This is a genomic window from uncultured Holdemanella sp. (assembly GCF_934772795.1).
In the GTDB taxonomy this organism is placed as follows: domain Bacteria; phylum Bacillota_I; class Bacilli_A; order Erysipelotrichales; family Erysipelotrichaceae; genus Holdemanella.
The window spans coordinates 113,009-155,961 of the sequence record NZ_CAKVMR010000001.1 but is presented as its reverse complement, the minus strand read 5'-3'; the positions used below and the strand labels follow the sequence as shown (position 1 = coordinate 155,961).

The 42,953-nt window shown below is 35.2% G+C and carries 49 protein-coding genes and 1 other annotated feature (1 of these 50 cut by a window edge); of the genes, 12 read left to right on the top strand and 37 right to left on the bottom strand.

Annotated elements, in window-relative coordinates; all coding sequences use genetic code 11:
• A partial coding sequence (locus Q0F04_RS00935) for a helix-turn-helix transcriptional regulator (protein WP_295749085.1) occupies positions 1–195 on the top strand: 195 nt, incomplete at its 5' end.
• Positions 196–341: 146 nt separating this feature from the next.
• Here Q0F04_RS00935 and Q0F04_RS00930 read toward each other — a convergent pair.
• Positions 342–473, bottom strand: coding sequence for a hypothetical protein (locus Q0F04_RS00930; protein ID WP_295749082.1), 132 nt, complete (start codon positions 471–473; stop codon positions 342–344).
• Between the two features lie 129 nt (positions 474–602).
• Between Q0F04_RS00930 and Q0F04_RS00925 the strand changes: the two genes are divergently transcribed.
• From Q0F04_RS00925 to Q0F04_RS00915, 3 genes are all read left to right on the top strand, one after another.
• The gene (locus Q0F04_RS00925; protein WP_217293647.1) at positions 603–980 is read left to right on the top strand and encodes a hypothetical protein; all 378 of its coding nucleotides are present in this window, start codon (positions 603–605) and stop codon (positions 978–980) included.
• Positions 981–1,088: 108 nt separating this feature from the next.
• Positions 1,089–1,223, top strand: a complete 135-nt coding sequence (locus tag Q0F04_RS00920; RefSeq protein ID WP_003865071.1) for a hypothetical protein — start codon at positions 1,089–1,091, stop codon at positions 1,221–1,223.
• A 95-nt stretch (positions 1,224–1,318) separates the two neighbouring features.
• Positions 1,319–1,537, top strand: coding sequence for a hypothetical protein (locus Q0F04_RS00915; protein WP_217293648.1), 219 nt, complete (start codon positions 1,319–1,321; stop codon positions 1,535–1,537).
• A gap of 382 nt (positions 1,538–1,919) precedes the next feature.
• On the opposite strand, the gene Q0F04_RS00910 is transcribed toward Q0F04_RS00915, so the two are convergent.
• The 4 genes from Q0F04_RS00910 to Q0F04_RS00895 are packed head-to-tail and all read right to left on the bottom strand — an operon-like array spanning position 1,920 to position 3,892.
• Entirely contained in the window at positions 1,920–2,222 is a 303-nt protein-coding gene (locus tag Q0F04_RS00910; protein WP_295749076.1) for a hypothetical protein, read from the bottom strand.
• Between the two features lie 9 nt (positions 2,223–2,231).
• The gene (locus Q0F04_RS00905) at positions 2,232–2,438 is read right to left on the bottom strand and encodes a helix-turn-helix transcriptional regulator (protein ID WP_003865061.1); all 207 of its coding nucleotides are present in this window, start codon (positions 2,436–2,438) and stop codon (positions 2,232–2,234) included.
• Positions 2,439–2,478: 40 nt separating this feature from the next.
• Positions 2,479–2,697, bottom strand: a complete 219-nt coding sequence (locus Q0F04_RS00900; protein WP_270474464.1) for a hypothetical protein — start codon at positions 2,695–2,697, stop codon at positions 2,479–2,481.
• Positions 2,690–3,892, bottom strand: coding sequence for a hypothetical protein (locus Q0F04_RS00895; RefSeq protein WP_295749070.1), 1,203 nt, complete (start codon positions 3,890–3,892; stop codon positions 2,690–2,692). Before Q0F04_RS00895 ends, Q0F04_RS00900 begins: the two co-directional genes overlap by 8 nt.
• A gap of 171 nt (positions 3,893–4,063) precedes the next feature.
• Here Q0F04_RS00895 and Q0F04_RS00890 point away from each other — a divergent pair, with 171 nt between their 5' ends.
• From Q0F04_RS00890 to Q0F04_RS00875, 4 genes are all read left to right on the top strand, one after another.
• Entirely contained in the window at positions 4,064–4,981 is a 918-nt protein-coding gene (locus Q0F04_RS00890; protein ID WP_295749067.1) for a TniQ family protein, read from the top strand.
• Positions 4,941–5,633: a TnsA endonuclease N-terminal domain-containing protein gene (locus tag Q0F04_RS00885; RefSeq protein WP_295749064.1), complete on the top strand. Its 693-nt coding sequence runs from the start codon at positions 4,941–4,943 to the stop codon at positions 5,631–5,633. The genes Q0F04_RS00890 and Q0F04_RS00885 overlap by 41 nt, the downstream gene beginning before the upstream one ends.
• 401 nt (positions 5,634–6,034) lie before the next feature.
• Positions 6,035–7,777: a transposase family protein gene (locus tag Q0F04_RS00880; RefSeq protein WP_295749061.1), complete on the top strand. Its 1,743-nt coding sequence runs from the start codon at positions 6,035–6,037 to the stop codon at positions 7,775–7,777.
• Positions 7,778–7,788: 11 nt separating this feature from the next.
• Positions 7,789–9,375 (top strand): ATP-binding protein, encoded by a 1,587-nt coding sequence (locus Q0F04_RS00875; protein WP_295749057.1) that lies wholly within the window; start codon positions 7,789–7,791, stop codon positions 9,373–9,375.
• Between the two features lie 745 nt (positions 9,376–10,120).
• Here the strand turns inward: Q0F04_RS00875 and Q0F04_RS00870 are convergent.
• From Q0F04_RS00870 to Q0F04_RS00845, 6 genes are all read right to left on the bottom strand, one after another.
• Positions 10,121–10,369 (bottom strand): hypothetical protein, encoded by a 249-nt coding sequence (locus tag Q0F04_RS00870; RefSeq protein WP_295749054.1) that lies wholly within the window; start codon positions 10,367–10,369, stop codon positions 10,121–10,123.
• A gap of 56 nt (positions 10,370–10,425) precedes the next feature.
• Complete coding sequence (locus tag Q0F04_RS00865) at positions 10,426–11,271, bottom strand: patatin family protein (RefSeq protein ID WP_295749051.1); 846 nt, start codon at positions 11,269–11,271, stop codon at positions 10,426–10,428.
• Positions 11,272–11,320: 49 nt separating this feature from the next.
• A complete protein-coding gene (locus Q0F04_RS00860; RefSeq protein WP_295749048.1) occupies positions 11,321–12,232 on the bottom strand; it encodes a hypothetical protein in 912 nt (303 codons plus the stop codon).
• A 9-nt stretch (positions 12,233–12,241) separates the two neighbouring features.
• Positions 12,242–13,087 carry a DNA/RNA non-specific endonuclease gene (locus Q0F04_RS00855; RefSeq protein ID WP_295749045.1) on the bottom strand — a complete coding sequence of 282 codons (846 nt, stop codon included), beginning with the start codon at positions 13,085–13,087 and terminating at the stop codon, positions 12,242–12,244.
• A gap of 164 nt (positions 13,088–13,251) precedes the next feature.
• Positions 13,252–13,983: a glutamine amidotransferase gene (locus tag Q0F04_RS00850; RefSeq protein ID WP_295749043.1), complete on the bottom strand. Its 732-nt coding sequence runs from the start codon at positions 13,981–13,983 to the stop codon at positions 13,252–13,254.
• On the bottom strand, positions 13,980–15,296 hold the full coding sequence (locus Q0F04_RS00845) for a Mur ligase family protein (RefSeq protein WP_295749040.1): 1,317 nt from the start codon (positions 15,294–15,296) through the stop codon (positions 13,980–13,982). The genes Q0F04_RS00850 and Q0F04_RS00845 overlap by 4 nt, the downstream gene beginning before the upstream one ends.
• 112 nt (positions 15,297–15,408) lie before the next feature.
• Here Q0F04_RS00845 and purB point away from each other — a divergent pair, with 112 nt between their 5' ends.
• A complete protein-coding gene (gene purB / locus Q0F04_RS00840; protein ID WP_295749037.1) occupies positions 15,409–16,839 on the top strand; it encodes an adenylosuccinate lyase in 1,431 nt (476 codons plus the stop codon).
• A gap of 28 nt (positions 16,840–16,867) precedes the next feature.
• Here purB and Q0F04_RS00835 read toward each other — a convergent pair whose 3' ends face one another.
• The 16 genes from Q0F04_RS00835 to truB form a co-directional block, all read right to left on the bottom strand.
• On the bottom strand, positions 16,868–17,488 hold the full coding sequence (locus tag Q0F04_RS00835; RefSeq protein WP_295749034.1) for a YgjP-like metallopeptidase domain-containing protein: 621 nt from the start codon (positions 17,486–17,488) through the stop codon (positions 16,868–16,870).
• The gene (locus tag Q0F04_RS00830; protein WP_295749031.1) at positions 17,488–18,321 is read right to left on the bottom strand and encodes an Mrp/NBP35 family ATP-binding protein; all 834 of its coding nucleotides are present in this window, start codon (positions 18,319–18,321) and stop codon (positions 17,488–17,490) included. Before Q0F04_RS00830 ends, Q0F04_RS00835 begins: the two co-directional genes overlap by 1 nt.
• Before the next feature lie 3 nt (positions 18,322–18,324).
• Positions 18,325–19,227, bottom strand: a complete 903-nt coding sequence (locus tag Q0F04_RS00825; protein ID WP_295749028.1) for a tyrosine-type recombinase/integrase — start codon at positions 19,225–19,227, stop codon at positions 18,325–18,327.
• Between the two features lie 19 nt (positions 19,228–19,246).
• A complete protein-coding gene (locus Q0F04_RS00820; RefSeq protein WP_295749025.1) occupies positions 19,247–19,900 on the bottom strand; it encodes a methyltransferase in 654 nt (217 codons plus the stop codon).
• Entirely contained in the window at positions 19,897–21,066 is a 1,170-nt protein-coding gene (dinB, locus tag Q0F04_RS00815) for a DNA polymerase IV (RefSeq protein ID WP_295749022.1), read from the bottom strand. The genes Q0F04_RS00820 and dinB overlap by 4 nt, the downstream gene beginning before the upstream one ends.
• Complete coding sequence (gene recN / locus Q0F04_RS00810; protein ID WP_295749019.1) at positions 21,059–22,693, bottom strand: DNA repair protein RecN; 1,635 nt, start codon at positions 22,691–22,693, stop codon at positions 21,059–21,061. The genes dinB and recN overlap by 8 nt, the downstream gene beginning before the upstream one ends.
• Before the next feature lie 104 nt (positions 22,694–22,797).
• Positions 22,798–23,529 (bottom strand): TlyA family RNA methyltransferase, encoded by a 732-nt coding sequence (locus tag Q0F04_RS00805; RefSeq protein WP_295749016.1) that lies wholly within the window; start codon positions 23,527–23,529, stop codon positions 22,798–22,800.
• A complete protein-coding gene (gene dxs, locus Q0F04_RS00800; protein WP_295749013.1) occupies positions 23,522–25,384 on the bottom strand; it encodes a 1-deoxy-D-xylulose-5-phosphate synthase in 1,863 nt (620 codons plus the stop codon). Before dxs ends, Q0F04_RS00805 begins: the two co-directional genes overlap by 8 nt.
• Before the next feature lie 88 nt (positions 25,385–25,472).
• Entirely contained in the window at positions 25,473–26,321 is an 849-nt protein-coding gene (locus Q0F04_RS00795; protein ID WP_295749010.1) for a polyprenyl synthetase family protein, read from the bottom strand.
• Positions 26,308–26,517 (bottom strand): exodeoxyribonuclease VII small subunit, encoded by a 210-nt coding sequence (gene xseB, locus Q0F04_RS00790; protein WP_117572533.1) that lies wholly within the window; start codon positions 26,515–26,517, stop codon positions 26,308–26,310. Before xseB ends, Q0F04_RS00795 begins: the two co-directional genes overlap by 14 nt.
• Before the next feature lies 1 nt (position 26,518).
• Positions 26,519–27,850, bottom strand: a complete 1,332-nt coding sequence (gene xseA, locus Q0F04_RS00785) for an exodeoxyribonuclease VII large subunit (RefSeq protein ID WP_295749007.1) — start codon at positions 27,848–27,850, stop codon at positions 26,519–26,521.
• Positions 27,847–28,224, bottom strand: a complete 378-nt coding sequence (nusB, locus tag Q0F04_RS00780) for a transcription antitermination factor NusB (protein ID WP_117572537.1) — start codon at positions 28,222–28,224, stop codon at positions 27,847–27,849. Before nusB ends, xseA begins: the two co-directional genes overlap by 4 nt.
• Entirely contained in the window at positions 28,225–29,121 is an 897-nt protein-coding gene (locus Q0F04_RS00775) for a 5'-nucleotidase (RefSeq protein ID WP_117572539.1), read from the bottom strand.
• 35 nt (positions 29,122–29,156) lie between these two features.
• Positions 29,157–29,486 carry an Asp23/Gls24 family envelope stress response protein gene (locus tag Q0F04_RS00770; RefSeq protein ID WP_295749004.1) on the bottom strand — a complete coding sequence of 110 codons (330 nt, stop codon included), beginning with the start codon at positions 29,484–29,486 and terminating at the stop codon, positions 29,157–29,159.
• A gap of 38 nt (positions 29,487–29,524) precedes the next feature.
• A complete protein-coding gene (gene ribF / locus Q0F04_RS00765) occupies positions 29,525–30,502 on the bottom strand; it encodes a riboflavin biosynthesis protein RibF (RefSeq protein WP_295749001.1) in 978 nt (325 codons plus the stop codon).
• Entirely contained in the window at positions 30,502–31,326 is an 825-nt protein-coding gene (truB, locus tag Q0F04_RS00760) for a tRNA pseudouridine(55) synthase TruB (protein ID WP_295748998.1), read from the bottom strand. Before truB ends, ribF begins: the two co-directional genes overlap by 1 nt.
• Before the next feature lie 279 nt (positions 31,327–31,605).
• On the opposite strand from truB, the gene Q0F04_RS00755 reads away from it, so the two are divergent.
• The 3 genes from Q0F04_RS00755 (at position 31,606) to Q0F04_RS00745 (ending at position 32,947) form a co-directional block, all read left to right on the top strand.
• Positions 31,606–32,187, top strand: coding sequence for a hydrolase (locus tag Q0F04_RS00755; RefSeq protein ID WP_295748996.1), 582 nt, complete (start codon positions 31,606–31,608; stop codon positions 32,185–32,187).
• Between the two features lie 177 nt (positions 32,188–32,364).
• Complete coding sequence (locus tag Q0F04_RS00750; protein WP_295748993.1) at positions 32,365–32,658, top strand: type II toxin-antitoxin system RelB/DinJ family antitoxin; 294 nt, start codon at positions 32,365–32,367, stop codon at positions 32,656–32,658.
• Positions 32,648–32,947: a type II toxin-antitoxin system RelE/ParE family toxin gene (locus Q0F04_RS00745; protein ID WP_295748989.1), complete on the top strand. Its 300-nt coding sequence runs from the start codon at positions 32,648–32,650 to the stop codon at positions 32,945–32,947. Before Q0F04_RS00750 ends, Q0F04_RS00745 begins: the two co-directional genes overlap by 11 nt.
• A 208-nt stretch (positions 32,948–33,155) precedes the next feature.
• Here Q0F04_RS00745 and aspS read toward each other — a convergent pair whose 3' ends face one another.
• The 10 genes from aspS to scpB form a co-directional block, all read right to left on the bottom strand.
• Positions 33,156–34,892: an aspartate--tRNA ligase gene (aspS, locus tag Q0F04_RS00740; protein WP_295748987.1), complete on the bottom strand. Its 1,737-nt coding sequence runs from the start codon at positions 34,890–34,892 to the stop codon at positions 33,156–33,158.
• Between the two features lie 2 nt (positions 34,893–34,894).
• Complete coding sequence (gene hisS / locus Q0F04_RS00735; RefSeq protein ID WP_295748984.1) at positions 34,895–36,205, bottom strand: histidine--tRNA ligase; 1,311 nt, start codon at positions 36,203–36,205, stop codon at positions 34,895–34,897.
• Positions 36,206–36,243: 38 nt separating this feature from the next.
• Positions 36,244–36,433, bottom strand: a binding site (T-box leader).
• On the bottom strand, positions 36,433–37,167 hold the full coding sequence (locus Q0F04_RS00730) for a YebC/PmpR family DNA-binding transcriptional regulator (protein ID WP_117571825.1): 735 nt from the start codon (positions 37,165–37,167) through the stop codon (positions 36,433–36,435). Its footprint overlaps the feature before it by 1 nt.
• A 59-nt stretch (positions 37,168–37,226) precedes the next feature.
• The gene (locus Q0F04_RS00725) at positions 37,227–38,213 is read right to left on the bottom strand and encodes a PhoH family protein (protein WP_117571824.1); all 987 of its coding nucleotides are present in this window, start codon (positions 38,211–38,213) and stop codon (positions 37,227–37,229) included.
• Between the two features lie 13 nt (positions 38,214–38,226).
• Positions 38,227–38,406: a 30S ribosomal protein S21 gene (gene rpsU, locus Q0F04_RS00720; RefSeq protein WP_003865021.1), complete on the bottom strand. Its 180-nt coding sequence runs from the start codon at positions 38,404–38,406 to the stop codon at positions 38,227–38,229.
• Between the two features lie 78 nt (positions 38,407–38,484).
• On the bottom strand, positions 38,485–39,927 hold the full coding sequence (locus Q0F04_RS00715; protein WP_295748981.1) for a UDP-N-acetylmuramoyl-L-alanyl-D-glutamate--2,6-diaminopimelate ligase: 1,443 nt from the start codon (positions 39,925–39,927) through the stop codon (positions 38,485–38,487).
• A complete protein-coding gene (gene mtaB, locus Q0F04_RS00710) occupies positions 39,918–41,207 on the bottom strand; it encodes a tRNA (N(6)-L-threonylcarbamoyladenosine(37)-C(2))-methylthiotransferase MtaB (protein WP_295748978.1) in 1,290 nt (429 codons plus the stop codon). Before mtaB ends, Q0F04_RS00715 begins: the two co-directional genes overlap by 10 nt.
• Positions 41,208–41,214: 7 nt before the next feature.
• Positions 41,215–41,934, bottom strand: coding sequence for a 16S rRNA (uracil(1498)-N(3))-methyltransferase (locus Q0F04_RS00705; RefSeq protein WP_295748975.1), 720 nt, complete (start codon positions 41,932–41,934; stop codon positions 41,215–41,217).
• Complete coding sequence (locus Q0F04_RS00700) at positions 41,934–42,662, bottom strand: pseudouridine synthase (RefSeq protein WP_117571820.1); 729 nt, start codon at positions 42,660–42,662, stop codon at positions 41,934–41,936. The genes Q0F04_RS00705 and Q0F04_RS00700 overlap by 1 nt, the downstream gene beginning before the upstream one ends.
• Before the next feature lie 3 nt (positions 42,663–42,665).
• Positions 42,666–42,953 carry the 3' portion of an SMC-Scp complex subunit ScpB gene (gene scpB, locus Q0F04_RS00695; RefSeq protein ID WP_117571819.1) on the bottom strand. 258 nt of this gene lie beyond the right edge of the window, so the window shows 288 of its 546 coding nt (coding positions 259–546); its start codon lies off the right edge, out of view; it ends in the stop codon at positions 42,666–42,668.

Genomic DNA, 42,953 nt, shown 5'->3' with positions numbered 1-42,953 from the left:
CGTGTCATGGCCGATCGAAAAATGAGTTTAAAAGAGTTGTCTGAAAAAGTTGGCGTCAGCAATGTCAACTTATCAAAAATGAAAACAGGTAAGATTTCTGCGATTCGCTTCTCTACTTTAGAAGCTATTTGTGAAGTATTAAATTGTCAACCTGGTGATATATTGGAGTATGTAAAGGACGATGAAAATAGCTAGAAGCACAAACTTCTAGCTATTTTATTATGATTTTAAATTTCAATAACACTACATACTATATTTCAAATTCAGTTAATCCCGTTATTGTCTGTTCATGCACACTTAATATAAGAAAAGATTCGTCATATATTTTTAGTATGTAATAATTATTCAATCGCATCTTTTCTAATATAATGCGATGCACGGCCTAGACCTTTACAAATAATAGTACCATCTTCAACTAATTTTTTTAGTGCCGATTCCACAGAAGAACTGCCTAAACTCGGGCAATTTTCCATAGCATCTCTTTTCGTAAAGGTACCTATTGTACTATTTACATATGTTTTAACAACAGCAAGTCCAAAGGGAAGATCGAGACCATCGACAAGAAGTTCATTGTACATGTTAACAACAAGCATTTCAAACAGTTGAAAGGCGCTATCGACATTGTTAATCAAGCAAGAACTGAAGAACTTGAAGATGAACGTATTCTTACGATTGCTGAGGAAGAGAAGAACAAATATCAAATGCCTGAATCCAACATCAGCAACATGGTTTATGAGAGCAAGATGATGACAAAGGTCATCGACTTGGTCCGTGAAATCTATGTAGAGTTTGACTCTGACTCAATCGGCAGAGCAACTCGAATGGTTTTAGAAGAAGATGTCAATCATCGTCTGAAACCACATGAAGTAGCTAAACAGGTGATCGCCATTCTAAATGAGGAGCCTGTAAAGCCAAAGAGAAAGGCTACAAGAAGAACTCCTGCATCGAAGAACATCTGTGATTACATCTCGAACGCCTAAGAACAAAGAGACTTTATGTTTCTTTGTTTTTTTCGCCTTTTCGTATGTAAGCATTTTGATTACATCAAGGTGCATGGTACAATGTAAGTGTAAAGGAGGACATAGTGTATGATGTCATTAGATTGGATGGTTTACGCTTTAGGTGCCGTAGCTGTTGTTTTCTTGATTGCCATGTTCTTCAAGTATAAAAAGCACAATAGATATGCTGATAAATTTGAAGACACATATCCAGATGCAAAGTAAACAACTTCTAGACATGTTGTCTAAAACAATAATAACTTTTCTAGATTTTAAGTATGATAATTTTAGACAGGTATAAGGAGGTATAATAAATACGTATGTATTACTTATTATTCACTGTACAATTTATCTTATTTTTTATTGTACAATTTACGGATTATTCGAAATGGAAAATGATTTCTTTTTTTACCATTACTACAGTATTGATTCTGTATAGTATATATATGCATGATACAGGGAAAATCATTATGTGCATTTCAGACATAATTTTTATTAGTTTCTGTTATTGGTATTATAAGAAAAAAGAAGCTAAATAGATCAAAATATTGCAACTTAATAGGCTATTAGAAAAATAATCTATTGTAGCTTATCTTTGATAGCATTTTTCGGTATCAGCATTTTCTGAACAACATCAACTTCGAAACGTTGCCCAGCTTTTTTTGCGATTACATTTCGAACGCCTAGAACAAAGAGACTTAATGTTTCTTTGTTTTTTTATGCTTTATTGAGCACGAATAAGTAAACGTAATTCTTAGTTTCATGAAACGAAAGCAAATCTTTTTCGTAAACGTAACGCTTAGTTTAAGATTACGAGAACAGATTATTTTTATAAACGTAACGCTTAGTTTCATGAAAACAGTAACAAAAAACACCGTATTGCTACGATGTTTTTCTGTCTAATATTTTTGTATCTACTACTCAAAAAATACCTTTATTATATTTGAATTGACCATAAAGAATCAAACCTAATCCGATAATAATCGCTGTCAGAATGATATATCCCATAATTTCTTCGCTCCAAAACGAAACAATAAAACCTAATACAAGAGATATTCCTATAATCAGTGTTCCTGTTCCAACAACTTTTCCATACTTTGGTATATCTTCTTCTTTTACTCTTCGCCTATTGTAAGAATGAATTGTGCTGATATTGCCTTTGATATTTACAATTCCCACAACAGATATGAACACTCCCAAAATCAACATTATAATATTTTCCATAATGACCTCCTAAAAATAGAATAGTTCCTCAAATTTTTTGTCCAATGCAATACAAAGAATTAGAGCCAATTTTGCAGTTGGATTAAACTGTCCTGTTTCAATAGAACTAATCGTGTTTCTTGATACACCCACCATTTCTGCAAGCTGAGCTTGAGAAAGATTTGCTTCTGTGCGAACTTCCTTTAAGTGATTTTTCAGTTGTAATTGTTCTTTCATTTTCTCACCTCTAAAAGGTGGCTAACAAATCCAACAAAGCCTAGTATAACAGTGTGTTATGTGTTTTTTCAACTACAACTTCAGCTTCCTGCTTAGTTTGGAATAACTTGGATTCTCTGACTCTGGTTCCTGCTGGAGTTTCATTGTCATTGAACTTTATGGTGCAGAAACCTGAACCGTTTCGAATAACCGTGGCTTCTCGAATATGATATCCGTTAGCTATGAAATAGACGATATCACCAAGATTAAATTTATTCATAGGCGTCCTCCTGATCCACATCAACTTCTACTGTTTCATCATATTGACTTTCTTCATACTTTTTGCAAGACTTGTTCATCTTATATATAATATATTCTTTACGTTCGTTCAAATCCAGATTGCATCCAAGCTCATACGCAATATCATCAATTGATTTGTCTTTATCACGATTACTGATGCGATTCTTATCTTTCATGATTTCATCAATAACATCAGCATTCTTGATTCTAGCCTTTAAAACAACCTTTTCATCCAGTGAATACCAGTAATCACGCTGTAAATAATAGTAACCATGGAAAACAGGGGATGTTCTAAGAAGATTATCAAGCTGAATCTGCTCATCCTGTGTCAGCTGAGTTCTTGGGGTTCTGAAAAGATGCTCTTCGGTTTCTATAGATGATTCATTATCAGAAGTTCTTTGCTCTCTGTACGCATTGAAACAGCCTGTAGTAATCATTGACTGCAAGGAACGGAAATCATACTGCACATTATCTTGACCAAATACACGAGCTAATACATCCACGTATTTAAAATCCGCAGGTACAGTTACCTTACGAATTGCAGGATTGTTCCGTTTCAGAGCAAGCACATAATTTAAAGCTAGTTTAGGTGAATTGAAGTAGTTAAGAAGGTCTGAATCATACATCGTATCAATGACCAGATAAAAATTCTTGCTATTGTGTCTAGACTTGGCAATTACTAATGAGCGTTCGCCCATGTGCATATCCGTATTTCTGTCACGATAAGCCTGACGAATGTAATACAGCCTTCTAGGTTTGACTCCTGTCATTTCACTGGTTACATCAACTCCATATTTGAAAACCAGATACTCAATCCAGTCAAGGAATCTATTTGTTGTTCTATGGTTTCCAGACCAGCTTTCTTCATTCTCGTCTGGAACAAAGTCTCTTGTAAGACATGCAGGCTTGCTATTTACAACATTATTACACTTAGGGCAGAAGGCACGTCTTGTTGTTAAGTGGATAAATACTCGATAACCATCAATGTTCAAATCCTCATAAACAGTTTCAACAAAGCCATGAGCTATATATTTGCCTGTACATCCATCAGAATCACAGTCTTTTCCAGTAGAGTCCAGAAGATTTTTAGCCTGTACGTGAATAATATTATGTTTTTTGTCTACTTTGGCACTAAGAAACTCAATATCGGCCAAAGCTTTAATCTTGATCTGCATATTTGTTCCTTCATCTTCCTATTTACAACTATATGATAACAGTTTTCAGAAGCCTTGTACATAAAAAAACACTGAATTTTGCAATACAGTTAATTTCTTATTCTTGATTTATTATGAAGATGTGATCAGGGATGAGAAAGTCTCTGAGAAGTAACAAAGGAGGAATAAGATATGTTACCTGTAGAATTTTTACCCGATGTTGATGAACTTCCTGTTAGCTGGATGAATCGACTAGCTCTTGCAAATGGCTTTATAGACGTCAATGATATGCTTAGAAGTTACCGTATTATTGATGGAAAGAAAGTCGTTCGTCATCTTGATTATTTCCCGAAAGTGCTTGGATTGATTTCAGACAATGTTTGGTCAAAAAGTATACTTTCAATCTACAAGCAGGATGTTAAAGACCTGTACGACATCATTCCGTACCACAATGATGAACATCTATGCGTATGTCCAGAATGTATGAAAGAAGATATGACTCGATTTGGACACATTGTCTATCACTTTCAGCACCAGTATCCAGGTTCTTTTACATGCTGGAAGCACAAATGTATTTTAGAATATGTACAGCCTGACCAGCGTTTTATTCAGGATATGAACCGAATGGAATTCATCCCAATCAAAGGCTCATATGACAGAGATACTGAATTTAAGATGTTTTCAACTTGCTATTCAAAGGGCTCTATCTTCTACAAAATCGTAAGATACCAGCTTGAAGTACTTATGCGTGACAAGCATCTGACAGACAACGAAGTAGTTGAAGCTTTTAGATGTAAAGGTGATGAGGAAGAACTGCCAATGAAGGTGGTACAGATGATTTACACCAAAAGTGTAGACTACTTTACCTTTAGAGAACAGCGTGTACTTCTTCAGCTTTTATTCGATGATTATCCACGTTATGTTTCGTTCTTTTCCAAGATTGATCCAGTACATATGATTGGTTATCGACGTAGAAAAGTTTCAAATGGAATGTTTTTGATGACTGTTCGCAATGAACAACGTCGTAGAGCAAGACGTTATAGAAAGAACACTAGAAAGAGAATCCGCCGTGCTGTCAATAAAAAACGACACAAAAATAAACGAGGGTAGGGGTAAAGGCTCTGGAGCCTCCTACCTTCCGTGGATCCAGACAAGAGAAATCAGCAGTGTTGGGACTTGCTCTAACCCAAAGGACTGGAAAACAGGACGGACTGTTGAGCTTCTCTCACAGGGAGAAGCCTATTACTGGCATATCCTGAGATGGAATGATGAAATCGAGGATATTCGTGAACAGTATCCTTTAGACCTTGAAACGACATTGGAAATCTGTGACGACTATAACGTGAAACATCCACGAAACCGTCATACGTATATGACATCTGATTTCTACGTCACATACAAGGATGGCAAAGAGAAAGTGTTCAGTGTGAAACCATCAAGAAATGTGTTGAAAAAAAAGCGTGCCAAGGAAAAGCTCGCTGTCGAAAAGGTCTACTGGGAAAAATTCAGACATGTACCGTTTGAAATCGTCTACAAGGATGAAATGAATATTGTTTTAGCAGAGAATATACGTATGGTATGTATGTTCTACGATTTATCCAATGTATTTGATGAAATGTCCATGCTGAAACATTATATTGCAACAAAAAAAATCCAAGTTGATATGGAATCAGAACCGCTTGATTTCCAGTATTTACTTGAGATTTACAGGGATGTATTACCCGAAGTGAAAGGAGGCAGCTTAGTATGCTCACAACATTAAACCTGAAAGTAGGTTCCATTCTTCATGATATGGAACTAAACATTGATCATAGAGTAATCTACATGAATAAAGATTACTTAGTAACGATTCTCATCAATGATTCCAAAGGAAAAATCGAACTTAACGAATGGCATCTTGAGACAGTCCAATATTTCATTGCTAAGAAAGAAATTGCAATTCGTGAATCTAAACATGACAAGGTGTTTGACTTTGATGCTTTATCGGAAAAATCAAAGGAAACCTATCTACGTAACAAAGATATTGTTGAAACAGTCGGAGATATCTACGGACCGTGCTACTTTTACTTAGAAACCAAGAAGCCTAAACCATGTCTTAAAGAGTTAAGCAATAAATACGGTATTTCACCAAAAAGCGTGTTTCTTATTGTTAAAAGATACTTGATGAGTGGTTTAGACCCATTCTCCTTATTATCTCAAACAGGAAAGAAGAGCAAAAGTGGTCTACATTATTCCACAAAAACAGGTCGTCCACCTATGTTCGAACAAGGTATCCCTCTAACTGATGGACTGCGTGAAATCTTTGATGATTGCTGTAAACACTATTTATCCGGCAGAGAAAAGTCTTATGCAACGACTTATGACTGGATGCTTACAAAGTATTTCACAGCTCGTGTAGAAACACAGACAAGTGATGGTGTCGTAGTTCAGAATAAGCTGCTGCCAATCGACCAGCGACCTACTAAAAGCCAAATGGAAAACTATATTGTTACTCATACATCAGCTAAAGCACGCCGTGTATGCAAAACATCCAAACGTGAATACAGAAACGATGAGCGTATGCTTGTTTCAGACAATCTTCTTAATGTGCATGGTCCTGGAGATTTGTTCGAAATGGATGAAGTTGAAATGGATGTATCCATTGTCAGTGAAGTTGATCCAACAAAGGTAATCGGGCGTCCAATCGTGCATGCAATGGTTGATGTCTATTCACGAATGATTACGGCAGTATCTGTTTCTTTGGAGAATAACTCAGTACTTGGCTTCACAAATTGTCTTTTGAACCTTGGTGAAGACAATAAACAGCTTTGCAGGCGTTACGGCTTGGAGCTAAAAGATGGCTTATGGGACATCAATGTTTTGCCAAACCGACTTCGCAGTGACCGTGGTTCTGAATATCGTTCCAAAGAGGTCAAACGTATCTGCAACGAGTTGAACATCACTCTGGAGCTAGTGCCACCAGCTATGGGGTCACTGAAAGGACAGGTAGAACAGCTCTTCCACCAGTATCATTCAGTGCAGAATGATTTACTTGAAGGAAAAGGCTTGATTACCAAACGATATGACTCAAACCACCATAGGCATGCGGTCCTTACATTGGATGATATCTGGGTATTCGTAATCAATCAGACAATTGCTCACAACATGATGACAATGAGCCAGTATCCAATGACAAAGGATATGTTAGAGAAGTCAGTGCATCCCATTCCGTTGGAATTATGGGACTATGGATGTGCTAAATATGGTGCTCCGAGACCAATTGTCAACCTTGACCAGTTTGAGTATTCAATTCGTAAAGAAGTACGTGCTCGTATAACCCGTAAAGGTATTGAATGGAATGGTTTGTATTACATTGCAAATGATCCTTGGCTTGCAGAACAAATCACCAAGACTAGAAGAAGTTCGGTGCCTTTGAAATGTCGTCTTGATGAAAGAAATATAGGTTCTTTATGGTACATTGCAGACAATCGCCTTGTAAAAGCAACCTTGAATGAGAATCGAGCAGGAAACTATGAATTCAACGGTATGTCACTTCGCAACTACGAAGAATACAAGACCAAGAAAAAAGAGCTTGTAATGGAGAAAGCTCAGGAAGACCAAGAGATTCGCTGTGCAAGACGTATGGGAATGCAGGCAACCTTGGATGATGCTGTTAGAGTTGCAAATCATACGGCACCAAATGATGATAAGACCAAAAATATCCGTCATAACCGTAAAGAAGAAAGCATCCTTGTATTAGAGGCAAACTCAATTGGAGCACGTTTGAACACAGATGATGCACCATCTCTGATTCCTTTGAAAAATGAGGAACCAGAACCTGAAGCCTTGTCAGAGCCTGAATCAAATGAAGAAACTGGAAGTATGACCTTTGAAGAAGCCCTTCAAAAGATTAAACAAAAAATGTAGGAGGTACAGTTATGAGAGAACTGAACTGGGTCTACTACTACTCAAATGTAGAGAAAGACCAAAATCAATATACCCATGAAGAATGTACTCGTGTAGGTCCTGTTGATGCTAAATATGTAAAATCATCCAATAGGGACTTCAACAATAACCCGTTCATTGAAGCACTTCCAAGACCAAGAGATGGAAACGTCCTTTTGAACGCATATACAGTACCTATTCCAAGTTTGGATGCTGACGATTTGAGCAAGATGTCTGTGAATGAGCAAAAAGCAACTGTAGTTAGCTTGAAAAATCTAAGACTGCCTTTATCGTTCCAAAAACAGCTTGAATTCATCAACTACGATGTAATCGTTAGCTCCTATATGCTTCGCAAATCCTATGTCTGGGACACAAATGCTATTGGCGAGTCAACTGACAAGAAACTCATCAAAATGAAGGGCAAAATCGAAGATAGTGCCCCATCTGGGTTTGCCTTGCTAGGCTATTCAGGATGCGGCAAATCATCTTCGTTGAAGCAGTTGTTCGATAACATCCCACAGGTAATCGTGCACCATCCAGATCCTGGAACTTCGATTCCACAGATTACATATCTGGTCGTAAGTTGTATGCCAAACAGCAACTTTTCAACCTTGTATAGACAGATTGGAGAAGCCATTGATAATGCTTTAGGAAATCCCGAACCTATCTATGAAGTCATGATTAACAAGAAGTGCAAAAGCCTAGCAGACAAGCAATTGAAAGTCTGCCAGCTTATCGAAATGTTCTCGATTGGAACAATCGTTATGGACGAAATCCAACTTATCGACTTCAATACCAATAGAGAAAACAGCTATGAAGGTCTGTTAGGCATCGTCAACAAGACAAAGGTAGCCTTGAGTGTAGTTGGAACAGATGAAGCCTATAAGAAGCTGTTTACAATGCTTAGAAATGCACGTAGAGCAGGTGACTTCATTGACGCTTCTGCATATACGACTGACAAGGATTATTTCAACATGCTGGTGAATATGCTTTTGACTTGGCAATGGCTGGATACACCGATTCAATGGTCTAAGGAACTTTCAGACACTTTGTATGAGTGTTCAGGAGGTATCATTAACATGCTGATTTGGTTGTACAAATGGATCATGCTGGAATACATTGACAGTAAGTCCAAAGGGAAGATTGAGACCATCGACAAGAAGTTCATTGTGCGTGTTAACAACAAGCATTTCAAACAGTTGAAAGGTGCTATCGACATTGTTAATCAAGCAAGAACTGAAGAACTTGAAGATGAACGTATTCTTACGATTGCTGAGGAAGAGAAGAACAAATATCAAATGCCTGAATCCAACATCAGCAACATGGTTTATGAGAGCAAGATGATGACAAAGGTCATCGACTTGGTCCGTGAAATCTATGTAGAGTTTGACTCTGACTCAATCGGCAGAGCAACTCGAATGGTTTTAGAAGAAGATGTCAATCATCGCCTGAAGCCACATGAAGTAGCTAAACAGGTGATTGCCATTCTAAATGAGAAGCCTGTAAAGCCAAAGAGAAAGGCTACAAGAAGAACTCCTGCATCGAAGAACATCTGTGATTACATTACAGATGATAACTAACAAAGAGACTCTATGTTTCTTTGTTTTTTTATGCTCACCAAGGCATAAGAACCTTTTACTTTGGCATAGGGAATACACAATACTTTTCTATAAGAACTTTTTAGTTTGATTGCATAGAACTGTATTACTTTTCTATAAGAACTACTACTATATAAACTTATATAATATAAACTATGTCAAGTTGAATAAATTAACCTAAGTCTAATTATATAAGATATACTTATTAAGAAGATTAATATACTTAGAAAAGACTATACATATACAAGATATACTACTTAATAAGAACTTTATACTTTTCTTGAAATATACAGGTAATATACGTATAAGAACTTTTTACTTTGATTAAGATAAAGCTCGAAAGTTTTTTATAAGAACTTATTAGTTTCTATAAGAACTTATTAGTTTGTCTGTTTCACATGATTGCTACATATATATTGTACTATATATATCCGACTTCGCATAATATCTCTTATGTTATTTTTATGAAATTAAAAATAGAGCAGAATTTTAAATAAATCTGCTTATTTTAATTGGTTTAAGATGATTTGAAATTCAAAAATATGTTTATATTTAAATTTAAACCCTCATTATGAGTTTTATATCCTTATTACTTGAACTAATACATATAGTTATACATCGTTTTGTTATTCACGACAAATCATAGAGTTAATATCGCATCCTCTGATTTGAATCGAGATGTACAGTTGTCCATCTTTTTGATTTTCATGGCAAATCACAGAGTCCACTAATCACGAGTTCTAACGTAATATAAGGATCCTAATGCGACTTCAATAATAATATATGGCACAGCCATTAAATACGCTGAATATGGATGTAGATCATCTGCAGCATACTGCATGTCATTGATCTTAAGTTGGCCTGATTTGATTTCTTCAATTTTTGTTTTATACATATGAACACGATACGGACACACTACAGCTAATACAATCATAATAATTAATAGAATGCGTCCAGGCTTTTTAAAGAAATTCATATGTATCACTCCTAAATATTTTTATTAGTATATCATAAACTTATATGTGAAACACTTCACAAATATTTCTTTAATTCTTCTAAACAATTCAACGCATCACGTCTGCCAATATCATAGATTTCCTGTAAATGATTGGGATCCTTTTCAATCATTGCACACGCAATCGGTTTAGAAGGTCGAATCACAAATATCTGTCCTTCCCTTTCAAGCTGATCAATTTTTTCCAATGTTTCATTATATACAATATGTCTATTTTCCAATGCCTTTTGTAAATTTGGATATTCCTTAAACGCCTTCTTTATAAGATTGATATATTTCATTGGCTTTTTTCGATACGTATGATCTCTAGTTAAAACAACAACCGTCTTCTTTGTTCTTTCCAACATCCAATCCACTGGAATCGAATCCGAAACACCACCATCCAATAATTCATAGCCATCTAGTTTTACGGGTTTTGACACAACAGGAATCGAAGCCGAAGCACGAATCCATTCAATATCTAAAGCATCCCCATTTTTGATTTCATGATATACAGGTTTACCCGTATGAATATCCGTACATACAACAGTGAATCTCAATGGATTTTCCTTAAACACTTTTGTATCAAACGGATCCAATATCGTAGGAACAACCCCATACGCAAATTCTTTATTATATAGATCTCCTGTTTTAATAAAGCTCTTTAATCCTGAGTATCTAGGATCTCTACAAAAACGCTTGTTGTAGCGTAAAGCTCTTCCAATCTGTTTCGATTTGATATTGCATCCAAAGGCAGCACCTGCAGAAACTCCCACAACCTGATTAAAATCAATGTTATTTTCCATAAATACATCAATTACACCACAAGTATACATGCCCCGAAAGCCTCCGCCTTCAAGAACTAATCCTTTTTCTTCTAACATTTACATCACCGCAAAAATTATACACAATGTGAACTAAAAAGAAAAGGACTTATTCAAGTCCAATCTTAAATGTGTTTGATTTTCCAAATGCCTTCGAATTCATATGCACCACAAAAGGCTTCGTACTTTTATCTGTAAAATCAGGCGCTGCCTTTTCAAAATTGAATTCAATTTCTGTATTTACAGTCTGTTTCTTATCCAAGAAATACAATACATATCCCGTTACGTTTGCTTTAAAACTCTGTGTTTTAGGTGCCATGCCATTCGTTGTAAAATCATGACTCTTAATTTCATCCATATTCGCAAAATCACCCTTATTACTTAGATCTATACCTTCTAAAGTAGCACTCGGCGTTAAATATGGAACAATGATACGAGAATCCGTTTTGTTTTTATAGGTAATCTTAATATTCTTTAATACCGTTTCCCCATTCTCATATACATAACTTGCTTTAGAAGCATCCACACCAATCTTTAAAGTATCATCTTCAAAGAAAGTATATTTTGTATCCTTTGAATCCTTCACATTCTTATCGCTGGCCTTACGTATATCAAAAGCTTTAAAAGGCAAAAATTGTTTCTTATTATTAAAAGAAAGCCCCAAGTTTTTTTGATCATTGTTTGGGAAACCAATATAACCATAAATATACGTATTCTGACCCTTATTAATGACATAAGAAGGCGTAGACTGGTATTTATCAATGACACTGATCTCTTTTTCATTGTCATCCGTTACGGTATAAATTAAATTCTTTGTGTCATACGGCTTTTTACCTTTATTTTCAACACTCGCCAAATAATAGTAGTACGTCGAATTATCCGTATCATTTGTGATGGTTAATACATCCAACAATTGACAAGAAACATTCTTTTTTAATTCCACATTATTTTCTGGTTTGGAACAACCAAATAAAGATAAAGATAAAACACATACACAAAGTATAGATATGATTCTTTTCATGTTATTCTCCTATGGATTGCAGTTTTTACAAGGTGAATACCCCTGATCGATCAATACATCTCTAGATGCACTTGACTCCAACTTGTTTTCATCATTCATCAAACGAATGCTTGCACAAGTAGGCTTATGAAACTTATGCGTTTTTACATTTAAAACATAAGTAGAAGTATCCTCTGTAACTTTATATTCCTTTATAATATTGTCATTCGAACGACTTGAATCGCCCGTTTTATAATCAATTGTGATACCTGGCTGCACGTTATAACAAAATACATTAAACGATACACCTTGCCCTTTATCTTCTATAGAATACGCCTCGATCTGTACACCATCCGCAATTAAGTTATCACCATCATAGATAGGTGTAACCCGATATAAAACATGATGATTAGTCTTTTTTATGTAGTCACAGACTTCATTTTCAAACGGAAGCATACCCTCTACATTTAAATAGCGCGTACCCGTCATTAAGTTTTTACAATTCGCATTTTCACCCGTCAATTGATATCCAATCAAATGACAACGATTATATAAGTACTTTCCATCAATTCCCTTATAACGCACTGTATGCCATCCTGCAGGCTTTACAGAACCAATACTTTCTCGCTTTTTTGTCGGCATTAGATCCTTTGACACATTCGCATACGCAACCTGTGGCCGATCTAAAGAATCTAGATTCGAGTACGATTCAAAACTCTTTTTATTCATATCCTTCGAACTGAATACAGGCTCGTTATCATGTATCTCTACATAAGGACTGCCGCTATATTCAGGTATCTCATCAATCTCATAAGCCGATATAGGCGTGATCAATGTCGAAAGAATAATGAACATTGATACAATAAATTTTCTCATAGTAATCCTCACATATTTGACATATATATTGTCAATATAACTTATATACTAAAACCATGAAAGGAGTGAGTGATAAAAAACATAGTACTTCATTATCGTTCGAGTCAAAAAATATAATAAACCCCTTATGTACTATGTTTTTAGATGTCTTATGACATCTTTTTTTATATCTCTAATTTCTTAAATACAGCCTCACGAGCCATCTTTTCAAACTTATCTTCAAGCGGCTTTAAATCACTATATTTAAAATCCGGATTTCTTTTTTGTAGCGCTTTTGAAATCACAAAATCCGCCACCTCAGGATTTTTAGGAAGTAAAGGACCATGCAAATACGTACCTAAAATCTTTCCGTCATAGAAACCTTCATAACCAGCACCAAAACTATTTCCATATCCCTTGACAACTTTTCCCAAAGGATGCGTTACATTTAATGTTTGACCCCCATGATTTTCAAAACCAACGATACGCGTTTTTAAACCATCTAAATTCGCATCGATCACAACATTTCCAATACAACGACTACCAGCTTTTCCCGTATCCGTATAATAATCATAGAACTGCAAACCAGAAATCTTTTCATTGTTGGCCGCAATATAATATTGTCCAAACAATTGATATCCACCACAAATCAAAAGTATAAACGTCTTTTCATCCATGGCCTTCTTAATATTTTCTTTACGCGATAATAAATCAGGAATCAAACTAATTTGTTCCTTATCTGCACCACCGCCTAAGAAAATCAAATCATATTCACTTAAATCTTTTTCTTCACCAATACCACAAGTATCCAGCTCAAAAGGAATACCACGATCTAAACAACGCTTCTTTAGAACCATCATATTTCCCTTATCCCCATAAAGATCCATGATATCATGATACATCCAAACTACTTTCATAGACCCATCTCCTTCTTGATCGCATTACGCGTAGGAAGCAGTGCCGTATATGTCGCAATCGCATATGTCGTACGCTTTGTAGCTAATGCGGCTTTTACGGCAATGTCCAAAGTATCGACAACACTTAAAGGTCCTTTATATCCACCATAATAGATTCTTAAAGCCATATCATTTGCACGAAGACCCGTACAAATAATTTCCTTTGTGCTATCCTTCATGATCTTTTCAAAGAAAGTATCATAGATCCAGCTAACATCCGTACCATCCTGCTCACGATCATTCAATATGATCACAATTGTCTTATCCGAATCATCCTTTTCAATGACCTTCATAACTTCATTGGCACCCGTAGGGTTTTTAACTAGGTTCAAAATACAAGTCTGATTCTCTGCTTTAAACGTTTCATTTCTTCCCGCAGGCTGAGGCGCATGACGAAATACTGATTTTACACAATCAACAGATATTCCGTAATTTTTCGCAACATTCAATACAACAGCACAATTGTACATAGAATACATGCCTTCATATGGAGATTTATAATTTACGCCATCACTCGTAAATGTTTCTTGATCCAACTCAATATCTTTTAAACAAATATCCATTTCTGGCGTTTGAAAATCACACTTTGAACAATGGAATTTACCAATATGTGAATATTGATAATAACTATATTCAAGTCTAGCCCCACACTTCGGACAGAATTTTCCTTCACTTGCCTCTTTTGTGATTTTGACAGAATACTTGTTCTCATCCATTCCAAAATAAGAGAATGAAGCATTTTTCGCCACTAAATTTAATCTTACGACATTTGGATCATTCGCATTTAAAATCAATCGACCCCTATATTCAGGCAATACCTTTTCAATCGAATCAATCAACTGTTCCATTTCACGCGCACGATCTAATTGATCACGAAAGAAATTATTGACCACAAAATCGGTAACCGGAATATATGGAAGAATATGTCTTACATTCAATTCATCACATTCTAATACAACCGCATTGGCTTTGATTTCACCATTTAGTTTAGCGTTGGTCAACAACGTAGTAACAATACCTGCCTTTAAGTTATCTCCTTTACGATTGGAAATCACATTATATCCAGCCTTTTCAAACAAGTCTGTAATCATATTGGCCGTACTCGTTTTTCCATTTGTACCCGTAACCAAAATGACAGGACCATTAAATTTTAATTTCGATAATATATTCGCATCGACTTTGCAGCCGATAGACCCAGGCAACGATCCACCCCTTCCAATTAGGTGTAGACCCCAGGCACTTAGCTTTGTAGATAATATAGATAAAGTTTTCATAACTACTCCTTTTCCATACTCTTCTATTATACAACAATTGAAGTTGAATTTAAAAATTGAAACACATATAATATTAATGTTAGGAAAAAACTAACTAGAATAGGTGGAACAAATGAACGAATATTACCAATCTCCTCTTTCACAGAGATATGCATCTAAGGAAATGCAGGCATTATTTTCAAACGACAAAAAATTTACGACATGGAGAAGACTTTGGATTGCTCTTGCAGAGTCTGAAAAAGAACTTGGATTAGACATTACCGAAGAACAAATCGAAGAATTGAAAGCACACGCTTTAGATATCAACTACGATGTCGCAAAAGCTAGAGAAAAAGAAGTGCGTCACGATGTTATGTCACACGTATATGCGTATGGAGTGCAATGTCCAAAAGCTAAGGGAATCATTCACTTAGGAGCTACTAGCTGCTACGTTGGTGACAACACAGATTTAATTATCATGCACGAAGCTTTAGAGCTTGTACAAAAGAAAATTGTCAATGTATTAGAAAAACTAGAAGAATTCGCATTAAAATACAAAGACATGCCATGTCTTGCGTTTACTCACTTCCAACCCGCTCAGCCAACAACTGTAGGTAAAAGAGCTAGTTTATGGGCACAAGACTTATATATGGACTATGTTGAAATCCAGCATTTATTAGATAATAAGAAATTATTAGGATGCAAAGGAACAACAGGTACACAGGCAAGCTTTATGGAATTGTTTGAAGGAGATACAGACAAAGTTAAAGCATTGGATGAAAAAATCTGTGAAAAATTAGGTTACGACCAATATTTCGCAGTCAGTGGACAAACATATACTCGTAAATATGATACACAAGTATTACAAGTCTTAGTTCAAATTGCACAAAGTGCACACAAATTCAGTAATGATATTCGTTTATTACAACATATGAAAGAAATCGAAGAACCATTTGAAAAATCACAAATTGGTTCAAGCGCAATGGCCTACAAACGTAACCCTATGCGTTCAGAAAGAATGGCGGCTCTAGCTAACTACATCATTGCCGATTCAATCAACCCTGCCATTACTGCAAGTACACAATGGTTTGAAAGAACATTGGATGATTCCGCAAACAAACGTATTTCAATTGCCGAAGCTTTCTTAGCTACAGATGGACTATTAGATCTTTACTTAAATGTAAGTGATGGTTTAGTTGTATATCCAAAAGTAGTAGAAGCTAACTTATTAAAAGAATTACCATTCATGGCGACAGAAAACATTATGATGGACGCTGTTAAAGCCGGTGGTGACCGTCAAGAGTTACACGAATTGATTCGTCAACACTCAATGGCAGCAGGTCGTGTTGTTAAAGAAGAAGGTAAACCAAACGATTTGATCGACCGTATTGCAGCCGATCCAAAGTTTGGCATGACAAAAGAACAAATCCTTTCAATCATGAAACCAGAAAACTTCGTTGGACGTTCTGTTCAACAAACAGAAGAATTCTTCAAAGACTTCATTGATCCAATTCTAGCTAAAGAAAAAGATGCATTAGGAATGCACGCTGCAATTAACGTATAAAAAAATCAGAGCTCATATGAGCTCTTTTTTAATACAAATTCGGAATTGGCTTCTTTTTATTTTCTTTCATGATCTCTTTATAGTTTGGCATCCAAGTACATAGTAAATCATAGAATTCTTTTGAATGATTTAAATGATACAAATGAGCCAATTCATGAAGAATGATCGCATCCACAAATTCAAGGGGCATGAATATAAGATTCACATTGAAACAAATCTTATGTTTACTAGGTGTACAACTGCCCCACTTACTCTTATAAAAGCCATATTGTAAAGAAATATCATGTATGTGTAATTGTTCGCAAAAAAATTCAAAACGAAGATCAATATACTTTTTGGCATTCTGCTTCAAAAATAGTTGAATCAACTTTGTATCTGGATACAAATATAAAGCATAATCTTCAACATAACACTTTCGTTGATCAATGTAATGTAATCTATATTCATTACCTAATAAAGGAATCCTGTCATTTTCTTTTGAAAGAGTAAACTTACTTAATTGATTTTGAATCCAAGCTTCTTGTTCTTGCACAAAATTATCAATTTCCCTTTTAGAAACATAGAAAGGAGCGCTTACACAAACCACTCCTTCAACTACACGTATTTTTATTTTTTTACAATTGGACTTACGATGAAGTACATACTCCATTACGCAATATCTTCTAAGACTTCAGTCGCAATATCACTTAGATAGGCATCTACTTTTTCTTGTTGTTCTTTAGAATATGCAGCATATTCATTGATATCACGAATCAAATCCAACATAGGAAGTGTTCCATATAATTTTGTACAAGTTGAATTACATAATGTTTCCACATCTTCCTTCTTATAGAATTCAATTCTTTCATGACAATTTGGACATTCTAAGTACGCCATATTTTCAATGATACCAAGCACTTTCACTTCCATCTTTTCACACATGTGACAAGCCTTTTCTACAATCATACTTACCATTGGCTGCGGTGTAGATACCATGACTACACCCTGCACTGGAATGGACTGCATAATTGTTAGGGCTACATCTCCAGTTCCAGGAGGCATATCGATCAATAAGACATCCAAATCACCCCATACAACATCTGTATAGAATTGTTTAACAACACCACCAATAACTGGACCACGCCAAATCACTGGATCCGATTCTGATTGTACCAAGAAGTTTAAAGACATCACTTTAATACCTTCTTTGGATTCAATTGGAATCAATTGCTGCTTTTCATTTCCATACGCATGCTGGTTTGTCAAAGCTAAAAGTCTAGGGATACTAGGACCTGTAATATCCGCATCCATAATACCAACTTTCAAGCCTTTTTTTGCCATGGCCTTAGCCAACATAACAGTAACAGTGGATTTACCAACACCACCCTTACCAGACATTACAGTGATAATATTTTTGATGTGGTTATCTGGATTCGATTGAATTCCACATGTTTCACTGTTCTTACCACATTTTCCTTGAGAAGGACAACCTTCACATGACATATACTACTCCTCCTTTTGTTTTTCTATTTTTTGAAAACAACGATCATATACACTTGTTAAACGCTGATCTTGAATATGCGTATAGATCTGCGTTGTTTGAATATTTGAATGTCCCAATAACTCCTGCACGATTCTAAGATCCGCATCCCCATCTAAAAGATGTGTCGCAAACGAATGTCTAAAACTATGTGCTGAAATTTTAGGGTTCAAATTTAATTCATTGACTTTATTTTTGATCATTAAATGTACATATTGCCGAGTACAACGACGACCTAAACGATTCACAAAAAAATACGAAACATTCTTTACATCCCAAATACTACGAATGGAATCTAAATAATATTTCATCTGTGAAATACAATACGAAGAAATCGGAATCACACGTTCCTTGTCTCCTTTACCTTTGACCTTTAAGATGCCTTCTGACAAATGCACATCATTCAACTTTAACTCACAAAGCTCACTTACACGCAAACCACAAGAATATAATACAACTAATATCGTTTTATTATATTGATCAATCTCATTGTCTTGAAAAGATGAAAAAACTTTTTTAACCTCATCCACCGACAAATAAACAGGCAGATGTTTTGATGATTTCATCCCATGAATTAATAAAGACACATCTTTGACTTCAGGATGCGCAATCGATATCTGCAAATGAAAAGAATGAATACTCGCAATCATACGATTGAGACTTGAGGCAATGTGATCTTCGGCATAAACATCCAAAAAGTCTTCGATATCTAAAACCGAAACATTATCACACTTTGTAATATTTCTTTCCTTTAAAAAATTCAAATACACCTCAATATCATGAAGATACGATTGTTGCGTCTTCTTTGATTTTCTTTGCAGAACATTCAAATATAAACGATAATCCTCTAATGCATCTTTTAATTCCATAGAAGTATTATAACACAAATCAAATATAAATTGGCTCTAATACCTTCATGTCACAATTTGACTCTTTGATGGCTTCAATCAATACCGATTTAACTTGATTGTCACGATGATCATACGCAAACTGCAAGTTACGAATACTAAAATGATTCGCATATAAAACCTGATTGATCTCATTTAATCGATTGGGGCGATGCACCATATAAAAACGTCCATAACTCTTCAATAATCGATTCGCATGAAAAACAAGTTGCTCCAACGTTAAATTCTCTTCCATTCTTCCTAAATGGCGAAAATTTAACTGTTCCGGCTGTTGATTGGCATTCATTTTAAAGTATGGCGGATTAGAAACAATCACATCAAACAAGGACCCCTCATATTCTTGTATAGGAGAATTGACAATTTTTACAGGATGCGAAATAAACATATCCGCATTCTTTTGTGCAACCTTACTCGTCTCTTCTAATATTTCAACACCCACAAGTTCTTTGACATCAAACTGATCTAAATAAACAAGTATTGCCCCATTATTCGTACCAATATCTAAAATGCGCTCTTGCTTTTTTAAACGTACAAATTGAGCCAAAAGTTTTGTGTCTGTATTGAAACGAAAATGCTCTTTATCTTGATATAACTTCAAGTTTTCATCAATAAAATAATCTAAAGTTAAACTCAATTGGCATCCTCCTTCTTCAATAAATCACTGGCCTTTATAAAACATTTACTATCCATTTTTTCATTCAGACGATTCAATATAAAATCCGTATTCTCTTGTGGTGCATCAAATAAATCAATCTGCTCCACAATCTGTTTGGCATCTTTTAAAGAACCAATATGCACACCGATATAACGATAGCCAATGGGTTCAAAATAAGATTCAAGCAACTGCATACAAGCCCCAAAAATCATTGGATATGTATTCGCATAAGTACTTAGATTCATACTGTGACACACATTATGAAACGCTGTATCTCTTAAAGTTAACGTAACAAGCTTTCCTTTTTGGTTCTCACGCTGCATTTTATGCGTTAATTCTTTAACGATATTTTCAAGGCAACTCCTCACTTCATCAATCGAATATAAATCATTTGAATACGTTCTAGAAATCGAAATACTCTTTTGCGTAGTAGAATAACATAAAGTTGCACTCGAATTTCCTCTAGCCTTTTGAATCAAAGAATACGACGATTTACCCAATCTATACATAATTTTTTGTTCATTCTTTTCATCCGCAAAATCACCAATTGTATAAATACCCATTTCATTTAAAATAGGCACACTCTTTTTACCAATACCATTCATTTCATTGATTTTTAAAGGCCATAGTTTTGTTGAAAGCTCTGACTTTCTTAAAACCGTGATCCCTTTGGGCTTACGCATGTCACTCGCCATTTTCGCAAGAAAACGATTGGGCGCAACACCAATCGAACAATTCAAATGACACTTTTCATAAACACCATTTTGAATTTCAAACACAAGATCCAAAGGCCTTTTATAACGCTTAATAATATCCGTTACATCCATATAACACTCATCTATACTCGCCGGTTCAATTTGATGTGTATATGTCTTTAAATACGCAAAAAACTGAGCAGACATCGAACGATAATAGCCATAGTCACCTTGGATCAATACTAAATTTGGACATAGACGCAAAGCCTCATAGACAGGCATTGCACTATGTACGCCATATTTTCTAGCTTCATAGTTTGCGGTTGAAATCACACCTCGCTTGGAAGTGGAGCCTACCGCAACTGGAAACTCTTTTAAATCCGGATTTTTTATTTCTTCACAACTCGCAAAAAAGGCATTTAAATCAATATGTAATATGACTCTAGCCATGAATCTTCACCCATAGATCTTGCATGGATTCTTTTGCCTTTTGACTTGCTTCTCCACTCGTCATTATAGCTAATTCTTGAATTGTTTCTTCTTGATCCAGTTCTTGTACAGTTGTGATGGTTTCATTGGATGATGCTTTTTTATTGACCAAATAATGCGTATTGGCATAGACGGCAACACTTGCCAAGTGGGTAATACATAACACTTGATAATTCTTTGATAAAGCCTTCATCTTAGCTCCCATAGCCAAGGCTACTTTACCACTGACCCCCGTATCGATTTCATCAAAGATGATGGTTTCAATGCCATTTGTTGCTTGGAATACCACTTTTAATGCCAACATCAAACGAGATAGTTCTCCTCCAGATGCAGAAGCACTCAAGCTTGAAAAATCCTGTCCTGGATTCATAGAAACTAGAAATTCAATGTCATCCATTCCATTGCTTGAAGGTTTCTTTTCCATACAAGAAATCTTAAAACGAGCATGTTCTAACATCAAGTCTTTACAATGTTCCATCACTTTTGATTCAAGTTGAGAAAAGACTTCTTTTCTTTTTGATGACAACGCATTTGCCAGCTTCATATAAGCCGCAAACGATTCTTCTTTTTCTTTTTCCAATTTATCAAACACATCCTGACGATGAATTATACGATCGATCTTATCCATGATACTCTTTTTAGATTCCATTAAACTCGTATATGAACCACCATATTTTCGATACAATTTCTTGATCAAATATTGACGGCTTTGTAGACTATCCAAATCTAAAGAATCATTTGAATGTGTATCACGCATATGTTTTAATTCTTCATCCACACTCTGTAAAGAATAATACAAATTTTTAAATGATTCTTCATAGTCATTTAAGATGGGTGATTTTGAAGCTTGTTTATACAAAGTATATAAAGAGTCTAAGGCTCCATTTTCTTTATCAATTTCATATAAACAAGAAGAAAGATCTTCTTTATTTTTATACCAGTTGGTTGCCTCATGAATCTGATTGTTTAGCACATCCAATTCATCTTCTTGAATATTCGCATTCTCAATTTCATCGAGCTGCGCCGTTAAAAACTCCAATTCGGCATCCGAAAACTCTTCGTTTTTTAACGTTTCTAATTCATTTAAGATATTTGAATATGAAGTATACGCTTCCTTTACAGAAGCTTTTAAATCCATAGTTTTCGCATAACTATCCAACAAATCCATTTGAACAGATGTGTCCATTAAACGATACGTATCCATTTGCGAATGAATATCGACCAATAGATTGACAATCTTACGTACAAAAGAGAGTGTCGTGATCTGTTGATTGATACGTACAGTACTTTTATTATTATTTAAAATGGTACGCGAAATAATCACTTGATCATCAACTTCAAAGCCATTCTCTTCTAAAATCGCATTGACCTTTTCATTGGATGTTAAAACCATCGATAAGATGGCCTTATCCTTTCCATTACGAATCACATTCGATTTAATACGATCCCCACTCAAATAGCCAATCGCATCAATCAATAACGATTTACCAGCACCTGTTTCCCCGGTAATCACACTCATTCCATTTGTAAAGTCTATGATACAAGATTTGAATAATACATAATCTTTTACTGACAATTGTTCAATCACAAAACCACCTCAAGTCTACTTATTATTTTAACTTAAATCCAAAGGAAAATAAATGATTATAATCTATGTGAAGAAGAAAACAAAAAAATAAGAATATCTTCACATTAAGATATTCTTAAATTTTTGGCATACACCATATATTCCTGATTGCCACTTCTTCCTTCTAGAATACTTGGCATGGCTTCAACACTTCCATAATATTGAAATAGAAAGGATTTTACATCTTCTACGATCTGTAAGGCAAGCTTAGAATTCTTTAAAACCCCATGCTTATTCAAAGCAGTAGGCCCACATTCAAATTGTGGTTTTACAAGTATCGCAATATGCGAAATGGATAAGACATTTAAAACATGTTCTAATATGGTCTTACAAGATATAAAACTTACATCCATGCACATAAAATCAATCGACTCATCAAACCATTCCGGTACGATTTCACGCGCATTATGCCCTTCCATTTTGATGACACGACAATCTTGATCTAATTCTTTGGCAAGTTGAAGATGTCCAACATCCAAGGCATATACTTTTTTAGCACCATATCGAAGACAAACATCTGTAAATCCACCTGTACTCGCTCCAATATCTAATACAACTTGATTTTGAATATTCACATTGTACTTATCTAAACAACCCTTTAGCTTAAAGGCACCACGAGATACAAATTCATCTTCTGTATGTGTTACGACAATATCATCTTCATCATTTACTAAAAAACTAGCCTTTGTGATGACTTTTCCATTAACACTGATTTTACCTTCTTTGATCATATCTTGCGCTTTTGCACGAGACGAGATCTGATTCAGTAAAGCTTTATCTAAACGAATCTTATCCATGTTTTTCCAATTCCTCAAATAAACATTCTGTGCTAATACCTTCTTGAATACGTAAAGATCGAACTGAACCATGACATACATAATGATCATCAATACCTAAGACATGAATCTTTTCACCCAATGTATTCATATATTCTAAAATAGCACTGGATAAGCCACCCATCTTAATATCCGTTTCATAAACGGTAATAGGAAGATTTAGCTTTAATAAATCTTTCATCATAACTTCATCGATTGGTTTAAAGAAACGCGCATTAACAACCAATAAACCCATTTGATTTTCTCTTGCCTTATTAATCACATGATCCACATCCGGACCATACGTGATCACAATTTGCGTTGGAGTTCCTACCACAAATTTTTCCCAAGTACCAATTGGAATCAATGAATACGACTTGTTTTTTGCGTATCTTACATTTCCTCTAGGATAACGCACACAAAATGGCTTCTTAGAGGCAAAGGCCGTATAAATCATATTTTGAGCTTCCTTGGCATCTTTTGGCTGAGATAAAATAAGATTTGGAATACTTCGAAGCATCGCAATGTCAAAAACACCTTGATGCGTTTCTCCATCATCTCCAACTAAACCACAACGATCAATCCCAATCACAACCGGCACATTCATTCTGGCCATATCATGATTCACTTGATCATAAGCTCTTTGTAGAAAAGACGAATAAATACTCACAAATGGTTTAAGTCCACCTAAAGCCATAGCACAAGCCATAGTTACCGCATGCTGCTCCGCAATACCACAATCAAAGAAACGATCTGGATAGCGCTTTTGAAATTCTAATAATTTACTACCCTGCGCCATAGCCGGTGTAATGGCGACAATACTCTTATCTTTATCGGCTAGATCCATGACCGTATTTGAGATCACCTGCGACCAGGAAATTTCATTTGGTGGAAGTAAACTTAAAGATTTTCCGGTTGCGATATCAAACGGACTCACTCCATGCCACTTACCTACCTTATCTTGTTCTGCAAATTTATAGCCTTTTCCTTTTTGTGTTAATACATGTACGACAATCGGACCATCATGTTCTTTGGCTGCCTGGAAAACTTTGATCAAACTTGCGATATCATGTCCATCAACAGGTCCCATATAATCCAAGTTGAATTCCTTAAACAAAGGTGCATCAATCACCTCATCTTTGATCTTATCACGGAAATGGGACAATGTATTTAATACGTTGGTTCCTAGTTTATTGGATTTTAAGTTATTTTTCACATCATGTTTTAAGTCGATATACAAGTGAGATGCACGAATATCTGTAATTCGTTTTTCAACACCGCTATAATTTTTTGAAATCGACATATTATTATCATTAAAGATGATGACCATTTTCTTTTGTTTAGAACCAATATCATTTAAAGCCTCGAGTGCCATACCACCCGTTAAAGAACCATCTCCAATAACGGCAATAACTTGATAGTCATCATGCGTTAGATCACGTGCAATCGCGTAGCCGAGTGCAGCCGATAAAGAAGTAGAAGAGTGTCCGGCTTCCCAGCAGTCATACTTACTTTCACTTCGTTTTTGATACCCTGAAAGCCCACCTTTTTTACGTAATGTCGCAAATTGAGTGGATCTTCCCGTTAATATTTTATGTGTGTAACATTGATGCCCAACATCAAAAATCATTTTATCTTTTGGTGAATCAAAGACATAGTGCATCGCAACTGTGACTTCGACAATCCCAAGATTACTCGATAAATGCCCACCTGTTTTCGAAATCGATTCAATCAAAAAGGTTCGAATATCACTGCACAATTGTGTAAGCTCATCGATTGACATATCTTTAATTTGACTCGGTGACTCAATGTCATACACTTGACTAATCTTTCTCATTTTTATAACCCTCATAAAAAAACTAGTCCGCTAAAGACTAGTTTTAGCTATTATTAATATACCTCTTTTTTCAAAGAAATTCCATATATTAATATGTACGCTTTAGTAAAGTATCCAATACTTTTGTCAGTGAAGTCACATCACAGCTCACATATCCCAATTCTTTACGAATTGTTTCATCATAGCTGGCAACCATATCTTTAGCACCTTGAAGTCCTAATAAAGATACAGCTGTGACTTTATGATTATCTTCATCACTCAATGATTTTCCAACCACTTCTTCACTACCTGTAACATCCAAAATATCATCCTGCATCTGGAATTCTAGTCCTAAGACAAGACCAATCTTACGGAAGTGTTCTACATCATCGAATTTATTTGCTAAAACACATCCACAAACCAATGGTAAAGTTAATAATTTACTTGTCTTGTAGTGATCAATTTCCTGTAAAAGTGCAAGTGTTGGATTTGGATCATTTTCGGATTGTAAATCTAAAGTTTGCCCATAGATCATACCATCAATGCCGGCATACCAAGAAAGTGCCTTCACTAAAGCTACTTTTTGTTCGGCACTACATTCGCTATCCAACACAACTTCAAATGCCTTTGTCAATAAGCCATCGCCTGCAAGAATGGCAGTTGCCTCATCATAGGCTTTATGACAACTTGGTTTACCACGGCGCAAATCATCATTATCCATAGCTGGAAGATCATCATGAACCAATGAATATGTGTGAATCATTTCAATGGCACAAGCACATGGATATCCAACTCTAGCATCGATTCCATAGCCTTCAAGCACGGAAAACAACAAAGTAGGACGTACACGCTTACCGCCATTCATCAATGAATAGGCCATCGCATCTTTTGTACGACTATCATCATTTTCTTGTACTCGCATCAATAGATAATCTTCAAATTCTTTATTCACCATCATCTTGATTCACCTCCATCAACTGATCCATTTTTGTTTCAAATTTCTTTAATTGTTTTTCGCATTGCGCACTCAATTTCAAGCCTTCCTCAAATAATGACATGGCCTCTTCAAGCTCCAATTCATTATTATTTAACAAAGCTACGATCTCATCCAATCGTTTCATCGCCTCTTGAAATTTCATTTGTTTAGCGGCCATTTTATTCCTCCTTAGTGGATACAACACATGAAGTGATCACACCATCATTCACTCTTGTAACCATTATATCATCACTTGTGACATCTTTGACATGTCGAATTACTTTATCATTCACTTTCGATATACTATAACCTCTTGATAATACCTTTAAAGGTGAATAGGCATCCAGTAAAGCACAATTCTTTTGTAAAGAATGCCTAGAATTTTGAAGTATCACACGCATATTCGATTCTAATTTTTCAGGTATCATAGAAAGTTTATTTTCCTGTACCTTTAAAAGATTCATCATGCTCAAATTCATCTGTTCTTTATAATTCTTGATGACATTTTTCTTTTGCAGCTCAAGCTCTAGGGCATGTTCAATTTGTGTGTTGTAGCCATCTAATTTTAATTGTTTTTCTATAATAAAAGATTTTGGATCCTTTAAATACGGATGATTTTTATATGAATCCAGTTTTACCTTATTGTGATTTAAAATCATAGACATGTTTTGACTCAGTAATTCTTTATTGTTTAAAATCTTTGCCATCACTTCATATTGATCCAAAGTCACCCATTGTGCAGCAGCAGTAGGAGTCACACTTCTATGATCACAAACAAGATCACATAAAGTTGTATCCACTTCATGACCTACACCACTGACAATATATGTATTTAAATTGTAAATTGTCCTTACAAGCTCTACATCATTAAAACAGAATAAATCTTCAAAGCTTCCACCACCACGAACAATCAATAAGGCATCATGATCATGTGTATCCGCCTTTTTCAAGGATTGAATCAAGCTTTTAGGCGCAAAATTACCTTGGACAAAACTTGGATATAAAGTAACCTGCATCATAGGCCAACGTTTTTGAATCGTAGATAAAACATCCTGCAAAGCTGCAGCTTGAGCACCAGTAATGACACCAATATTTTCAATCGATTCAGGTTTAGCCTTTTTATGACTTTCATCAAAATAACCAGCTCTTAAAAGATCTTGTTTTCGCTTTTCAAATTCAAGATATAAATCACCTAAACCATCTTGTTTCATTTGACGAATCACAAGTTGAAGACTGCCTCTTTGTTCATAGACATTAATGCTTCCAGAAACTAAAACACGCATACCTTCTTGTACATTGAAGTTTAAGCGGGATACATAACTTGAAAACATCACACAGCTCATTTCGCCACTTTTATCTTTCAAAGAAAAATAATAATGGCCCGATCTGTGCTTTGTCAGGTTGCTGATTTCACCTTGAACCCAGATACCATCTAGATCCATAGTTTGTGTTAAAACATTTTTAATGCGCGCAATAACACTAGAAATACTTACAACCATTTCGTTTTTCATAGCTGGTCAAGAACTCCATTTAATAATTTATAAGAATTGTCATCGCAATATTTTTTAGCTAAAGTGATTGCTTCATTGATTACGACTGCCTTAGGTGTATCGTTTGCCAAAATTTCCTGGAAAGAAATTAAAAGAATGGCTTGTTCTAACATACTTAAACGGTCAAAATCCCAGTCATCACGTAATAATTCATTGATTTTTTGTTCGAAAGCTTCTTTATTTTCGATAGTTCCAATGGTTAAACTATACAAATATCCATCAATGTCATTTGACCCTTTCATTACGTCAAATACACATTTACGAATATCCTTTCCTAATAATAAGTGTTGGTATACACTTTGCATCGCAACTACACGTTGTTCATGTCTATTCATCTACATTTCTCCTTCTTTATATGGTACGCGCGCACTTGGCACTACATCGCTTGCAGGACCTGCATGCACGTCTTGATCATCAAAAAATATATTGGCGCCAAAACAAGCTAATACATCTGCTTTTTTAGCTCCCTGCATAAAGAATACTTCATCTACGACAATATTCCATGCTCTTAAAGTTTTTATCACACGAACACCCGTATCTTTGTTTCGTGCAGTCACAATCGCTGTTCTTAATACATTTAAATCTTTGGTTTCATTTTGAAGCCAAGATAAACTTTTTAATAAGGAAGCCATCGGACCTTTTTGTAAGGCGACATCCTGGTTTAGAATCTCATTTTCAGTAAAAGCTTCTAAGCCACGTTCCTGATAGATTTTTTCAGATTCAGCCGAAAATAATACGGCATCCGCATCAAAGGCAATACGAATCTGATTGTCAGGAAAACTATACTTTGTATCTCTGGCATAGATCATACCAGCCGCAAAGCCTGCATGAATCGCATTGGATACATCGTTTTCATTACACGATAAGAATAAATCGACACCAAAAGCTGATAAATAACGACTGATGTCTTCTCCACCACTTAAAACCATTCGACCAATGTCCATATCATAATGTTCAAGTGAGTTGATGATACGTAAAGATGTATCCGCACTGTTTCTTGACATCACTATGACTTCCACAAGTTTTCGATTGGCGAGTTTATTGATGTTTAATAAGTTTTTTACTAACGCAAAACCACTTCCAGGACTTAACACGTCATTTTCGTGTACAATTTGATAGTCACGATATGCGTCTAATCCTTCTTTTTCAAAAACCTCATTTTCTTTTTCTAAGTTAAATAAAGCTCTTGAACTAATACCTACCACAAGATAATTTTCAAAAGATACACTCATAAAATTGAAAAAAAGGAAACCTTTGAAAGATTTCCCTAAAAAATAAATCCAGTAACCTGAATTTCAATCGCTTCAGGTTTAAAGTCTGTCATATAAGAAATACTTTCAAAGATCTTGTTTTGTAGATTTAAACAAACATCACTCACATTTGATTTGTGGTTGACTTTTACAGGAATTGATAAAGTCAATTTATTGCCTTCAACACGAGTGATAATTCCTGCCTTAAATGGTTTTGTTCCTTCGGCAATCTGAACATTTTCATCTTCTTCGATTACGTTCTTTGCGATTGTAGAAAAAACTGTTTTATTTAAAGAAATAACACCATATTCATTGCCTGGTTCTAGCTCGATATATTCTTTCGCCATAATTTCACCTTCACTTCTCTTTTAGTATACCAAAAAAGTCATTTAAACTCAAAAACTTTCGCATCCCAAAGTGATGCTGTTTTATTCACATACTTCTTTTCATGTAAAATCACATTTTTACAAGTCACAATATCACTCTGTAACTGTTTCTTTAAAGCTTCAAAACCATCAAAACGAATCTCATTGCGCGTCTTTTTCAAGAAGAAAAAGCGTACTTGTCGATCATAAATATCTTGATCAAAATCAAAGATATGTGCCTCAATGGAAACCGATTTGTTTTCGAATGTAGGATTGTTTCCCACATTGATCATCGCCCCATAAAATGTATCATCCACATATACAAAGCCTGCATATACCCCACTGGATGGCACAAGATAATCTTTGTTTGCGCCTAGATTTGCGGTTGGAAACTTCAAGAGTGTGCTGCCACGTTTAAAGCCATGTTCAATCACACCTTCAATCGAATACATATAGCCTAAAAGTTCATTCGCTAAATCAATCTTGCCACTTTGGATCAATGGTTCAATGCGACTAGATGAGATCTTTTCATTTTGCGAATTCACACTATCGATTACAGAAACATCGAAGTAGTTTTGCGAAGAAATTGTATCTACATTCCCCGTATTTTTCGAAGCATATTTAAAGTCAAAACCACAAGTAATATGGGCTACATTCATCTTTTTTAACAACATATGAAAGGCATCCACATCTAAAGCTGCAAAATCTTTAGAGAAAGTAATGACATACATCACTTCAATACCCATCCTGCTTGCCAAATGAATACGATCTTCTAATGTTGTGATATGACGACATACACGGTCCGGAAAGAAGATTTTCCAAGGATCTGGATCAAATGTGATCAAACCACTTTTAACCCCAAATTCTTTTGCCTTCACAATACAATTTTCAATTAATGCCTGATGCCCAGTATGTAAACCATCAAAGAAGCCAATACAACAAGAACTCTTTGGCAAATTTTCTTGTACATGTAAATAATCAATTCGAATGACTTCCATTACCATAATCCTCTTTTACTTTTAAATAATCCTTCACGCTCTTTTTCATAGATAGCGACAGGCTCTTCACCATCTAGAATACATACCTCTGGATTCTCACTCTCTAAACGAATGCGTTTTCCTTGATACACATCTTGAATGGGTTGATAGTTGATTTTATCCAAATGATCCAACACATAGATTGATGGATATAAGACTGGTTCTTGTGTTTCAAGATCTTCAAGAGTTTGTGCCTGATCAATGGTAAAGCGCCCCACTTTCGTTCGTCTTAAACTTTTCATACAACCTAGATTGTTTGTGTTAAGAGCAAGATCTCTACAAATACTACGAACATACGTACCACTTGAACAAGCCACTTTAAAGCTATAGTTACCTAGATCTTCCATCGAATAAATTTCAATATCACTATAGACTTTAGGAACTTCTAATCCTTCTCTTTGATAGTCCATTAATTTTTTTCCATTCACTTTTTTATTCGATGTCTTTGGCACCAATTGATGGTTCTTTCCGACAAATTTTTGAAGTTCGTCATTAAAAGAAAAATCCCAATTGATTTCTTTTTCAGCTTCCACCTCACCCCAAATATCATCAGTAGAAGTACTTTTGCCAAATTCAATCTGGCCAATATATTCTTTATCGGTATCACTTAAAAACTGTAATAATTTACAAGACTTTCCACAAAGAACAACCAAAACACCCGTTGCGTTTGGATCCAATGTTCCAGTGTGTCCAAATTTTTTTTGTTTATATTTTTTTCGAAGCCAATTTACAACATCATGGCTTGTCATACCATACGGTTTATCAATAATTAAAATTCCATCCATAATTTCACCTTTTTTATTTTACTTGTTTTTAAGGGGACTTGCAACCATGCACATTTGGTACTAAAATGTCAAGACTTGTATTCTAGTATGAAGTTCGTTATTATAGAAATGCCTAAGGACATTAATTTTTCCTACACTCGAGATAAGGGAAATCGGATGTTGAATTGTTGTGTTGAAGACCCGCTACGCGTGGGGATCCTAATGCTGTTCACAGATTACCCACCTGTACTTAACAGGGAAAGATCTCATGTTCTTGGGCTTTTTAAATAGGTAAAAAGTATGAACGCAAAAGAAGAATTTATTCAAATCTATAAAGAAAATATCCATCGTGAAGGTGCCGATGCCTTTCTAGAATTTCTAGAAGGACCTCACTCTGATTTTTTTACAGCTCCTGCAAGTACACGTTTTCATGGCAATATGGAAGGCGGTCTTTGTGCGCATAGTGTACATGTGTATCATTGTCTAAAGGACTATCTATCAAGACAACGAGTAAAGGACACATATAAAATGAACTACAGCGATGAAACCATCGCATTAGTTGCCCTTTTACATGATGTATGTAAAATTGGTGTCTATAAAAAAGGCACACGAAACAAGAAAATTAATGGTGAGTGGAAACAAGTCGATGTCTTTGAATTTGAAGATGACATTCCTTTTGGGCATGGTGAAAAAAGTGTCTATATGATTCAGCCATTCATGCGTATTAGTCGTGAAGAAGCTTTTGCGATTCGTTATCATATGGGATTTTCTGGAAGCGACCCGGTAAATAATGTGGGTAAAGCTTTTGAAATGTTCCCTTTAGCCTTTGCGCTCAGTACAGCTGATATGGAGGCTACATATTTTCTAGATGAACAAGTCTAAGGACTTGTTTTTTTATTGAAAATTAGTTTTGGATAAGATAACTGATTTATGAATTTGATCACAGAAGCATACATTCCTGTTAGATACAAAATAAAGCAACTACTATTTAATAAGTAATACTTTTTATGAACATTAGCAATGAATTTGCATATAATTTAAATGTGGAGGTGATGCCGTATGTCTACTATTCAAGTAAGAGTTGATGATGATTTAAAATCTAAGGCAGATGCATTATTTAAGGAATTAGGTACAGATACCACTAGCGCAATTCGAATGTTTTTAACTCAGGCGGTTGCTTATGATGGAATTCCTTTTGAAATAAAAAAGCTCAATAAAACAAAAGAGATGAAAATTATGACAGAAGATGAATTTTTGGATAGACTTGCCTCTTCTAGAGTTCAATCTAGAGAAGGAAAAGTAATAGATGCAGATATAGCAATAGATAGCATTAGAAATAAATATGGACTATAAAGTAATATTTACTGAAAATGCAAAGGAAGATATGGATTCTATTGTAGAATGCCTACTTTTTCACTTGCGTAATAAACAAGCAGCCTGTCATTTTATCGATTCTGTTGAAAATGGAAAATTCGTATTAAGTAATTCTGCTGAATCATTTCAACTATGTTTGAATCCTAGACTTCAAAGCTTGGGGTATCGAAGATTAAATTTAGATAAAACTAAATATTTCTTGTTGTACCCAGTTTTTGTGGATGGTATTTATCATCAATTCCAAGATTACGAAAATAAAATTAAATAATTTTTTACTAGACGAGTTACACTCGTCTTTTCAATTCTACAAATGAATGGTCATTGATTGCTTATTTAACGTTCTTCAATCTTTTAAAGTATGATACATGCAAAAATGTACCAATTCAAATGCAAAAAAAATTGTTACAATTAATAAACGTGCATCTAAAATCAAATTTAATCTCTTTATCGAAAAAAAGACAGGAAAAATTCCTGTCTTACTTAGTTTCAATACCTAATTCTTTTAATTGTGCTGGATCTACTGGACTTGGTGCTTGTGCCATTAGATCGGATGCACTAGCTGTTTTAGGGAATGCCACTACATCACGGATATTGTCAGTACCAGCTAGAATCATAGTTAAACGTTCTAGACCAATACCTACACCTCCATGAGGTGGAGTTCCATATTGGAATGCATCCATAAACCAGCTGAATTTTTCATGTGCTTCTTCTAAAGTCATGCCAATAGCTTCAAATACTTTTTCTTGAAGTTTTTGATCATGAATACGAATCGATCCAGATAATAATTCATATCCATTTAATACTAAGTCATAGGCTCTAGAATAACAATTTGCTGGATCACTCATCAATTTATCAACATCTTCTAAGTTCGGTGAAGTAAATGGGTGGTGAGCAGCTACATAACGATTTTCGTTTTCATCATATTCAAACATTGGGAAATCTGTAACCCATAAGAATTCATAGGCATCTTTGTTGATTAAATCTAAATCATGACCTAATTTCACACGCAATGCACCAAGTGATGTTTGAGCCACTTTCTTTTTATCCGCTACAAAGAATACAATATCATTTTCTTCCATGTTCAACATAGTGCGTAATGCTTCTTTTTCAGCATCAGACAATACTTTTGTAACACTACCCGCAAAGCCTTCGGCTGTTAATTTTAAATTCGCAAGTGCTTTTGCACCATAAACCTTTACATAATCTTGTAGTTTATCCAATTGTTTTCTTGAGAACTTATCCGCACCATTCTTAACATTCATAGCTTGGATAATACCACCTTCATTTAAGCAGTTTTCAAATACTTTGAATTCCGTATTTGCGAATACTTCACTAACATTGTATAAAGGCATATCAAAACGTAAGTCTGGTTTATCAGAACCATATTTTTCCATACAAGTATCATATGGAATACGCTTAAATTCAGGTAGATCAATTCCCTTAATATCTTTAAAGATTTCTTTCATTAAACCTTCTGTCATTGACCAAATGTCTTCTTCATCCACAAAACTCATTTCAATATCGATCTGTGAGAATTCTGGCTGACGATCAGCTCTTAAATCTTCATCTCTAAAACAACGAGCAATCTGGAAATAACGATCCATTCCACCGACCATCAATAGCTGTTTGTATAGCTGAGGTGATTGTGGAAGTGCATAGAATTCGCCTTTACTAATACGACTAGGCACTAAATAGTCACGTGCACCTTCTGGAGTCGAACGACATAAAATAGGTGTTTCAACTTCTGTAAAACCATATTTAGCTAAGTAGTTACGAACTAATAAAGTAATACGGTTTCTTAAGATTAGGTTCTTTTGAAGAACCGGTCTTCTTAAATCCAAATAACGATATTTTAAACGCGTATCCTCTAAAGCATCGGTTTCATCCGCAATGATCATTGGTGTAGTAATAGCTGTATTGACAATTTTTACTTTACTAACTACAACTTCAATTTCACCTGTTTCAAGCTTAGGGTTTTTGTCTTTTCTTTCTACAACTGTACCCTTTACTTGAAGTACATATTCATTACGTACATCACTGATTTGTGCTGCAATATCTTCATTGAAAACCAACTGTGTAATACCATAGCGATCTCTTAAATCGATGAAGACCAAAGCTCCAAAGTTTCTACGTTTACTGACCCATCCACACAATGTGACTTCTTCATTCACATTGGCTAGACGTAATTCTCCATTGTTATGTGTTCTATACATTTCTATTCTCCTTCATGCTCGTGATGATGATGACTTTCTTCTTCTAATAAAGAGTCAACATAAGGAATCAATTCATCAACACTAATAGCTTCTTGTTCTTTGTGTGCAATATTTTTAACTGTGACTTTCTTTTCTTCCAATTCCGATTTACCAATCAAAATCGCAAGTTTAGCCTTTGAACGATCCACAGCCTTAAATTGTGCCTTAAAGCTTCTTTCCATCATATCCATATCACAACGATATCCATACGCTCTAAGTTCAGTCAACACTTCAAACGCATAGGTTCTAGCTTCTTGATCAAGACACATTACATACGCATCTAAAGCCGGTTTTTGTTCTAATTCAATACCTTCAGCTTCTAAGGCAATCAATAATCGCTCCATACCTAGAGCCCATCCAATACCGCTCATGCCTTCTGGTCCACCAAAGTATGAAATCAATCCATCATAACGTCCACCAGCTAAAACAGTTGATTGTGCACCCATTTCTTTATTCATAGATACAATTTCAAATACTGTGTGCGTATAGTAATCCAAACCACGAACTAATTTATCATCGACTTCGTAAGGAATTTCTAGTTTATCTAATAATTCACATACTGTATTGAAATATTCTTGACTTGCTTCATTCAAGTAGTCTGACATCTTAGGTGCATTCTTCATACATTCATGATCATGATCGACTTTACAATCTAAAATACGCAATGGATTTTGTTCATAACGACGCTTACAGTCACCACACAATTCATCCACATATGGCGCAAAATATTCTTTTAATGCACTACGATAGTTTGCACGAGACTCATCATCACCTAATGTATTTAGGCAAACTTTAATGTCATTTAAACCTAGTGATTTTAAAATTGAAAATGCAAGTACGATCGTTTCTACATCGACATAAGGACTTTTAACACCTAAAGCCTCTACTCCAAACTGGTTAAAGATACGCATTCTACCTTTTTGAGGACGTTCATGTCTTGACATAGGTCCCATATAGTAGAATTTTGCGGGTAGATCTGGATTTGCGAACATTTTATTTTCCACGAAACTACGAACAACACCTGCAGTTCCTTCAGGACGAAGTGTTAATGATGTTTTTGAGTTTTCAAGTTTAAAAGTATACATCTCTTTGTTTACCATATCACTTGAATCATTTTCTCTTTTAAAGACTTCTGTATGTTCAAAAATTGGTGTACGAATTTCATCGTAGTTATACATGTAACAGAAACTTCTTAATGTTTGTTCAAGAGCTTGCCATTTGTAAGATTCTTCTCCAAATACATCCTGACAACCTCTAGGAATTTGATATGCCATGCGTTTTCCTCCTTTAAATAAACAAAAAAACGCCCTGATATAAGGACGTTTTAAACGCGGTACCACCTTATTTTATACGTAAAGTATACACCTCAAGTCTTAACGCGACCAACGGTTGGTTTTTGTCCAACTCCTCCAAAGTGTCCCAATAAGTATTCTACGAAAATTTTCACCAGCCATTTTCTCTCTACAGTATATCCTTATCTTCTTCTTTTTCTTAGGATTAATTATTCAGCTTCATCTAGATTTGAAACATTGTGATATACATTTTGTACATCATCCACTTCATCTAGTAAAGTAACTAAACGTTTGAATAAAGTTAAATCTTCACCATGAAGTTCAACTTCTTCATTTGGGATCATCTTATCTTCTAAGACTTCAAATTTAACATCAGGAATCAATTTTTCAACAACAACTTTTGCGTCATCCAATTGTGTTGGATCTACCGTAATTGTCATGTATCCTTCTTCGATTTCAATGTCATTTAATTCGATTTCTGCTTCTAATAATGCATCCATCATAGCTTCTTCATTATCATATTGAATTACGATTACACCTAAGTGTTCATATCCAAATGATACAGATCCACCAACGCCTAATTTAGCGTGTGATTTATTGAAACAAGCTCTTAAGTTTGCGATAGTACGGTTTGCGTTATCTGTTAAACAATCAATGATGATTGTAGATCCTGCACCCTGTCCAAATCCTTCATAACGAGCACTTGAATAACTTTCATCTGCACTACTTTTCGCTTTTTCGATAGCACGCTTGATTACGTCTGCAGGCACGTTGTTTGCCTTCGCACGATCAATCGCCTTCTTTAAAGTTTGGTTCATATCTGGATTAGGGTCACCGTTCTTTGCAGCAACTAAAATCTCTTTAGAATATCTTGAATAAATTTTTGCCTTCGCATTGGCTGTCTTCTGCATTGCTGCAGCACGAACCTCAAAATGTCTTCCCATAGATTTATCACCTTTCAATTTATTTTTTACAGTTAAATATTATAACAGTCAAAGTCAAATTATTCAACCTTGGCATAACGTTCAATAATTTTTTGAACCAATGGATTTCGAACTACATCACTATTTTCCAAATGAATGATTGAAATACCATCAATATGATCCAAGATTGTACAAGCCTGCATCAAACCTGAATCCTTTTTCTTGATCAAATCGATCTGCGTAACATCTCCCGTTACAACCATCTTACAATTTTTACCCATACGCGTTAAAAACATCTTCATCTGTGCACACGTCGCATTCTGTGCTTCATCCAAGATCACAATGGCATCATTTAAAGTACGTCCACGCATAAACGCTAAAGGTGCAATTTCAATGACTTGTTTCTCCACGTATTTTTCAACCGTTTCTAAGCCAAGCATCTCATTTAATGCATCATATAAAGGTCTTAAATATGGATCTACCTTTTCCTTCATATCCCCCGGTAAAAAGCCAAGGGATTCTCCGGCCTCAACCGCTGGACGCGTAAGAATGATTTTTTCGACTCGTTCACTCTTTAACATACTCACCGCATAAGCAACCGCAAGATACGTTTTACCAGTACCCGCAACACCTGTCGCAAAGACAATTTCATTATGACGCATCGCATCACATAAAATGGCTTGTCCAATTGTTTTTGGATAAATCATTTTACCTGTTTTTGTCTTACATACAGCCTGTAGCTGATGAGCTTTAAAATCCTTTAAACGATTTTTAAAAGCCAATGAACAAATATAGCTTACATCTTGTGAATTTAAACGATGCTGCGTATCAATAATTGAAAAACAAGCCGCAATGACTTCTTCAACTTTATGTGTATCTAAAGTCTCGTTTACTTCCACTTTGATTTTCTGGTCACGAATCATACATACAGATTTAAAGCATTTACTCAACATATCCAAGTTGGAATCTTGAAAACCTGCAAAAATCTGAATCTCTTCAAATGTTCTGTCGGAACAATCAAATTCAAAAAAAGACACAAATCTCCTCCTCAAGAAAAAAATCTGCATTTAAAAATGCAGATTATTTACCTCTACGTGCTTTACGTGCAGCTTCAGATTTTAACTTTCTGCGTACACCTGGTTTTACGTAAAATTCTCTTTTGCGCGCCTCAGCAAGGGTGCCATTACGAGAAACCTGACGTTTAAATCTTCTTAAAGCGTCATCAAGTCCTTCGTTTTCTTTAAGAACTACTTTTGGCATATTCACAAACCTCCCTTCCCAAGATTAGCAAAAACATTATATCAAAGATTTCATATAATGCAAGTACAATTTAATTTTTTAAGCTAAACTCGCCTTAATACACTCCTTAGCCGCTACATTATCACCAATCCAAGGAGCTCTTCCATTTTCACGATAGATAAAGCTTTCATCACCCTTACCAAGAAGCAATACTGTATCTCCTTCTTGAGCCGAACTAATTGCCTGGTGAATGGCTTCATAACGATCTTGCACAAATACATGCGGTGTATTTTGAATACCCGACTTGATCTGTTCCGCAATTTCTTTTGGATCTTCATCACGAGGATCATCTTCCGTCACAATAATATAGTCACAATACTTATCGGCAAGTTCACCAAAGACTTTACGCTTATGTACATCACGCTTACCAGCCGATCCAAATACCGCAATCAAACGATGTCCTGGCATAGTGACACTACGTCCAAACTGCATCATTTTTTCCATACCATCTGGAGTATGCGCAAAATCTACGATCACATTGTATGGCTGACCACAATCAATACGTTCCATACGACCTTCAACTTGGGCAATATGCAAACATTTTTCAATAATCTTATCTAAATCATAACCCGTTTCATTTAATGCCGCAATGACAGCTAATAAGTTATATACATTAAAGTTACCCACTAAATTTGTCTTCACTGGATACATATGACCTGAATACACTAAGTCAAATTGTGTTCCTTGTGAACTCATCTTAATATTAATGGCACGATAATCCGCTTCACTATTAACCGCATAAGAAACAACACGTGCTTTTGAACAATCCTTTAAAGCATCATATTTTTCATCATCCTTATTGATCACAGATACGCCATCTTCTTTGACTAAGTTTTTAAACAACAAAGACTTCGCTTCAAAATAATTTTCCATTGTGCCATGAAAATCTAAATGATCATATGTAAGATTTGTGAAGATTGCACAATCAAAAGAAATACCATCCACACGATGTTGTGCCAAACCATGACTGGATACTTCTAAAGCACAAGCCTTCATACCACAACGAACCATATCTGCCATTTTAGACTGCAAGAACAAGGCATCTGGCGTTGTTAGATTGGGTTGCAATTCAATATCTCCATACTTGATCGCAATCGTACCAATATAGCCACATGGCGTTTTATCATTGATAATATCACGAATAATATTTGTGATGGTTGATTTTCCATTTGTACCCGTTACACCATACATCTTCATTTTATCGCTTGGACGCGCATAGAAAATACGAGCCACTTTATTCATCGCATCATTGACATCTTCTACACGAATATATACAGCACCTGGTGCCATATTCAATAATTCTTTGGAATGTACAATACATACAGCTCCATTCTGAATGGCTGAATCAATAAAATCGTGGCCATCATTTGTAAGTCCTGGTAAACAGAAATAAATATTTCCCGGACGAACGGTTCTAGAATCAAAACTTAAGCCTGTAATATTGACTGTCGGTGCATTTTTAAATAGTTTGCTTAATCGCATACAACATCCTTCTTTCCATAGTACGTACCATCTTCAATATGATCCCATTCGATAGTGATTCTACCACTTAATGGTGTATCACTCAATATCTTACAAGGATGATATTGGTTTGTATAACCCGTATAATAGCCATCTTGTTTTCTTTCAATCAAGACTTGTACAGGATTAAAACGCTTCATATCTTTTTCCCTGCATGCATTTGAAAGCTCAAGTAAACGAGCCACTCTAGCTTTGGCTATCTTACCATTGATTTCACCCTTTAAAGTACTTGCCTTTGTACCATTACGCTTACTATAAGGGAAAACATGGAAGAAACTTAATTCTAGATCCGCTAAATTTTTATATGTCGTTTCAAATTCTTCATCACTTTCCTGCACAAAGCCCGCAATCACATCGGTTGAAATTGAAATATCTGGAATGCAAGAACGAATATAGTTGATTTTTTCTTTAAATTCCTCAATTGTATATGGACGATTCATACGTTTTAATGTTTCATTACATGCCGATTGCACCGGAATATGTAAATGATGACACATACGAGGATTTTCTTTCATTAACGCAATCAATGCATCGCTGACTTCCGTAATTTCAATACTTGAAATACGATAATATACAGAGTCTGGCGTATTTTCTAATAAAGCTTTCATTAACTTAGCTAAATCATATTCTCCATCATTATAACGACCGGTATGAATACCTGTTAATACAATTTCTGTATGTCCTTTATCGCATAAATCTTTGGCAATCTGAATGACTTGTTCATGATTTAAACTACGCTCTCTTCCACGCGCAAAAGGAATCGCACAATAAGAACAGAATTGATTACAGCCATCTTGTACTTTTAGAAAAGCTCGATGCATCGATTCAAAACAATGTACGGGCATAGCTTCAAAATCTTTAAATTGTGTCACCTCATTGACCACATCAATTTTTTCATGTTCTTTTAATGCCTTTTGAATTAAATTCACCAATTCATTTTTTTGTTTAGCACCAATCACTAGATCGGCATCCAAAGCTTTTCTTTCATCTTCACTTGCGAACTGCACAAAACATCCCACCACAACACATAAGGCATTGGGATTCATTCTTTTCGCATAATGAATCTTTTGACGTGATTTACTTGCGGCTGTGTTAGTTACAGTACAAGTATTGATGATACAAATATCACACGCTTGATCTGGCGATACTTGTTCATATCCTAATTCTTCTAATTGACCTGCATAGTATTGTGATTCATACGCATTTACTTTACAGCCAAGTGTAATAATTGAAAATTTCATTTATCCCTTATCCTTCCACATGATTTTGGTATTCAATCGCTGCCAATACATAACAAGCTGCTGTTTCTGCACGCAAGATATTTTTACCTAGAGAACAATTGTTAAAACCAAAATCATTTAATATTTGAATTTCACTCTCTTCAAATCCACCCTCAGGCCCAATACATACAGTAATGGACTGTGGATCATCTTTTAAATAATGGGCCATATGTTTTGAAGGATCACTCTCCTTTTCATAAGCCACTAAATTACATTCACTCTTATAATTAGATAGTTCCTTTAACGAAATCACCGGCTCTAGTTCTACAAGCGTATTGCGATTGCACTGTTTTGTAGCCGCAAGTAAGATTTCATTCCAACGAACGAGTTTTTTCTCAGCCTTTTTTTCATCCAGCTTTACCACTGTATTTTTCGATACAAAAGGAACAATTTTACTCACACCAAGTTCACATGCCTTTTGAAGCATCCATTCAAACTTATCTTGTTTGATCAAAGCACAACATAAGGTGATGGATTGACTTTCTTCAAATACATCTACAATGGAATCAATCACAAGATTTGGTTTGTTTTCAACATGACCAAAGAACACACCTGAATTCTTAGTAATAATACGAATCTTTTCTTTTGGTGTCGTGCGAAGTACATCAAAGATGTGATGGGCTTGTTTGGTATCTAATGAGATCATTTCATGAACTGAAACACTTTGATCTAAATAAACTTGTTTCATTATTTTTGTTCGCCTTCCATACTTAAGCGATTCAATTGTTTGATTTCATACGGTTTTAAACGACGATATTCTCCGGCTCTTAAATCCTTTACGTCTAAGAACGCAAACTTCACTCTGTGCAAACGACGCACTTCATGACCTAATGCCAACATCATGTTTTTGACCTGGTGATTTTTCCCTTCCGAAATCGTTAATTCGAATTGGGTACGATTACGTGTTAAATCCTTTTGAAGCACGAACACTTTAGCTGGCTGATACTTTTCAGTCTTTGTCTTTAATCCTCTTCTTAATTGTTTGATGTCATCCTCACTTAAGATTCCCTGAAGATTGACAACATATGTCTTTTCCAAGTGATAACGAGGATGAATCATGTGGTTACAGAATTCTCCATCATTTGTCAGTAACAAGACACCAGAAGTATCATAATCCAAACGTCCTACAGAGAAGATTCTTTGGTTTTGTGGCATATAATCCAACACCGTTTTTCTTCCCTTGTCATCACTACTTGTGCATAGGCAACCTTTTGGTTTATTCATGATGTAATATACTTTTTCTTCTTTTGAAATCATGTTTCCATTGACTTCAATACTATCCTGGTTCGATACTTTTGTACCTAATACGTCACATACTTTTCCGTTGACTTTGACTTTACCATCTAAAATCAATTCTTCGGCTTTTCTTCTTGAACAAATACCTGCTTGGGCAATTACTTTTTGTAGTCTTTCCATTGTCTATTCTCCTTCAAATAATTCTTCACTATTATTTCTAGTTTGAGGTAGTTCCGGCAATTCTTTTAGATCTTCCAATTGAAAAGCATCCAAGAATTCATCGGTTACACGATATAATAACGGCTTACCGATCGCATCTAAACGATCTTTTGCGTCAATCAAGCCACGAGCCACTAATTTTTTTAACATCATTTCGCAATTCACACCACGAATCTCTTCGATTTCAACACGCGTAATCGGTTGTTTATAGGCAATAATAGCTAAAGTTTCCATGGCAGCCTGTGAAAGGGT

Excerpts from the sequence above, each read along its gene's own strand:
- Q0F04_RS00860 (WP_295749048.1), bottom strand. The coding sequence starts at position 12,232 with ATGAAAAGAATCATATCTATACTTTGTGTATGTGTTTTATCTTTATCT.
- Q0F04_RS00930 (WP_295749082.1), bottom strand. The coding sequence starts at position 473 with ATGGAAAATTGCCCGAGTTTAGGCAGTTCTTCTGTGGAATCGGCACTA.
- truB (WP_295748998.1), bottom strand. The coding sequence starts at position 31,326 with ATGGATGGAATTTTAATTATTGATAAACCGTATGGTATGACAAGCCAT.
- xseB (WP_117572533.1), bottom strand. The coding sequence starts at position 26,517 with ATGGCCGCTAAACAAATGAAATTTCAAGAGGCGATGAAACGATTGGAT.
- Q0F04_RS00855 (WP_295749045.1), bottom strand. The coding sequence starts at position 13,087 with ATGAGAAAATTTATTGTATCAATGTTCATTATTCTTTCGACATTGATC.
- Q0F04_RS00705 (WP_295748975.1), bottom strand. The coding sequence starts at position 41,934 with ATGAAACAAGTTTATTTAGATCAAAGTGTTTCAGTTCATGAAATGATC.
- rpsU (WP_003865021.1), bottom strand. The coding sequence starts at position 38,406 with ATGCCAAAAGTAGTTCTTAAAGAAAACGAAGGACTTGATGACGCTTTA.
- aspS (WP_295748987.1), bottom strand. The coding sequence starts at position 34,892 with ATGTATAGAACACATAACAATGGAGAATTACGTCTAGCCAATGTGAAT.
- Q0F04_RS00920 (WP_003865071.1), top strand. The coding sequence starts at position 1,089 with ATGATGTCATTAGATTGGATGGTTTACGCTTTAGGTGCCGTAGCTGTT.
- Q0F04_RS00715 (WP_295748981.1), bottom strand. The coding sequence starts at position 39,927 with ATGCGATTAAGCAAACTATTTAAAAATGCACCGACAGTCAATATTACA.
- Q0F04_RS00910 (WP_295749076.1), bottom strand. The coding sequence starts at position 2,222 with ATGGAAAATATTATAATGTTGATTTTGGGAGTGTTCATATCTGTTGTG.
- Q0F04_RS00825 (WP_295749028.1), bottom strand. The coding sequence starts at position 19,227 with ATGGAATTAAAAGATGCATTAGAGGATTATCGTTTATATTTGAATGTT.
- dinB (WP_295749022.1), bottom strand. The coding sequence starts at position 21,066 with ATGGCTAGAGTCATATTACATATTGATTTAAATGCCTTTTTTGCGAGT.
- Q0F04_RS00725 (WP_117571824.1), bottom strand. The coding sequence starts at position 38,213 with ATGCAGATTTTTTTCTTGAGGAGGAGATTTGTGTCTTTTTTTGAATTT.
- dxs (WP_295749013.1), bottom strand. The coding sequence starts at position 25,384 with ATGAGAAAGATTAGTCAAGTGTATGACATTGAGTCACCGAGTCAAATT.
- Q0F04_RS00890 (WP_295749067.1), top strand. The coding sequence starts at position 4,064 with ATGTTACCTGTAGAATTTTTACCCGATGTTGATGAACTTCCTGTTAGC.
- Q0F04_RS00805 (WP_295749016.1), bottom strand. The coding sequence starts at position 23,529 with ATGGATAAGATTCGTTTAGATAAAGCTTTACTGAATCAGATCTCGTCT.
- nusB (WP_117572537.1), bottom strand. The coding sequence starts at position 28,224 with ATGAATAGACATGAACAACGTGTAGTTGCGATGCAAAGTGTATACCAA.
- Q0F04_RS00875 (WP_295749057.1), top strand. The coding sequence starts at position 7,789 with ATGAGAGAACTGAACTGGGTCTACTACTACTCAAATGTAGAGAAAGAC.
- Q0F04_RS00905 (WP_003865061.1), bottom strand. The coding sequence starts at position 2,438 with ATGAAAGAACAATTACAACTGAAAAATCACTTAAAGGAAGTTCGCACA.
- Q0F04_RS00915 (WP_217293648.1), top strand. The coding sequence starts at position 1,319 with ATGTATTACTTATTATTCACTGTACAATTTATCTTATTTTTTATTGTA.
- Q0F04_RS00880 (WP_295749061.1), top strand. The coding sequence starts at position 6,035 with ATGAGTGGTTTAGACCCATTCTCCTTATTATCTCAAACAGGAAAGAAG.
- Q0F04_RS00845 (WP_295749040.1), bottom strand. The coding sequence starts at position 15,296 with ATGAAAACTTTATCTATATTATCTACAAAGCTAAGTGCCTGGGGTCTA.
- xseA (WP_295749007.1), bottom strand. The coding sequence starts at position 27,850 with ATGAAAAACGAAATGGTTGTAAGTATTTCTAGTGTTATTGCGCGCATT.
- Q0F04_RS00745 (WP_295748989.1), top strand. The coding sequence starts at position 32,648 with ATGGACTATAAAGTAATATTTACTGAAAATGCAAAGGAAGATATGGAT.
- Q0F04_RS00835 (WP_295749034.1), bottom strand. The coding sequence starts at position 17,488 with ATGGAGTATGTACTTCATCGTAAGTCCAATTGTAAAAAAATAAAAATA.
- mtaB (WP_295748978.1), bottom strand. The coding sequence starts at position 41,207 with ATGAAATTTTCAATTATTACACTTGGCTGTAAAGTAAATGCGTATGAA.
- Q0F04_RS00895 (WP_295749070.1), bottom strand. The coding sequence starts at position 3,892 with ATGCAGATCAAGATTAAAGCTTTGGCCGATATTGAGTTTCTTAGTGCC.
- Q0F04_RS00775 (WP_117572539.1), bottom strand. The coding sequence starts at position 29,121 with ATGAGTGTATCTTTTGAAAATTATCTTGTGGTAGGTATTAGTTCAAGA.
- Q0F04_RS00830 (WP_295749031.1), bottom strand. The coding sequence starts at position 18,321 with ATGTCATGTGAAGGTTGTCCTTCTCAAGGAAAATGTGGTAAGAACAGT.
- Q0F04_RS00770 (WP_295749004.1), bottom strand. The coding sequence starts at position 29,486 with ATGGCGAAAGAATATATCGAGCTAGAACCAGGCAATGAATATGGTGTT.
- hisS (WP_295748984.1), bottom strand. The coding sequence starts at position 36,205 with ATGGCATATCAAATTCCTAGAGGTTGTCAGGATGTATTTGGAGAAGAA.
- Q0F04_RS00750 (WP_295748993.1), top strand. The coding sequence starts at position 32,365 with ATGTCTACTATTCAAGTAAGAGTTGATGATGATTTAAAATCTAAGGCA.
- ribF (WP_295749001.1), bottom strand. The coding sequence starts at position 30,502 with ATGGAAGTCATTCGAATTGATTATTTACATGTACAAGAAAATTTGCCA.
- Q0F04_RS00755 (WP_295748996.1), top strand. The coding sequence starts at position 31,606 with ATGAACGCAAAAGAAGAATTTATTCAAATCTATAAAGAAAATATCCAT.
- Q0F04_RS00700 (WP_117571820.1), bottom strand. The coding sequence starts at position 42,662 with ATGGAAAGACTACAAAAAGTAATTGCCCAAGCAGGTATTTGTTCAAGA.
- Q0F04_RS00730 (WP_117571825.1), bottom strand. The coding sequence starts at position 37,167 with ATGGGAAGACATTTTGAGGTTCGTGCTGCAGCAATGCAGAAGACAGCC.
- Q0F04_RS00795 (WP_295749010.1), bottom strand. The coding sequence starts at position 26,321 with ATGATGGTGAATAAAGAATTTGAAGATTATCTATTGATGCGAGTACAA.
- purB (WP_295749037.1), top strand. The coding sequence starts at position 15,409 with ATGAACGAATATTACCAATCTCCTCTTTCACAGAGATATGCATCTAAG.
- Q0F04_RS00870 (WP_295749054.1), bottom strand. The coding sequence starts at position 10,369 with ATGAATTTCTTTAAAAAGCCTGGACGCATTCTATTAATTATTATGATT.
- Q0F04_RS00900 (WP_270474464.1), bottom strand. The coding sequence starts at position 2,697 with ATGAATAAATTTAATCTTGGTGATATCGTCTATTTCATAGCTAACGGA.
- Q0F04_RS00850 (WP_295749043.1), bottom strand. The coding sequence starts at position 13,983 with ATGAAAGTAGTTTGGATGTATCATGATATCATGGATCTTTATGGGGAT.
- Q0F04_RS00865 (WP_295749051.1), bottom strand. The coding sequence starts at position 11,271 with ATGTTAGAAGAAAAAGGATTAGTTCTTGAAGGCGGAGGCTTTCGGGGC.